Here is a 56,887-nt window from a genome sequence, read left to right as displayed (position 1 = left end):
GCGCTCCAACCCGGCGCCCAGTGCATACAGCGCTGCGGCCAGCAGTACCGGCACAGCCGTATCGAAGCGGTCCAGCCAGCGCAGCTCCGGGTAGCGCGCCAGGTCGGGCACCCGCGACAGGTCGGTGGCAAAGGCCTCGCGGGTCAGGAACCAGCCCATGTGGCTGCGCCAGAAGCCGCCCTCACGGGGGGAGTGCGGGTCCAGCGGCTGGTCGGCGTGACGGTGGTGGTGGCGATGGTGGGCGGCCCACCACAGCGGCCCGCGCTGTACGCTGGAGGCGCCTATCACCGCGAACACGAACTGCACCGGCCGCGATGCCTGGAAGGTGCGATGCGAGAAGTAGCGGTGGTAGAACGCCGTGATGGCGAACATGCGCACCGCATAGAGTGCTGCAGCCACGATCACCGCTGTCCACGAGATGCCCACCCAGATCACCGCGATGCAGGCCAGGTGCATCAGCGCGAAGGGCACGGCGCGCACCCAGTCGATCCGCCCCGGCCGCTCGTCGGTGGCCTCTGCGGCGTTGCCGGTATCGAACCAGCGCTGCAGCGTGCGCAGCAGGCGCCAGCGTTGACGGGGGAGGGGCGCTACAGAGGCCATGGCGGATCTCGGCGGGTTTCGTGTCTTCCTCTACGCGGCAGAAGGCCCACTGGATGCGGAGCGCGGCAGGAAATTTAGATTTCACCTGGCCGTAACGGTGCAGCGATCTGTCAGCGGCTGCGCCCAGGCCTGCTGCCATTCGCTGGCGGGGCGACCAGCCGCTGCGGCGATGAAGCGCACCGTCACCTGTGGATAGGCACCGCGTTGATCGCGCAGGTTGCTGGTGCCACGGAACTCCAGCAGGCGCTGGTCAGCGCTGGCGTATACCAGCGCAAGGCGTGGCGCGATGCCGCCGTACCAGGTGTCCAGGCTGACCTCGATCGACTGCGCATCGATCCCCTGCCAGCGCTGCGGGCCGATGCGCCTTACCTGCACCGGGAAGTAGCGCTGCCGCGCTGGGACCAGGAAGGGCAGGGTCACACGCTCGCCGCGCATGAGCGCCTGCCAATGCAGGCGCACCGCCGCGTCGAACCCTGCGTCGATGACCGCGCCGGTCGGCAGGTCGAGCTCGCGCTGCACCGGTGGGCTGCCGGCATCCTCCTTCCACGCGATCGAGACCCTGCCGCTGGCGGCCTCGACCTCGGCCTTCTGGCCGCTGCGCCGGTCCTCCAGGGTATAGCCGCGCGCCTGTGGGGCCGCGCTGGCCGGCAGGTGCTTGCGGGCGAAAGGCCGCCCGTCCGCGCATTGGTACAGCACCCAGCGCTCGGCACCCTCGGCCGCATCGCGTCGCCAGTGCACCTCGCGGTAGAGCAGGTCGCCGCGCGACGACGTTGCTACCCCCTCGCTTCGCAGCCAGGGCGCGGCCAGCGCAACATGGGGCAGGCACAGCAGCAGCCAAGCGGTACGCATCGCGTTCATCCGGGAAAGGAGGGCTGAGGTCATACGGCGGGGATGGGCGGTTGGATGCGCCTGCAGCGGCTGCATCCAATCACGGCCCCTGCGCGTAAAGAGGACAGACCTTCACCCGCCCGCCGCGAACGCCGATGTACCCTGACGCCGCCAGCAACCCCCTCAACTTCGATACCGCACGCATCGTGTCCAGTTCCCAGCAGCCGAGCAGCGAGCCGACGAACTGGGCCGGTGACATGGACGGCGTGGCACGGCTTCGTGACCGCGACTGTTTCATGCGGATCTATGATTACTTCATGCCGCGGCTGTGCGTATACCTGCGGGGCCTGGGCGTGCCTGACGCGGTGGCCGAGGAACTGGCGCAGGAGAGCCTGCTGCGGCTATGGCTGCGCGCGGCCGACTTCGATCCCGCGCAGGGTGCGCTGAGCACGTGGCTGTATCGCATCGCCCGTAACCTGCACATTGACCGCATCCGCCGCGAGCGCAGCTGGATGCAGGTGCAGGCAGCCGTCGAGGACGCAGCAACCCTGGATGTGATCGAACGCAGCAGCGCCGAACAGTTTGCCGACCAGGCCCGGCTGCGCCAGCGCATCAACGAACTGCCCGCCGTGCAGGCGCGCTTGGTGCGCATGTCCTATTTCGAGGCCAAGAGCCACAGCGAGATCGCCGAGGCGATCGGCATGCCCTTGGGCACGGTCAAGTCTCATCTGCGGCGCGCGTTCCTGCAGCTGCAGGCCAAAGTGGGAGGTGCGCTGTGAACCCGCGCCACCACCTGCACGAATCGACGTTGATGAGCTATGCCGCAGGCGCGCTGCCCACGCCACTGAGCGTGGTCGTTGGTACGCATCTGGAGCAGTGCCCGCACTGCCGCCAGCGCCTGCGCGAGGCCGAGGCGATCGGCTCGGTGCTGCTCGAGCAGACCCAGCCGCCCGCGCCTGATCCACGCCGCGAACAGCTGCGCGAGGCCATGCTGATGCAGCTGGCTGCGGAAATGCCGATTGCCATGGACCAGGCCGCGCGTCCCGTGCCGAAGGAGCGGCCCGAGGCCGACCCGGACCATCTGCCTGCCTCGCTGCACCCCTACTTCGGGGCATCGCTCAGTGGGTTGCGTTGGCGCTGGATGGCGCCCGGCGTGCACTGCATCCGTGCCGAGCAGATGCCTTCGCTGATCATGCTGAAGATCGCCCCGGGAAAATGCCTGCCCATGCACAGCCATGGCCGCAGCGAGCTGACCCAGATCCTGCGCGGTTCCTACAACGATGCGCTGGGGCTGTTCGCACCCGGCGACGTGGCGGACCTGGATGAAGACGTGGAGCATCAGCCGGTGACCGCGCCGGGGGTGCCGTGCATCTGCGTGTCGGCGCTGGATGCACCGCTGGTGTTCAGCGGGTGGCTGGCGCGCAAGATCCAGCGGTTCGTGAAACTCTAGTGCGGCCCTGGCCATGGCTCAGGCACAGACATTGCGGATTCTCCTGACCGGCGCTGCAGGCCTGGTGGGGCAGGGCGTTGCCCTGGCCTGCCAGCGTTCGCCGCAGGTTGCCGGCTTGACCGCGCTGGTGCGTCGCCCGGGCAGCCTGCGCGGACCCGGCAGCGAACGGGTGGTCCCGGACTTCCTGCACATCGACGCGCAGCGTGATGAACTGGCCGGGTACGACGCATGCTTCTATTGTGCCGGTGCGCCACCGGTTGGCACTGCCGAGGCCGAGTACCGGCGCGTGACCCTGGACACCACACTGGCAGTGGCCCGCGCCTGGGCTGCGGTGAATCCGCAGGGGTCCTTCCTGTATGTCTCCGGCGCAGGCGCGGACCCGCAAAGCCGGCTGATGCCGCTGCGGGTGAAGGGCGAGACCGAGCGGGCGTTGCAGGCGCTGCCGCTGCGCGCGGTGATGCTGCGTCCGGGCGGGGTCCGGCCGGTGCCGGGGACAGGTACCCGGCATGCCCTGTTGAAACCCCTGTACTGGGGCGGCGCACCGTTGATGAAACTGGCCGGTGCGCTCGCGCCCTCGCTGATGACCAGCAACCTGGCGCTGGGCATGGCCATGATCGCCCTGGCCGGAAGAGAAAACCCGCCGGCCACGATCGAGTGCGCGGATATCAACCGGATCGCGGCAGGCATGCGCGATGCGTCCGCCTGACCTCAGCGCGGCGCAGCCTCCAGCGCGGTGCGCACTGCCAGCGCAAGGTCACTGCGGGTAAATGGCTTTGGCAGCAGGGCGGCTGCACGCCCCTGCGCGCCAACCGCATCGTGGTCGCGTGGATAGCCTGACGTGAACAGGACCGCGATTGCCGGCCAGCGTTCACGCACCTCACGCACCAGCTCCCAGCCGGACATGCCCGGCATCACCACGTCCGAGAACAGCAGGTCGACCTTGGTGTCCGGCCGTTCCAGCAGCCGCAACGCCGAGGGGCCGTCGTGCGCTTCCAGCACGCGGTAGCCCAGCAGGCGCAGCGCATCGACTGTATGCGCACGGACATCGTCGTTGTCCTCGGCCACCAGCACGGTTTCCTCGCGTGGCGAGTAGCCGGCCAGGCCCGTCTGCGGGACGCGAGCCTCGCAAGGCAGCGCCAGAGGCGAGCGCGGGAACATCATGGTGATGCTGGTACCGCCGCCTTCCACCGAATCGATCAGCACGTGGCCACCGGACTGCTTCACGAAGCCGTGCACCATCGACAGGCCGAGCCCGGTGCCGCGGCCGACCTGCTTGGTGGTGAAGAACGGCTCGAACACGCGCGCCAGGGTGGCCGCGTCCATGCCGTGGCCGTTGTCGCGCACCCGCAGCATCACATACTCGCCGGGGGAAGCATCCGGGAACAATGCGGCGTAGTCGTGGTCGAGGTGGCTGTTGTCGACTTCGATCACCAGGCGGCCGCCGTGCGGCATCGCGTCGCGCGCATTGACCGCCAGGTTCAGCACCGACGCTTCCAGTTGGCTGATGTCGATCTCCACGCACCAGATGTCCTCGGCGGTGCGGATGTCCAGTTGCACCAGTTCGCCCAGCGCCCGCCGCAGCATGTCCTGCATGTCCAGCAGGCACTCGTTGAGGTTGGCTGCCTGGCTGTGCAGCGGCTGGCGCCGGGCAAAGGCGAGCAGGCGCTGGGTGAGGCTGGCGGCACGGCCAACCCCCTTCAGGGCATTGTCCAGGGCACGGCTGGCCATCGCGCCGGCTTCGCCGGCCCGTTCGCTGAGCAGCATGGCGTGCTCGATGTTGCCCGAGATCACCGTCAGGATGTTGTTGAAATCATGCGCGATGCCGCCGGTGAGCTGGCCGACCGCCTCGATCTTCTGCGACTGGCGAAGCGCATGCTCGGCCTGCCGCCGCGCAGTAGTTTCCACCGCCTCCGATACCACGGCAGTGGCCACGCCGTCGGCGTCCAGCAGCGGGCGCAGCGAGACGTCGAAGCTGCGCCGGCCGGTGGGCAGTTCCAGCTCGAGGGAATGCAGCGAGTTGCGACCCTGCGCCGCCGCGGCGACGGCCTGGTCAACCACCGCGCCGACGCCGTCGGTGTTGGCGAACCACAGGGATTCGCCGAAGCGCTGGCCGACAATGTCCTTCTTGTCCGCCAGCACGGCGGCCAATGAAGCGTCATTGGCATCGACCACGCGCCCGGACAGATCCAGCAGCACCTGATGCTGGAAGCTGGATTCAAAGATTGCCTGCAGCCGCCGTTTGCTGGCCCGCAGTTCGGCGGTGCGCGCCTGCACCTGCTGCTCCAGGGCCTGGTTGTCCTCACGCAGGGCCAGTTCGGCCTGCTTCAACACCGATACGTCGCTGCCCATGCAGATGTAGCCGGCCACGCTGCCATCGGCGGCATGCTCCGGCACGCAGTCCATCTGCACGAATCGTGACTGGCCGCTGCGATGCACGAGCTCGACCTGGAAGCTGGTGCGCTCGCCCTGCAGCACGCGTTCCAGGCTGGGGAGGGCACGTTCGAAGGCGCTGATGCCGCTGACATCGCGGGCAAGGCGTCCCAGCAATTCGGCCTGGCTCACGCCATGCCAATCCAGGAACGCCTTGTTCGCGAAGCGGTAGCGGTGGTCCTTGTCGAGCCGGGCGATCAGCGCCGGAACGGCGTCGGTCACCTGCTGCAGCTGCGCCTGGCTCTCATTGAGCGCAGCCTGCGCCTGCACCAGCTGGTTGCGCTCGTGGGCTTCCTGCCGCGCGCGACGGATGGCATCCGGCAAGCGCTGCAGGCGCTGCTTCACCACATAGTCGCGTGCGCCGCGGGTCAAGGCCTGCACGGCCAGCTCTTCGGTCAGGGTGCCGGAGACGAAGATGAAAGGCGTGTGCGGGATGCGCTCGCGCGCCAGCGCAAGGGCGGCATCGCCATCGAATCCGGGCAGTACGTGGTCGGCCAGGATGATGTCGAAGGGGCGATTGTCGATCGCCTCGATGAACGCATTGCGGGTCCACAGCCGCTCGGCCTCGAAGTCGAGGCCTGCGCGCTGCAGCTGTGCGCTGATCAGCTCCGCGTCAAGCGCGCTGTCCTCCAGCATGAGGATGCGCAGGCGCTCACTGCGGCGCGATCCATCACGCATGGTGCTGCCCCGAACCGTTGGGCCGGTGCGGCGGTGGCTGGTTGGTGATGCCCCAGAACATGCCCAGCCCCTGGATGGCATCGAAAAATTCCTTGAAATCGACCGGCTTGACCACGAATGCATTGACGCCCAGTTCGTAGCTCCGCACCAGATCCTGTTCCTCGCGCGAGGAGGTCAGCATCACGATCGGGGTGCTGCTCAGCTGCGCGTCGCCACGGACCTGCTCGAGCACCTCCAGGCCGTTGACCTTGGGCAGCTTCAGGTCCAGCAGCACCACGACCGGGCCGCCGTGCATGGCGCCGGCGAACTTGCCTTCGCAGCGCAGGTAGTCCAGCGCCTCGGCGCCATCGCGCACGTGGACGACGTCGTTCAGCAGCTGGCAGCGTGACAACGCGGCCATCGTCAGCTCGGCGTCTTTGGGGCTGTCCTCGACCAGGAGGATCGGCCGCAGGTCCCTCATGGGTGATCTCCTGTGGAACGGGGTAGGGTGAAATGGATCGTGGCGCCCTTGCCGGGCTCGCCCTCGGCCCAGGTGCGGCCGCCGTGGCGGCCGATGATGCGGCGCACATTGGCCAGGCCGATGCCGGTGCCTTCGAATTCCTCGACGTGATGCAGGCGCTGGAATACGCCGAACAGCTTGTCCACGTAGCGCATGTCGAAGCCGCAGCCATTGTCGCGCACGAAGAAGTGGTCTTCGTCGTCGTTGCGCTCGTGGCCGATCTCGATGACCGCCTGCTCGCGCTCGCGGGTGAACTTGATCGCGTTGCCCAGCAGGTTCTGCCAGACCAGGCGCAGCATGGTCGGATCGGCCTCGACTTCCGGCAGCGGCGCCAGCGTCCACTGCACGTCGCGGCCGGCATAGTCCAAGGCGAAGGACCTGCGCACGTCCTCGGCCAGCGCAGCCATGTCCAGCCGCACCCGGCCCACCGTCGAGCGGCCCATCTGCGAGAAGCTCAGCAGGTCGTCCACCAACGTGCCGGCCGATTTCGCCGATTCCACGATGGTGTCGAGGAAGCGCCGTTCGGTGTCGTTGAGACGCTCGCCCGCAGAGCTGCCCAGCAGCTCCGAGTAGCCGACGATGTGGCGGAAGGGAGCGCGCAGGTCGTGGCTGACCGAATAGGAGAACGCTTCCAGTTCCTTGTTGCTGCGCACCAGCTGTTCGTTCAGCTCCGCCATTTCCTCGGCCTTGCGCAGCACGATGTCGACAATGGCGGTGCGCATTTCGTGCGCGGCATCGCAGTCGGCATCACTCCACGGCAGGCTGCGCTGCTGCACGGTCTCCTTCCACGCCTCGAACGAGTTGCGCGGCGACAGGGCCACGCCGGGTGCCTCGGTCTTGCGCGGGTCGCCCCCCCAGCGCACGGTGCGCACGACCTCCGGCCGGAACCACATCAGGTAGCTGTGATGGAGCTGCGAGATCGACACCGCCAGCAGGCCGCTGGCCACGTCGGTCAGGCGCGCGGCAGGCGACCAGTCGGCGGCCAGATGATCGGTGCAGTACATCTCCTGCCCGGCGTGCTGGTTGGCCAGCCAGTCGGCCAGGGCCAGCACCTCGCTGGTGGGCGGGCACTGCCCCACGCGCATGCAGTCCCCCTTGTGCACGATGGCCGCGCCGGCCGCGCCGGTCAGGGACAGCAGGCTGGCCTCATCGTGGCGCAGCGCAGCCATGAACTCTTCGTCCCCGGCCATCCGTGCCAGCAGCTTGACCAGCACCGAGCGACGGGCCACGCGTTCCTCGATCGCGCGCGCGCGCTCCTTCAGCGCGATCTGCAGCGACAGGATCTGGCCCATGAACTCACAGGCCGTACGCACGTGGTACGGCAGGCGGCGCGGCTGCACCGCGTGGCAGGACACCAGGCCCCACAGCCGCCCTTCGTGCACCAGCGACACCGACATTGATGCCCCGGTGCCCATGTTGCGCATGTACTGCAGGTGCACCGGCGAGACGCTGCGCAGCACGGCCAGGCTCAGGTCGGTGGGAGGCGCGTCGCGATGCGCTTCCGCGCGCAACAGCGGCGCAGGGGTGTAATCGCTGTCCGCAATCAGGCGCACCCGGTTGCGGCGGTACAGCTCACGCGCCTGGGCGGGGATGTCCGATTCGGGGAAGCGCAGGTCCAGATAGGATGGCAGCAGGCCGTTGCCGTCCTCGGCCACCACCGTGCCATTCCAGCCTGCATCGAACTGGTAGACCAGGGTGCGGTCGAAGCCGGTGAGGCGTCGCACATGCGCGGCGGCCAGCCTGCACAGGTCTTCCACCGTCGTGGCGGTCTCGATGCCGGACATCAGCTCGCGGATCGCCGGGTACAGCTCTTCCAGCGAACCGGGCTGGCCCGGAACCGGCGCCTCCAGTTCAACCAGAAGGTCGGTTGCAGACCGGTGCACGAGCAGCTGGTGGCGGCCATGGCCATCCAGATGCACCGCGCCCACGTGTGCGCTGCTGCCGACCGTGGCCTGCTGCAACACCGCCTGGAACGGCGCCAGCACGCCACCCAGCACCTCGGCGACGTGTTGCATCAATGGCTCGCCGAACTGCTGCAGCAGGGCGGGGTGGCTGATGGCGCGCTCACGCACCTGCAGCGAGTGCGGTTCCACCACCAGAAGCACACCGTACGGCTGGATCGCGCCGGGGGTATGGATCGGTTCGCGCGCGCAACGCGACAGGGCAGCGTCGTGCGTGGGCTCAGCAGAAGGCATCAAGGGCGGGACTCATGATTCGTGAAGGGCAGGAACGACCCAGCGGTGTATCCGGTAACCATGGATGGTGAAGCAAAAGAGCGTATCCGCCTACCTCCCTGTGCATGTGGCGTGTCCTCCATCTGAAACTGAATTCTTCATACAAGCAGCGATGCGCATGCGGCAGGCGTCTCTGCCGGCTTCGCGGCCAGTGCATCTGCGCTGCACGCCGGCTCGACAGCGGCTGCCCTAGGGTGGCTCGACTTCCGTCGGATACCACGCCCGTGAACCTGCAGACCCTGCCTTCTACGCCGTACCGCATGCTGGCTGACAGTTGCCAGTTCGAACTGCTGGATGTGGATGCCCTGCAGGACCCCGCCAGTGGCCGGTTGCTGCACCTGTATTCGCTGGTGGCCCGTTGCCTGTCCTGCGAGACGGTGTTCAAGGCCGAAGAAGGACAAGGCCTGGTCAGCCATTCGTCGGCGCGTGTGGTGCGTTGCCCCACCGGCTGCGGGCAGCAGGCGTTCAAGCCGGCGCTGTTGAGGAACTGGCGCCCACAGGTCGTGGCCCAGGCGTGAGTGATGCGGCGCGCTGTCACAGTAGCCCGGGGTTGGCTCGCCAGACTGCGAAATTGAGCGCCGAGGCGAAGCAAATCCAGGCCAGATAGGGCAGCAGCAGCACGGCTGCCATCGTGCGGACGCGCACGAACGCGAGCATCGTCGCGCACACCAGCGCCACCAGCACCAGGATGTCGGCGAAGGCGAGGGCGCCCAGCTTCCAGCCGAAGAACAGCCAGCTCCACAGTGCATTGATGGCCAGCTGCACCAGATAGAGCCACAGCGCAGGCCGCGCGCCGCGCCAGCCGCGCTCCCGCCAGACCAGCCACGCCGCAATCGCCATCATGGCGTACAGCAGGGTCCATGCCGGGCCAAACACACCGGCAGGCGGCGCCCATGCAGGCAGGACGAGGGTGGCATAGAAGCTGGCGGCGGACGTCGAGGCCCACGCGCCCAGTGCGGCGGCGGCGAAGGTGATCGCCACCCATCCCAGAAGGCCATAGGCCTGTGTGCGCTTGTTCATTGCGTGCAACTCGTCAATTGGGGCGTCGGTGTATACGCACCGGGGCCGCCAATGGATGCAGACGGTTGCCTTCAGTGCGACGAGCCTGCAGCACCCGCGCCCTGGCCCGCTGGCAGCAGCGAAGGCTGCTGGTCAAACCACTCGCGTGCCCTGGCCAGATGCCATTGGCGCTGGTCGCCGTCCAGCTCGATGCCCGCACCCAGCAGCCCCCACCGTAGATAGAGATCACCGCGCTTGCGCTGTTCCAGCAGATCCAGCCGCGCGCGTACCGACAGGCGGTCGTTCTCGGCCTGCAGGCCATCGATGACCAGATGGCCAGGGCGCCAGCGCAGCGTCGCCTGCGCCTGTACCTGTCCGGAATCCAGCAGGGACAAGGTCCAGCGCGGGTAGTCGGTGCGCTCTGCGAACAGCGCCAGCAACGGTCGCGCATCGCTGAGATCGAGGTCCGTGGTGGCATCCACCTGGAACGGCGACTGCGCATCGATGCGCCCACGCCTGAAGTCCACGCGGCCTTTCCATGCCGTCGAGCCCTGCGTGCCCGCCACCTGCACGTTGCGCAGCTCGACCGTGGTGCCGGACAGATCGAAATGACGCTGGTTGAAGTCTCCCCGGCGCAGTGTTGCGTTCACGTCGATATCGCCGCCCATGTCCAGCCCTGCCACCTTTGCACTGGCGTTGCGCCCCAACAGCCGGGCCGTGCCATGGCCGACACGCCCGTCGGTATCGAGGGTCGCATCACCACTCACGGTGCCGGTGCCACGGAGCAGTCGCACCTGGGGCGAACCCAGGTAGCGGTTGTAGGCGGTCAGATCAGGGATGGTGGCTTCACTGAAGCGCAGCTGCGCGCGGACGCCTTTGCGCAGTTCCTGCAGGCGGCCATCGCCGGTCAGGTCCAGGGCCAGATCCCGGCCGTCGAACAGGCGTACGTCCTTGGCATCGCCTGGCCGCGCGGTGAAGCGGGGCAACCGGACGGCCAGCCGCGCCTGGCTGGGCGTGCCGGCCTTCAGTTCGCCGTGGGCACTGGCCGTGCCTGCCAAGCGCACACCCGCCACCTCGGCCACGGCTTCGGCCGCAGGAATGTCCACGGTGCTGCCTTCGGTCAGCTCGCCGTTGCGAAGGCGCAGGTCCGCCTTCAGCGTGCCGCCGCCATCCAGCTGCAGCCACGGCTTGCGCACGAACAGGGCAGGGATCCAGTTGAGCGAGGTGAACGTCCATTCGCCGCGCACTGTGCCAGAGCTGCGTTCCAGCAGCTGTGCGGGCTGTTGGAAGGGAATGTCCCGGCCACTGATATGCATATCGGCATCCACCTCGCTGCCTGAACCGGACTTTGGCGGCAAGCGGGCCTGCAGGCGCAGGTCCTTGGCCACATTGAGTTGCAGCGCCAGCATGCCGCGATCGGGGGCGCCGTCGCCCAGGTAGAGCGGCACCTGCCACAGCGCGTGGTCGCCGGGCTGCAGTTGGCCATCGATCAGGTGGAGTGCTGCCTGCAGCCGTCCGGGCACTGGTGCGCTGGAGATCTTCGGCGTTGTGGCATTGGTGTCCATGCGCAGGCCCTGGCTGCGGGCATCGACCTCGAGCTGGGCATGCAGCAGCTTCAACTTGGCCAGGCCGGGCGCCTGGTCCCGATAATGGCGCGGATAGCTGAAGCGCGCGGTGAGATCCATGTCGCCCAACAGCTGCACGCCGTCAAAACTGGTGTCCGCATCGCTGAATGCAACCTCGGATTCGAACAGTTCCGACGGCCCGCCGCGCAGCTGCTTGAGGAAGCCCACCGTGCCCTGGCCCTGGCCGATGATCAGCAGCTTGCCGAAACGTGCGCTGCGGATACTGTCGCTGTGGATGGCGTCGAAGCGCAGGGTCCAGCCCCGGTTGCTGCGCGGCGGTGGCGGGATGGCCTCTTCCACGCGGCTGATCTCGGCCGAAACCCCGGTGGCCTGCAGCCGGGGCACCCGCACCTCGCGCTGGAACAGGGGCAGCACCGCCAGACGAGCGCTGGCGCGGTCGGCGTGCAGCACGTAGACCGTGTGGTTCACATGGCCGCGCATGTGTACATTCCAGGCGATCACGTGGCCTGGCAGCACGGTAATGGCCGGCCCAGTGGTCATCACGAACTTGTGCGGCTTGCGGTTGGTGACCTGGTCGAACAGGGGTGTGTTGAGGAAGATGTTGCCGGCCAGCAGGTACAGCAGGTAGATGCCCAGCAGGACGCAGGCAGGAACACGCCACCGTCGAAGCCGGTGCGGGATGTGCGCGGAAACAGGGGGCATCTACTGCTCTGAAGGCCGGAATATCTGCAACTATTGCCGAGCCGATGGCGGTGGCGCGTGAAGCAGCTACGGAGCAGGCGTTGGATTCTGGTAGTGTCCGGCCTGGTCACCACCACAGATCTGCAGGAGTCGCATGGATATCCTGCCCGCCCGTGCAGGCGATTTCGACGTGATGTGGGGCATGTTCAAGCAAGCCATTGCGACGCAGGATGCGCTGCCCTTTGCTGGCTCTTTCGCTGTCGAGACGTTTCGCGCGCATTGGTGCCAGGCCGAGGCACCTCATGTAGCTGTGCTGGAGGGCCGGGTTGTGGGCATGTACAAGATGGGCCCGAATTTCCCTGACCTTGGGGCGCATGTGGCCAGCGCCACGTATGTGGTCGACGCCGCGACACAGGGGCGGGGCGTGGGCCGAGCCCTGGTGGAACACAGCCTGGAGCTGGCGAGGGCGGAAGGGTTCCTGGCCATGCAGTTCAATTACGTGGTCAGCACCAACGGCCCGGCGGTGGCGCTGTACCGGAAGCTGGGGTTTGCGGTGGTTGGAACGCTGCCAGAGGCCTTCCGGCATGGCAGGCGCGGGTTGGTCGATGTCTTCGTGATGCACAGGTTCCTGTAGTGCCGTCGCCAGGTCGGCCGCATCAATCAGCATTCTTCGGGAGTGTGATGACGAATGAGGTGCGGCCATCACGCCATCGTCCACGAACAGTGCCGCGGTGCGCGTGGCAGATTTCCCGCACCAGGAACAGGCCGAGGCCAAGGCTCGCGTGTTCTCCCTGTGACGCGTTGAGCGAGCCTCGGCGCAAGGGATCGAACAGGCTGTTGAACGCTTCGTCCGACAGTTCGGCCCCCGCGTTGCTCACCGTGATCAGGGTCTGGTCGGCGAGGCTCTCAAGGCTGATCCGCACATCGGTGCCGTGTTCGCCGTACTTTGCGGCGTTGGTCGTGAGGTTGTGAACCGCCTCGCGCATCGAAGAGGCATCGAAGCAACCGCGGGCATCGCCTTCAACCTCATACGTGATGGGGACGTGGGGCAGGGCAGCGCGGAGCAATTCGACTTCCTCGCCAAGCGATTGGGCAAGATCGCAGTCCACCGGATGAATGGCCATCCCATCGCCCAGCTTGCTGCGGCTGTAAGCCAGCAGGTCGTCCAGCAGCTTTTTCATGCGCATGCTGCCGTTGATGATCCGCTCAGCCTGCTTGGCCAAAGCTGGGTCCTGCAGCCCACTGGCCAGGGTGTCTGCCGAGAAGATGATCGCTGCCAAGGGGCCTCGGAGATCATGCCCGAGCGCCGCGAGGAAGATCTGCCGCCAGGATTCGACCTCGGCAGAGAACTGAGCAAGGGATTCGGCCACCGCCTGGTCGATGGCCTCATTGAAACGAAGGATGTCATCGATCGATGAAGTGACCAGCCGCTGGTCGGATGCCCATCGCCGAAGTACCGAAGCCCGAAGCGCTCGATACTCAGCCACCATCTGGTTGAGGCCAAAGCCGGCGATGGCGCGGGTTCGGCCATGATAGGACGCGGCGGACTCGGGGCCGGGTTTCAACGGTGCAAGCCCGTGGGACTTTGCGAGCTGCTGGGAGTCTGTCTGCGGCGATCTGAGATCGTCTATGACCGCCTGAAGAATCTGGGGAAGATGATTCCGAAGTTGCTTTGCGCTGAACTCGACGGTATCGGGTGCCTGCGTTTCGGCGAATGCCACCGCGTCGTCGAGGATTTCCCGCGCATTCCGTTCGATAAAATCAGCCAGGCGCATCGCCAAACCCGTCCTTAAGTGGTGCGCCGAGCCTACACGAGGGCGTTTGGATACGGGGTGAGAAAGGCTCGGCCTGTGGGGCGCGGTTCTGCCGGTGTTGGGGCGGCCATTTGAAGGGGGAGCCTGCGGCGCGGGTTGGGCCCGGGCGGCGGTCGCCCGGGCCAGTCTGGCGAGAACATAATATACATTATGCGAAATGCTGTAGCGGGCGTGATCCGGTTCGTCGGCTCGATCTGGCAATGGCTGCGGCTCTGGCTTGGCTCTTGCTGACGAACCAGGTAAATCTGTTACCAAGCGCCAGGTAAAAGTGTTACGTGTTCGAACACAGCGCCTTTAGAACATGAGCCTTTGCTCATCATCCTACGATCCTATTCCGGCCTGGCATGCCGAGTGCTTCAAGCCAAGATGCAGCCATGCTGCCCGCGCTTGGGCGGGCTCAAGCTAAGGATTCTTTCGAAAGAACTTCAAATGCAGCCATCGCGCCCGCACTTGCACTCCGAAGCGTCAGGTACCATGGCATAGATGCTAAGGCTCAACTTCCGAGACTCCCTCAATGAACGACACTGATCGAGAGATCATGCTGGTTGCCATGGTAATCGTCGGATTTGCGGTCTCATTCGTCTGTTGGGCTGCCTGGCTAGCTCGCAGAACGCGACTTGCGCGGAGTCAGCGAACTGGCCTCCGGCGCAAATGAAGCCGGCCCGTTCTTTCGTGTGCCCTGGAAGGCGGCACAGCGCTATTGTTTTGGGCGTCTGCGAGCCGCAGGCGGACGAACTTCTTTGGATCGCTTGAGCGCCACTTCCAGCTGCGCTGGCAAATTTCGAAGCCCTGAAAGTTGCCCCTCAAGCGCGTCACATTTGCCGCGCAGGATATCGGCAGACTGACTAGCCGTGGCGGCCGCTGATTGGGCGGCCTGGATGTCCTGACGCAGCTGCTTCTCAAGGGCCCTGTGTTGTTCGGATGCCTTGCTTTGCTGCACCTGGAGTTCCTTCACCTCCTGGCGGGCTCGATCCACATCGCTGAGCGCTCGATTCTCGACAGATCTGACGTACTCGGTCCAGTCCTCCCGCTCAGATTTCGCCGTCTCTAGGGCCTCGTGAAGCCGGACGTCGAGTTGCTGTCTCGCTGTCTCGGTTCGGTCGGCTCTTCGACGCTCGAGGTCGCGCTGCTCTGCAAGTTCAGAGATCTGTAGCTGAAGCTGGTCGACCAGGTGCTGTAGCTCTGAAGCTTGGGTCGTTGCAATTCTCTCCCCGGTGATTGCAACGTCACGCTCTGCACGCATTTGCGCCAGCTCTTCAGCCGCAAGTCGGGAACTGACCTCCAGCGCATCACGCTCGGAAGCTAGGGCCCGCTCGGACGATGCAAGCTCTCGACGGGCGGCCTCCTGGGCATGCTTCAGCGCCAACTCCCACCATTGCCCGGCGAGTTCTACCAACACCGCTGGCGCATCTTCCAGGTCCGGACGCGCTGGCTGCAGGCGAGTGCCAAGTCGGTTCCACCATGTTTCCAGCCAGCGGGTCACCGTGTTCGGCGAGCCTGTCCCCAGGTGAGCCCGGATCCGCTCTACGGTTGGGCGTTCGCCCTTGGCGACCAACTCGTCGGCAGCGGTATGGACGTCAGTTTCGGTGATGCCGCGGGCCATGCGAAGTCTCCTGTACTGGCACCCTACTCTGCTGATAACGTACTCGTGATAAGTGATGATTATCGAGGGTACGCTCCTCTCGGCGTAGCGTACATTACATAGTATGAAAGATGTTTCCACAATTCCCATGCTCTCCGCGGCGGCTACCAACCTAGCCCTGCCCGAACAGCTGGCCCGACAGGCTGCTGATGCGGTCCGCGAGCTGCTGGCCGAAGCCGCGGCTGAGAACACCACCCGCAGCTACACCAGCGCCCTGCGCTACTGGGCTGGCTGGCATGCGGCGCGCTACGGAATCGAGTTGGCCTTGCCGGTACCCGAGGCCACCGTGCTCCAGTTCGTAGTCGATCACGTACAGCGCCGCTCGATCCATGGCGAGTTGGCATGGGAACTTCCACCAGCCATCGACCAGGCCTTGGTGGCCGCTGGCCTCAAGGCCAAGGTCGGCCCGTGGACCTTGGCCACCGTGCGCCACCGCGTTGCCGTGCTGTCCACCGCGCACCGACTCAAGCAAGTGGCCAATCCCTGCGAGCAGCCGGCTATCCGCACCGTACTCAGTCGCGCGGCGCGGGCCGCGGTTAGGCGCGGCGAGCGCCCACGCAAGAAGACTGCGATCACCCTGGCCGAGCTGGAGGCCATGTTGGCCACTTGCGACGACAGCCTGGAAGGAATTCGGGATCGCGCCCTACTCTGCTTCGGGTTCGCCAGTGGCGGCCGCCGGCGCAGCGAGATCGCCGCCGCCGACCTGCGCGACCTGCGGCGGATCGGCGAGGCGGGCTACATCTACCGGCTGGAGCACAGCAAGACCCAGCAGGCCGGGGTTACGGCCACCTCGACCCCGGACAAGCCGGTGCTCAATCGGGCCGCCCTCGCGCTGCAGGACTGGCTGGACGCAGCCGGGATCACCGAAGGGGCGATCTTCCGGCGGCTCTGGAAACAGCGGGTCGGCCCCGCCTTGTCCCCGGCGGCTGTGGGCGAGATTGTCCAGCGGCGGGCTCGCTTGGCCGGACTGGAGGGCGATTTTGGCGGGCATAGCCTGCGCTCGGGGTTCGTGACCGAGGCCAGCCGCCAGGGCGTTGCCCTGCCGGCAATCATGCAGCTGACCGAGCACCGGTCGGTGTCGAGTGTCATTGGGTACTTTCACTCCGGCGAAGCCTCTAGCAACCCTGCGGCTCGCCTGCTGGAGGATTGACTACGCCGCGGTCCAAGGGGAAATGGGGTGCAGGCGTGTGCAATGGTGAGTGCCGCCGCCAGACGGAATAGAATACAGCCGGGATGCCATCTTGTAGCCCATCCGTGTTCGACTTCCGCCGATACCCTCTGAGACATCAATGTCGCATAAGCGCGAGCTGACTAATCCGAAGCCCCGACGCGAATCAGCCGAAGGTCGCGCCCACTGGTATCCCTACTATGCGGGATATTCGCCCGCTTTTGTCGCAGATATCCTAGATCGATTGCAGCTTGGTCCTGATGCCTCTGTTCTTGATCCATGGAACGGATCGGGAACAACGACCACCGTTTGCTCGCTGAAAGGGGTGCATTCGCGTGGCTTCGACATTAACCCGGCGATGATTGTCGTCGCTCTGGCGCGCCTACTGCCCGAGAACACAGCATCTAGTTTGGCTCCGCTCCTTAAAGCAATCGTTCAGCATGCAAAAGCCTCCTCCGGTCCTGCTGTGCTGGAGGAGCCTTTGCTTGCTTGGTTCGGTCCGGAGACTTCGATAAAGTTGCGAGCGGTAGAACGCTCCATCCGCCACCTGTTAACTGAGGATGCGCGGAGTACCCTTCAGAGTCTTGGTGCGGTCGAAAACCTCTCGTCGCTCTCAGCATTCTTTTACGTGCTGCTCTTCCGCCTAGTAAGAAGGGCGCTGAAAAGTTCCGCTACAACCAATCCGACCTGGGTTAGAGCGAGAGCAAAGAATGTGCGCGCTATGCTCACGTGGACCGACATTGCACAGGGGCTTACCGCAGAGCTCCAAGGGATTAGGCTCTTCGATGACTGCAACCAGGAGCGGTTTGCCTTTGCACAGGCGCATGTGAGTATTGGTGATTCCCTTAAGATTAATGTTGCGGACAGCAGTGTGGATGCAGTAATTACGTCCCCACCCTATTGCACTCGAATCGACTATGCGGTCGCAACACGCGTTGAACTAGCCGTGCTGAACATGGATTCCCCGGCTAAATTTGAAGAGCTTCGGCGCGGAATGCTTGGTACAACTTTGGCCAACAAGACTGTCGGCCAACCCCTTAAAAGTGAGTCTGCAAACATTCTTCTAGATAGGATTCGATCTCACCCGTCAAAGGCATCTTCGACCTACTATTACTCGACCTACTCGGACTACTTTTTTAAGTTGGAATCCTCTCTCGCTGAGATTGCGCGCACCCTTAAGTCTCGCGGGACGGCGACCCTCGTGGTTCAAGATTCGTCATACAAGGAGTTGCATGTTGACCTCGCGACGGCAGTCACAGAGACGTTTTCAAAGCTGGATGTGACGGCCAGCGAACGCTGGAATTTCCCAGTCTTACGATCAATGCGGCAAATTCATACCGGTGCCCGCAGTCACAGCGCCAATTGGCGCCCAACAGAATCAGTATTGCTATTCGAAAAGAACTGAGGATTTTCAAATGTCGAGTTCGCAGCACTTGGAGTATGGAGACGGCGGTGATGAGAACCAAGGATCTGCCAACCTCCTGGAAGATAAATATAGAAAGCAGATGCGGCAAATTTATCCGCAGAAGATTGAGCTTCCTATATCAACGCTCCAGCAAATGATATCTGATCAGATTACACTCAATCCCGAATTCCAGCGTCGCGGCCGCTGGGACAATAAGCGGAAATCTCGGTTCATCGAGTCGCTGATCATGAACGTGCCGGTCCCCCCTGTGTTTTTGGGAGAGGATGAATACGGGTCGTACGTTGTGTTGGATGGTCGGCAGAGACTCACCGCCCTGCACGAATTTCTCAGTAATACCTATGAGCTTGAGGGTCTAACTGTTTGGTCCGAGTTAAACACTAAGCGCTACGTAGATCTCGTAAAAGAGGGTCTTCATAAAGCGCTCACCAGGCGATTCATTCCTGCAATTCTCCTTCTAAAAGAATCATCGCCCGAGGTCAAGTATGACGTATTTGATCGCCTAAATACTGGTGGCGTGCGCGCAAATGAGATGGAAATTCGAAATGCCGTCTTCCGAGGCGGCTTTACTACTTTGCTGCATGATCTTTCTGGTTCAACAACTTTCAGAAGGCTCTGGGGAATCCCCACTGACCAGCATAAGCTTGAAGACGATCCTATCTACAGCGCAATGGAAGATGTAGAATTTGTGCTGAGGTTTTTTGCTGTACAGGATGCCGGTGCGATCGACGGCCGTTTCAAAGATTACCTAAGTCTTTATCTAAAGCAGCGCAACGAGGCCTATGGAGCTGACGCGGGCTTGGTCAATCAGGATCGACACCTGTTCGAACGCGCAGTGTCTAACGCCGCTAATCTTCTAGGGGACGAGGCCTTCATGCGCAAGTCTAAGGACGGCAAGGATCGACGCTCCGCGCCTCTGTCAGATGCAATTCTCTATGGAATGGCGCGCATAGACAGTACATTGATTGTGGACGGTGATCAGGCGCTTGCCCGAGAGGCAAAGGACGCCCTACTGACTGATCCCGCCTTCATTGGGGCTATTACCTCAGGAACGAACGGGAAGGGGGCAATCGGCCTTCGAACGAGTGCAGCTCGAAATGCATTTGAAGCGGCGCTCCCTCACGCTGCGAAGGCATGACATGGCATCCGGATTGAGGCTACAGTTCCGCACATTCAGCGAGGCAGCGAAACCGATCGCTGCTCTTATGGATGACGTTGACGCACAGGCATCTGCGGCGCTTCGAAACGGTGCCGTTCGAGCTAAGCACGTCGCCGTTCGAAGCGCGTCCCTGGTGTTGTTGAGCGGGTTCCTAGAGTCGTTCTTGCGGCAGGGCGCTGAGGCCTTTTTTTTGGAGCTTTCGAATAAGGGATTAAAGTACTCCCAGCTACCGCCCGAAATGCATAAAGTGCATTTTGTTCAAGGCCTGGATTGGATGGCAAAGCGTGCTGCGAGAAAGGGCGAGATTGACAGCGGCTTTGCTGACACGATTACCGCTCTGGCTCGAGTTTCAGAGCCGCCATCTAAGAACTTGGCGGCACTGTTGTGGGAAGCATTCGCCGTTACGAAAGGAAATCCGGGGCCAGAAGTTATAGCTGAGTACATGAGGAATTTTGGGGTGGCTGATGGCCTGCGAAAGATCGCAGTCGCAGGCAACATTGATCCCAATTTTCTCAGAGCGAGCTTGACTAGTTTCATCAAACTTAGAAATGAGTGCGCGCACACGGGAGCTGCAAAGGACCCCCCGCTACCTTCAGACGTTCGAGAGTACGTTGATCTACTGCGCCGACTGACCCTGGGCATCAGTCGTGTCCTTGAGAAGAGGGTGGCAGAGCTTTCTTCATGCCCATAGTCTACGCATTGACGTGCAATAGCCTCAGTCGCCGATACACGTGTTAGGGGACTGCCCCCCCCCTCTTACCCGCGATAAATCCTCCTAATCCCATGCCCCGGAGATGTTCGCTTCCGGCCAGAAGTGGACATCTGACCTACCCCATTAGATCTCGCCATTCCCCAACAATATGCTCACAGGTGGATGGCGTAGATGTAAAAGTCGTTATCGCGTTCCCATCCAAGCCCTTCGTAGAGTGCTTGAGCAGGGATGTTAGCTCGACCGGTCTGAAGCTCAACTCTACCTGCTCCGCGTCGGCGCGCTTGCTCGACCGCCTCGACCATGAGTGCTCGCGCCAATCCCGAACGCCGCGAGGGCTTGTTGACGTAGAGGTCGTAGAGAATGAAACTCGAACAAGTACTTACTGAGTCAAACAACGGATAAAGCTGGGTAAACCCCGCAACGCCCGTTCCTTCATTCTCGGCAACCAAAACTAATGAATCACCCTCAGATAGGCGCGACCGCATAAATCGCTTTGCTAAACCCAGGTCAGTAGGTTGCGCATAGAACTGGCGGTACTCATCAAAAAGCACCGCGAGTTGTTCAAGGTCAGCCACGTCTGCGACACGGACATTCACGCTCACTGCTTCACTCCTGAATAGGTGAGGAAATGGACCATATGCCTGGAAGCCTATCTGAGGCTACCGAGCTGCAGCCGCGTTTTCAAGGTTGCTTGGGCTGGCGACTAAAGCCCCAATCTTGAGCTCCCTACCGGCCCGACGACCCGGGGTAGCCACATCGCGTGCACGGCTAAAGCGTTCCGTAGAGATGGGGAAGGTCGGCGCGTTAGAAAGGGTCCGTCAATAGTCGTGGTCGCCATTGTCCCTCTATCATCGCCACCTACGGAGCCAACAACTCATCGCCGATGCCGAACGCCCCGACACGACGCCGCCTCTGTACCGCCCTGCTCACCGTAGGTGCTGGGCTGATTGTGCCTGGCGTCCGAGCAAGCAGGCGGCTGTCTGGGAGCCGCCAGTCGTTGACGGCCCTGCTTGAGGCTGAGCACCAGCCGGGAATGGCTGCAGTCGTCGTGGAGCGAGGACGGGTCGCCGAAACAGGCACTGCGGGACTGCGCAGGGATGCCAGCGCCGCGCGGGTCGATCGGCATACCGTGTTCGACATCGGCTCTATCACCAAAGTATTCACTGCCCTGCTGGTGTTCCGGCTCCGGCAGTGGGGCTGGCTTGATACGGACGCCCCTATAGGACGCTACCTGGATGCACTACCAGTGGCATGGGAGCCCATTACACTGTCGCGCCTGCTGAGCCATACATCCGGCATTCCGAACTATCTGAACGAGCGCAACTTTCTCGAATTGATGCCGATGGATCCTGCGCCTAGAGAACTATTGGCAATGGTCGGGAAAGCGCCCCTCGAGTTCGCCCCAGGAACACGATTCGCTTATTCGAATACGAACTACATACTGCTCGGCCTTGCCATTGAGCGGGTGACGGGCATGGACTACTGGCAGTTTCTGCAGGACGAAATCCTGGGGCCGCTGGACATGCGCGATGCCGGGCCTCGTCGCATCGGCGACCGCCGCAGCATTGCCCAAGGACACCTCTACCAGGATGGACATTGGCTCGATCCGCCCATCACCGCACCAGGCTCCGCCTGGGCTGCTGGAGGGCTGCTCGCCAGCATCGACGACATGGCACGTTTCGCCGTAGCGCTGGACCGGGGCGAGCTGCTACCCCATGCATTGCTGCGTGAGATGTGGCGCGGCACACGCCTTGCTGACGGTACTACAGCCAGCTGGGGCGCTGGCTGGGAGTTGGCTGAGGACGGCGACGTGGTGGGGCATGGCGGCGGAACCGCAGGCTTTACGGGATACATCCGACACGTTCCTTCGCTGCGGCGAACCGTCGTAGTGCTTGTCAATCGCGCCGGAGACATCGGCCCGCAGGGCATCGCTGAGCGCCTGGACCAGGGGTCGCGCGCAAGCAAGGGCTGAACCGCCCGGGTACCAACTCATGCTCGCTAGCAAGCCCAATTCAACCAGCTGCCACAGGTTGTCCCCAGCTTGAGAGTACCTCGCGGCAGGATCATCGCTCCAACGCCGCGGCTTGAATTGCCTTTCGATCAAGCTCGAATTCGAGTGCTTGGATAGCTCGGGACAGTGCTGTACGGGCGTGCTCTCCTGCCGCGTTCACAACAGCGGGGTCTGCTGACCGTGCTAGCGCCCTGAATGCCTTCTGCAGCCGGATGTTGACCTCCAGCGAGCCGGCCGCATCCCTGGAGATTGGTGTGAATGCATCCTCGAACATGTCGCGGACATCGAGGCACTGCACGTGCACACGCGCATAAAGCACATCACACGTCGCAGCGTCCCCAGCGTGGCTGGCCCATGCACAGAGCAGCCTGACACAGGTCCCGATGACGTCGATGCAGGTGCCAGGGTCGTTCACCGCAGGTGACATGGCTCGCTGGGCAATTTCCGCAAGCACGACCAGTCCGAACCGTGGGTCATTCTCAATGGAGCGCGCGTCACTGAAGGAAATGGCTGAGATCACTTCACTCTGCACGTCCGGAAGTGGATTTCCCTCGATGGCTATCAAGGGACGGGCCGGAGTTGCGAACGTACCCGGCTGGCAGAGCAGATGAACGCGCAGATCATGTTCCTGTGCAATGCCGTCGATCCGGGCGACGTCCACATGTTCAACGTAGGCAACCTGATCGCCAACCAGCAGTACCGCCCCCTCCCCTACCGGGACAGCACTGGCTCCGCCGAGCCGAGGCTCCGCGGCGCGGCGCTTCATTGCCGCTTTGGTCGCCCGCTCCACCAGATCGATGGTTTCGCCAACGCGGCCAAAGCGTGAGAACTGCTCGATAGCCCTGAGCAACGTCACTGTGATGACAATGATGACCGCGATGGTTGCCCCGAACAGCACAAGCCGGCCGCTGTCCCCGTAGATGCCGGTGCTGAGCGCGATGAGGCCCACGATCGAGAACAGGAAGGCACCAATGAAGGTGGCCAGCGCACCTTGGGCCCGGGTGTCTTCGATCAGCAGGCGGGCCGCGCGCGGGGTGGCGCTGCTGGACGCGGACCCGTATGCCGAGACCATGGTGGACAGCGAGAAGGTGGTTACCGTCAGCATCGACGCGGCAAGAATGCCAAGAATGTTGCCGACGGAATCTGCGCCGATCCGTGCGGCTAGGCCGACGGGAATGAGGAACTTCAGGAACGCGCCCGCCAACGCCGTGATGATGCCTAGGGCGCCATACAGGGTCGAGCGGAACCACATCCGCTTTGTAACTTTGCTGGCTGCAAGCCTCAATCTGGTGAGCATGGGCTACTTCCTGGGAAGTTCGACCATCAATAGCACGGCCGGGCGCCGAGGCCACGTCAACGCAGGGTCATGCCCGACCCAAGGCAGATGCCGCTACTCCGGGCGGCATCTGTGTGCAGATTCTACGAGCGCACCTTGTCCAGGAACTGACGGTGGCGCTCGTATTGATCGAGCACATCGTGGATGAGTTGAACCTTGGTCCATCCCATGACGTCGTAGTCCTGCCCGCCCTCCCGCAGATAGACCTCCGCACGGTAATGACGGGTACCCTCGCTGACCGGCCGACGGGGATCCTGCAGGGCGAACGTCGGCGGCTCATAGGGCTGGGGCCGTACCGAGTAGAAGAAGTCCATCTCCTCGCCATGGCCAACCTGCAGCCACGCACGACCATCCTCCTCCTTGGAGACTTGGACCGGCAGATCCTGCTTGCGCAGCTCAGCCGCAACCTCATCCAATGCCGGGATGACACGCTGCTCGATGAAGCCGGTCACCTCGATCTTCAACGGATTGTGCGCCAGCAGGCGCAGGCGCGCCCGCCAATCCTCGCTGGTACCCGGCAAGATACGTGCCTCGCGCAGGATCGAGCGCTTGGTTGCATCCAGATGCATGGCCTTCAGCAGTCCCCAGCACATCAGGATCATGACGATCGTAAATGGCAACGCACTGGCAATGGTGGCCGCCTGCAATGATTCCAAGCCGCCGGCCACCAGCAGGGCAATCGCAAGGCCGCCGACCAGCAGCGCCCAGAAGATCCGCTGCCAGACCGGCGATTCCTCCTCACCCTTCGAGGTAAGCATGTCGATTACCAGGGCACCGGAGTCCGCTGAGGTTACGAAGAACAGCGCAACCAGGATGACCGCCAGCGAAGAGGTCAGCATGGTCAGCGGCAGGTGCTCCAGGAACTCGAAGAGCGCCATCGAGCTGTCGGTTGAGACCGCCTGCACCAACTGCTGGATGCCCTCCGCCCGCACCATGTGCAACGCGGTGTTGCCGTAGATGGTCATCCAGAGGAATGTGAAGCCAAGCGGCACAAGCAACACCCCCACCACGAACTCACGGACGGTGCGTCCACGTGAGATGCGCGCGATGAACATGCCAACGAAGGGCGACCAGGCAATCCACCAGCCCCAGTAGAACAGCGTCCAGCCACCCAGCCAACCCGTGGGTTCGTAGGCATAAAGGTTGAAGGTCATCGAGAACAGCTGGGAAACGTACATGCCGGTGTTCTGCACCAGTGCCTGCATCAGGTGCACGGTGGGTCCACAGACCAGCACGAAGGCCAGCAACGCTGCCGCCAGGATCATGTTGAGCTCGGACAGCCTGCGTACGCCGCTGTCCAGGCCAGCCACGACCGAGCCGGTCGCCACCAGTGTGATGACGGTGATCAAGCCAACCTGGACGAGCGTACTGACCTCCAGGCCGAACAGGTAGTTCAGGCCGGCGTTGATCTGCATGACGCCCAGTCCCAGCGAGGTGGCCAGGCCGAAGATGGTACCCAGCGCGGCAAACGTGTCTACGGCATGTCCCAACGGGCCGTGGATACGGTCGCCGATGAGCGGATACAGCGCGGAGCGGACACGCAGCGGGAGATTGTGTCGGTACGCAAAGTACGCCAGCGACAGCGCAACCACCGCGTAGATCGCCCATGCGTGGATGCCCCAGTGGAAGAAGGTGATGCGCATTGCCTGGCGGGCAGCGGCGGCGGACTCAGGCGAACCAACCGGCGGCGTGGCGTAGTGCATGATGGGCTCGGCAACGCCGAAGAACATCAGACCGATGCCCATGCCGGCAGCGAACAACATTGCGAACCAGGAGCCGTAGCTGTAGTCCGGCGTACTGTGGTCAGGGCCGAGCTTGATGCGGCCGTAACTGCTGATGGCGACGCCGACGACGAAGACCAGGAAGCCGGCTACTGCAAGGATGGTGAACCAACCTGCATCATTGGCGGCCCATGACTTGGCCGCGGTGAACCACCGCGTGGCCATTTCGGGCGCGAAGGCGGCAAGCGCCAGCAGCGCGATGACGATGGCTGCCGTGGGAATGAACACCTGCGAAAGGATCCGCTGGCGAACGGGGGGATGTTGCGGAGCCGTGCTCTGCATGGATACCTCCGTGTTATTGGGTGGAAAAACCTGCGGCTTGCGCGAGGCCGATCAGAAGTAGAAGCCGATATTGAGGTTCAGCCGCGAATGCCAGCTGGAAAGGCCTCCTTCGTCGATGCCGATACCATCACCACCGGCAAACCACATGTTGCGGCCAGCGATCCAGTCGACATAGGTGAGCATGATGCCTTTCTGCAGGCTGCAACCGGTCACGTTCTGCCACGAATCACGAAGGCCAGCGCGGTGCCCGACCGGGCGGGTCATGCTGAGGTTGTTATAGCAGGTGATGTCATCCAGCCAGCCCTTCTGGCCGAACGAATAGGCGATGTTGGCGCTTGGCACATCCGCCTGCGCTGCAACCTGGAAGGGGGATTGGAACGCCGACATTGCGATGCGATCTCCGGGCACGTCATACCGGTACCGCGCCCACTGCAACTGCGCGGTCCAACCATCGCGCTGCCACTGTGCGTGGAGTGCCGCGCCCTGATGACCGTAGTGACGCCGTGTCTGAGTGTTCTGCACCTTGCCAGCAAACGCTGATGCGCCCAGCAACAGTTGGCCGCCGCCCCAGTCGCGCGCGCTCTCCACGCGTGCATGCAGTCGTTGCCGCTCGCGATACGGCAACGCCTCGGTCTGCGCGACATCAAAGGAGTAGCGATCGTAGCGAGCCCCGGACCCGTATTCGTCTCCGGAGAACCAGCCAAGATGCCAAGTTGTGCTGCCGCTGCGGTGAATCACCACAAGGCCCGGATCGTAATCATCCTCGATGCCCAGGTAGTAGCCGGAGCCGAACCAGAAACTCTGCGAAACGGTGGGGAGCAGCCCGAACGGGACTTGCTGGATACCTGCCTTGAGCTGGGTAGCATCGGAGAACTGCCAGCCCGCGTAGGCGTGATGCACGGCATCGAAGCCATCGTACCAGCGGTATTGGGCAGAGAAGGAAAACGGTCCGGTTCCAGCGTCAAGGTCTGCACGCATCAGTTCAAGCTGAAGGCGGCTGGTCGGCCCGTAGTCGAGCCAGCCGTAATTGAACCTTACCGCACCACCAAGCTTGAAGTAGGAATCGCCGTTCCGATCAGGTTCGGATGCCTCTGTGGGTAAGGAAACGCTGGCGAGCAAGGCAATGGCAATAGAGGAAATTACTCTCACGATCGGGCTATCTGCCTCCGAGTTCCACATGCGAAAGCGCGCCAGTGTAACGTTGCATGTTGTGAAGAACGCGTCGGCCGACGGCCGACGCAGTGCAGTCCCGTGTCATCAGGGGTGGAAAGTGTTCCCAGCGAACGAGGCGATCTTTCCGTCAGATGTCGGCAACGATCAAGATGTCAGCGATTGACGTCGACCACGATGCGTCAGGTTTGCTCAGCAATCCGTGCCGCAGCTCGCCGTGTTTTTGCCGTGTCGCTTGGCTTCATACAGTGCCTGGTCCGCTCTTGCGAGCCACTCTTCAGCACTGGTCGTCGTGGGCGCGGCGGCAATGCCGATGCTCACGCTCAGGTCCAGCATTGTGGCATCAATGCCCATATCAGCGTGGAGCAGGCTCCTGATCTTCTCTGCCAGCAGCATGGCCTCAGCCGGCGTCTGCCCGGCGAGCAGAAGCGCGAACTCATCTCCGCCCAGGCGTCCCGGTGTGTCGCCAGGGCGTGACACGCTGCGCAGGACCGCGGCTATACGACGCAGTGCTTCATCGCCAGTGCGATGGCCCAAGGTATCGTTGATGCGCTTGAAATCATCCACGTCCAGCATCAGCAGGCAATCCCTGCGGCCCAGAGCGCGCCCCGCTTCGATCATCTGCTGAGCGCGGTGCATGAGATAGCCGCGATTGGCCAGTTCCACCAGTGGATCCATTCGGCTGAGTCGCTGCAACTGCCGATTCTGTGACCTGACCCGGCGCGCAAGACGCCAACTCAGTGCACTCAATCCGATCCCGTAGACAAACAGAAACGGAAGGCTGAGCAGGAATGTTCGGGAAGAAGTGGCCGGCTGCCAGGGCGTGCCCATAGCAAGCCATGCAGCAAGGAAACCGAGCAGAAGCGCAGCCGTGGCCTTCAGCGCCAGCCGTGTACCGCCGGCCGCGATCTTGTCTGCCACCAGCAGCGCAGCGAAGAGCGCGCTGGGCACAGCGCTGACAGCCATGAAGGCGATCCATGCCCCGCCCAGCAGCGAGTCGACAACCATGCAACGGAATTGCACGACAGCGGGCCGGGCGGCGTGCCGTGTCAGCAGCTGTGCAATGGCCGGCCAGACCAACGCATTGACCAGAAGAAACACGCATGCCGACCTGCCCATGCTGCGCTCCAGGCCCACCGATGCAATGGGCAGCGCAGCCAGCGAGGCGCCCACGAAGCGCATCCACCCAATCCGGCGGGCAGCCCCCAGGCCCTCAACCGCAACCTCGTCCGAATCAGTGAAGAATGGCATCGCTTCCCTCACCCGTGTCCATGATGTCCCCAGGCGCCCTTTGCTCCTGCGCAGTCTGTCCCTTTGCTGTCAACGGCAGGTCAACGCAGGCTGCGGCGGCTTGTATCGCTCCCGCCCGAGGTGACAGCGCCCGACCTCAGCGACCCCTCAATCTCGCCGGTGCAGTGCGATACGGACAAACCGCGGCGTTCCTCCAGCCAAGCGGACAGCATGGGCAGCGGCATCGGTGGCGCGAAGAAGTAGCCCTGGAAAGATTCGCAGCCCAGCGAGATCAACAGGTCGCGTTGCTCCGCCGTCTCGACCCCTTCCGCCAGCGCGCTCATGTCCATCACCTGGGAGATCTCAACAATCTTGCCCAGCAGACGTTGAGCACTCTCCTGGGTGGCGACCTCCTGCACGAACTGCCTGTCGATCTTCAGCTTGCGAATGGGCAGGGTCCGCAGTGTGGACAGGGACGAATAGCCCGTGCCGAAATCATCCAGTGCCCAGGTCACGCCCAGTGCCTCAAGATCAAGCATTCGGTCGATCATCTCTGCCGTATCAGTGGATAGTGCGGATTCGGTGAGTTCCAGTTCCAGCAAGGCTGGGTTGATTCCGCTTTGATTGACCAGCTTGGCTACCGAGGGGACGAATGCCTCACCCAAGAGTTGAACCGGACTGATGTTTACGGCCACCCGCATGCCACGCGTATGGACGTGCCCGGACCATCCATCGAGCAGTTCGCAGGCCTGTCGAAGTACCTCCAGCCCTATCTCGTTGATCAATGCGCTTTCTTCGGCCAGCGGTATGAACGAGTCTGGCGATAACAGGCCCGCCGACGGATGCCGCCAGCGAACCAGTGCTTCAACGCCGATCACGTCGGCGTCGACATGCACCTGTGGCTGGTAGTGAACCTCTATCTCACCGTTGCGCACTGCGCGTCCGAGCTCACGCTCCAGGCGCAGGCGCTTGCCGATATCCAGTCGGTAGATGCCGAAGATCGCCGCCAGAAGCACCATGGAGATCGCTGTGTTGAAGCGTGCGCCCCAGTGGCGAACCTCTACTGGCGGTGAGATGCCAGGTGCAATTCGATCGAGTGCCCCCAGCGCAAACGCTGCAAACATTGCCAGGCAAAGCAACGGAAAGACCAGGGAGCCATAGCGTTCGCGCGCTTCGAATGTGAAAGCAGCACCTGCGGCCAAGGGCAGAAGGAACAGGTGAACCGAACGTGGCACGCCTGCAATGGGCGCATCAATGGCCGCAATCGCACACACAGCTGCCAGCACTCCGTGGGCGACGATCAGAATTGATGTGCCGTCACTGCGCTTGCTTCGTAGCAGCGCGAGGATGCCGACGGCTATCAAGCCAACAAACACAATGGATAGTTCGGCCCGACCGAAGTACAGGTAACAGGATGTCCAGGCCAGGCCCAGGCAGATGCAGGAGATTCCTGCGAGGGACAGTATGGCCGACACCTTGTCGCGGCGAGCTGCGCCTTTGAATTTCAGGACCCCAAGCCCAGCGTGTACCGCGCCATCCCTCATCACCAGAGGCTCCTCTGACTGCCCATCCACTAGCCTGAATCCGCCCGTGCTTGGCAATGGCAGCTCAGCCTTTGGAGGGCGTCACGTGCTGGAGCGAGGCGGCATGCCGGAGAATATCAAAGCAACGCAGGACACCCAAATGTCGGTTATTTGGCGCATGCCGCAGCATGTAGGGCAGCAGTGCAGTACACCTGACGGCCCTGCCAGGCGCGGTCACCTGGCAATCAGCTGTCAGTGGCGCCTTGATACGCCGAGCCTGCTGGCCAGCTCACCTTCACCTCAAGCCCGCCCAGTTTCTGAGAGGTGCCCAGCGTCACGCCCGCGCCGTGGGCATCGGCCACCTCCCTGACAATGGACAGCCCCAACCCGCTGCCCTGCACCCGGCTCCCCAGCGTTCGGTAGAAGCGGTCAAAGACGCGATCGCGCTCTTCCTTGGCGATGCCGGGACCGCTGTCGGCGACGATGAGAAACACCCTGCCCTCCTCCTGCATCACGCAGACATTCATGCGACCGCCGACGGGGGTGTAACGCACGGCGTTCTCCAGCAGGTTGCGAACCAGCGCGCTCAGCGCGGCCTCATCACCCCTGATCTCCGCGCTGTCCAGCTTCAGTTCGATGTACTGTCGATTTACGGAAAGGATAGGACGCAGCGCATCCACCTCCATGCCGACCAAGCCATCCAGGCTCAGGCGCACCGAAGTCAATCGGGATACGGCTTCTGCGCGGTTGAGTGTGAGCAGCTGCGAAGCAAGGCGCTCCAGCCGCGCCACTGAGTCGCTGACCATCTCCTGTGCGCGAACCCTTCCTGCATCATCCGGCGCCATGCGTGCATTGTCTGCATGCACTTTCAGCGCACTGATCGGTGTGCGCAACTCGTGTGCGGCATCGGCTACAAACCGCCGCTCACGCGCCAGTGCCTCGTTCAATCGCCCAAGCAGACCGTTCACTGCCTGCACCAGTCCTCGCGCCTCGCGCGGCACGTCAGCCGCGTCCAGTGGCGACATGCGCTCGGGATCACGCCTGCCGATCTGGTCCGAGACGCTCTGCAGCGAGCGGGTCACGTAATTGACGCTCCACCAGATCACCAGCGCCATCAGTGGCAGCGCCAGCAACAACGGCAGCAAGGTGCCTCCTGCAATATCTTCGGCCAACTCTTCGCGGATGTCCGACCGCTCGCCAGACTGGAACCATCGGCCCCCACGGGTCTGCAGCGTGAAGGTGCGCCATTGTTCGCCGTCGATCACGGGACTGGCGTACCCGGCCACCAATGAAGCCAGTGGCCGGGTGGGAGCACTATCCGAGCGGAGCAACAGGCGCTGCTTCGCGTCCCACACCTGGAAGGCAAGCTTGCTCTCGTAGGCATGTCCATCGCTGAACGCAAGCGCGTCGCCCACGCCTTCAGCGTGCCCGTGCCAACCATGCAGCACAATGGGGTCGCCCGGAAACGCAGTCAGATCACTTAGCGGCTCATCTACCAGGCCCATCAGTACCCGCGTGGACTGCACCAGCCGGGCATCGAACATTTCCCCCGCTTCCTGTAGGCCGGCGCGATAGCTGAAGAATCCAGCCACGGCCATCAGAACCGCCAGGGTACTCAGCAGGGTCAGCAGCAGGGTGCGTCGCATCGACCTCATGCATCCGGCTCCGGCGACTGCCCCAGCGCATACCCGATGCCTCGCACGGTACGCACGATCGCAGGGTCGACCTTGCGCCGCAGCTGATGCACATGAACGTCCACCGCGTTGCTGGCGACGTCCTCATCCCAGCCGTAGAGGTGCTTCTGGATCGTTTCTCGCGCCATTGGCCGCCCGTTCTGCTCCATCAACAATCTCAGCAGCGCGAACTCGCGGCGGGTCAGATCCAGCGTCCGTCCTTTCCATCGCGCCTCCAGCGTCGCCGGATCAAGATGGAGGTCACCGGCGTCCAGCGTGGGATGCGAACGTCCGCTGCTGCGCCTGACGAGCGCGCGGACGCGTGCCAGCAGCTCGGCGGTATCGAAGGGCTTCCCGAGGTAGTCATCTGCTCCAACGTCCAGCCCGAGCGTACGGTCGGCCGGGCGTTCACGGGCACTGAGGACCAGAATCGGCACCGGGTTTGCCGCCGCCCGAAGGCGGCGGATCACTTCGATGCCGTCTACCCGTGGCAGACCCAGATCGAGCACCACCAGATCAAAATCCCCATCCTGCGCAGCCAGGAGTGCGGCCGTACCGTCTTCCACCCAGTCCACGGCGAAGGCGCCCCGTCGAAGTGCGGTCCGGATGCCTTCACCCAGGGAGCGGTCGTCTTCGACGAGGAGGATGCGCATGAAGGCAGTGTCCAGTCGCGGACTTCACTTTGCAAGATGGCCCATCACATCGTGCAGCTTGGCTTCGATCTCATGCCGGCGGCCGGCATCGGCCACATCCCTTCCTGGCCGGGCTGGTGCTGCCAGTGCCTTCTGCAGCGCCGCCTGTGCTGGGCCCCACTCCTTCTGATCGCGCAGGAAGTCGCCGTAGAAATAGTTGGCATCGATACCATTGGGGTCGATATCCAGCCCCTTCTTCAGCATCTGCCGCGCCTGATCGTCATCCCCGAAGCCCAGCGGCCACCCCGGAACCTGGTAGTAGAGCGCGCCCAGACTGGTATACGCCGCACCATCCAGGGCCCGGGGATCCAGTTTCAGCGCGGCCTCGAAATCGGCGCGGGCCTGCTTGACCAGGCTGAGTGCGCCCATGCCACCTTTTTCGCCCGCAAGGCTGGACAGCACGATGCCCTCCCAGATCAGCGCACCGGCATCCCTGGGGGCCGCTTGCCGGGCTTGCGCGGCCTGCTTGGACAGGGCCATGAACGCCGCCTCGCGCTGCGGCTTGGGCGTCTGGTAGTTGATCTGGGCCCAGCGGTCACGGATCTGCGCCACCGGCACTGATGGTTCGGCAGCCACAGCGACCCCGACCAATACGGCGGCGGCAATAAGAATGAGATAGAACATGGTCTTACCCTGCGTGCGCTTCATGGGAGGTGTCCTTGCTGGGAGGGGATGCGGAAGAACTCGCTGCGGTGGTGCCACTGCTGGCGTGGCGCCTGACGATGGGTAACTGTTTGCGGAGGCTACGGTCCACCAGCTCGGGCAGCAGGCCGTTCAACCGGGCGAACAGCCGCTCTGGCCAGCCAATCTGCAAGCGCGGATTGCCAGAGCGCAGTGCCTGCAACAAGGCCGTCGCGACCTTCTCGGCCGAGTCGTGGGAAACGCCCAGTTCAGCGTTCATGGCATCCACGGCGCCGCTGTTGAAATCGGTGCGGGTGGCGCGTGGTGAGAGGTACTGGAACTTGACTGTGCTGCCGGCATACTCGCGGCCCAGTCCTTCGACCAGGCCGCGCAATCCGAACTTGCTGGCGCTGTAAGCGGCAAAACCCGGGAAGGCCAGGCTGCCGAACGTCGAGCCGAGAACGGCCACGCTGGCGTGCGACTGCCGCTCCAACAACGGCAACAAGGCGCGGATCAGCAGCATGGAGCCAACCAGGTTGGTCTGCATCAGCTGCTCCAACGCCTGTTCGGTCTGCGCGCCGAACAGTCCGAAGGCGGCGCTTGCATGGCCTACGACCAGCACCGAAGGCGGCCTGGATAGCGCATCGATTTTCGCCAGCAACGTGCCGCGGCCCGCCGCCGTGCCGATATCGGCAACGACCGGTATGACACCCCCTTCCGGCAACGTGTCGGTGAGCGCCTGCAGCCGATCGCGGCCCCGCCCCACCGCCACGACCTGCGCGCCCTCGCCCACCAGGCCGCCGCAGAGCAACCTTCCGATTCCGCCGCTGGCTCCGGTCAGAACGACCGTACGTCCACGCAGGTCCATCAGGCCGCCTCCGCCATACGCGCACCGCCACTGCGCAGGGTGCGGAAGATATCGCCGTACAGCACGTAGAAGCGGCGTGCCGCGTGGACAACGGCCTGCTGGTCGCCAGGATCATCCAGCCTGTCCATCAGCGATTTGAAGAAGCCGACATGCTCGATATCGAGATCGCCATGCGAAAGCAGATAGCTGAAGGCGTTGCGCGGAAGATCCAACGACGTCTGCAGGGTGTTTGCAGCCTGCGTTGCCAGCGCCACACTGGTGCCCTCCAGCACCAGTACCATGCCAAAGAAGCCCACAGGGTTCCCGCGCTGGATGGTGTCGTAGGCGTAGCTGACCATGAGTTCGGTGGCCAGTGCGGGTTCGGATGTTGCAGCAGCGGACCGATCACCACCGGCAGCTGCAATATCGTCCAGTACCCATTCCTGGTGGCCCATCTCTTCTTCGATGTACTCACCGATCGCGGTCCGCAGCCATTCCAGGCGCGCAGGCAGGCGCGAGCCACAGGCCATCAGCAGCGGTACCGTGTGGCGCACGTGGTGGTACGCCTGCTGCAGGAACGCCAAATAGTCGTCGCGGTCGATGCGGCCCGCCAGTGCATCGCCGATGATGGGAATCTCCAGCAGCGACTGGCGCTCGCTGGCGGTCTGGGCAAGAAGGTGATCGTGGAAGCTCATGCAGGGTCTCCGATGGTGCTGAACGCAGGGCGCCGGTAGGCGGCGTCGATCTCTGCCTGGTAGTGGGCGAGGATGGCCTCGCGACGAATGCGACCATTGGCGGTCAACAGGCCGGCGTTCGCACTGAATGGCGCGACGGTGACGTAGCGCGCGATGCGCGCGTAGTCGGGCAGGCCGGCGTTGATGGTGGACAGCGCCGCGTCGAGCGCGCCGGAGCCCTGCTGCGCGATGCGCGGAACCAGCAATGCCAGGTTGTCGGCCTGCCCTTCCCCCCAGACCAGGGCCTGCGCGATGGCCGGGTGCGAAAGCAGTTCGCTCTCCACCCATTCGGGCGACACGTTGCGGCCAAACGCCGTGATGAAGACGTTCTTGCGCCGCCCAGTCACATGCACGAAGCCGTCGGCATCGATGTGTCCCAGATCACCGGTGTGGATCGGCCCCTCCGGCAGCGACTCGTCGCCCAGATAGCCCAGTGCACGCGCGCCGGACACCACGATTTCTCCGTCCACGATCTGCACCCTCACGTGTGGAAGGGGCCGCCCCACCGTGCCATCGCGCTGGGCACCAGGACGATTCAGGCACACCACCGACCCACACTCGGTCAGGCCGTAGCCTTCGAACACCGGCAACCCCAGGTGCCGTGCCCGCGACAGAAGACCGGGAGAAACCCGGCCTCCCCCAACGGCCAGGTATCGCAGTGATGCTGGCAGTTCAGCGCCCTGCTCTGCCGCCATGACCAGGGCCAGAAGCAGCTGCGGCACGAGGATGATGCTCTCGGGGCGGTAACGATTGAGGCAGCTCAGCAGCATGGGGATATCCAGCCCTGCTGCGCCGGTGTAACCGATCTCCTGCAGGGACGGCAGCGCGATCTCGGCGCCCGACAACAACGCCGCATACAATCCTGCGACGTTCTCCAGGAGCGTCGACAGCGGCATCAGGCACAGATGCCGGCGTGGTGCGATGTCACCTGCGGCGTCTGCCAATGACGCGGCGGTGGCCATCAACGTTCCGGCAGAAAGGCATACGCCGCGCGGGCGCCCTGTGCTGCCCGAGGTGTAGGTCACGCAGGCCGTGCCAAGCGGCAGGGTACTGCCAGCAGGAGCGTCCAGGCCTAAGCCGTGCGCACTCAGTGTCGGCAACGCCATTGGTGCGGCCGTGATCCCGCACGGCGGCGGCGCGCCCTCCGCCAGCACCAGCAGCTGGGCACCGCTGGTCTGCAGTGCGTGCTGCACTTGTTCATCCGAGAAGAAGGTGGGCAACGGTACGTGCACCACTTCGGCAATGCGAAGGGCCAGGTCGAGCACCACCCAGTCGGGGCCGTTGTCCAGGCGACTGGCAACGCAGGTGATACCTGTCCGCTGCAGCCACTGTGTCAGTTCCATTACGCGAGACCGCAGCTCGGACGCACTCAGCGTCTCCTGAGCGGTCAGCACTGGCTGGCTATGCTGCTGCAGCAGGCGCAGGACGTGCTGTGCATCAACACTCATCCGGCCACCCCCACGGAACTGGCCGTATCCATTGGGTCTATCGAGCAGGCCTTTCCGCTAAGAAAGGCGATGCCTTCGCGGGTATCGCCGCACATCACGCGCGGTTGCGATTCATAGTAGCGGCCCCAGTCGCCCGCGCTGTCGCCCATGCGCTCGGCACGCGCGGGCACCAGTTCGAGCGGTGCCAGATGCAGACGGACGAACGCGTTGCGCAGCTGTTGCGTCGCCACAAACATCACCCAATCCACATCGGCGGCGCGCAGAACCCATGCCAGCTGCAAGATCAACTCGCGTGCGATGCCCGCCGTCGTGGCCGCAAAGTGGCCCACCTCGGCGATCTGTGCTCGTTGAGGCGCACTGGAAAGATGCTGCGCCAGCACGGCCTCGACGGGCGCATCCAGATAGTGCTCCACAAACAGCGGGCCACTGTCTGCGTGTCGAAGCCCGACTGCCGCCACCAGTGCGCCCTGCGAATCGCGGTAGGCCAGCAGCTGTGGCATGAACTCGCGGATCTCCGCGCCGAAGCGCTGACGATAGGTCTCGGCGATGAAGGACTGCACCTGACCACGCAGCGGATGATCAGGCCCGATGAGGGTTGCTTCGGCAAATCTGCCCGGATGCGGGGCCATGGGAATCGGCGCTGGGATCATGTCCATGGGACAGCATCCTGAATCGCACCGATTAAGGCAGAATTAGGCCGTTGTTAGCCGATTGTTAGTCATTTGATCGGATTTCGTTTTCAGGCTCGGCTGCTAACCCGGTCTCTTGATCTAGAGAACCAACGCGAGCGTCAGTGCGACGACCAGGGCCAGCGTCACCAGGAAGGAGCCGAGTACAAAGCCAAATGCCTGGAGGTACCCCGTGCCGTTCAGTGCTACGAAGGTGCGCGTGCGCGCCCACAAGTACCATGCAACTGCCAGCGCTCCGATCCCCACACCCCAGCCATGCGCAATGTCTCCACCAGCAGAGCCCGCTGCCTGCGAAACTGCAAGCAGAATCACAAACGGGCACGCAATGAACGCCTGTATGGAAAAGGGCTCCCGTAGCGTGTCGCGGTTGATGGGCAGGCGCTGTCGCCACAGCGTGCTTAGCGCCGCCCCCAGGGCGAAGATGCAGAAGGCCGCCGAACGGGTGAGCAGCAGCCCCTGCTCGCTTCCAAACAGCAGCTTGCCCACCGGTCCTGATACTGCGAGGGGGGCGGTGCGCGTAGACATTTCCAATGCGTGCGCCAGCACCACTGACAGAATCAACATCAGCACAGGGCTGATGGCATCGGCGAATCGATGTTCCGGATCCTTGGAGAATTCTCGACGCGTGTAGTGCGCTACCTCGCCCGGCTGCGCCAGCACTCTCCACAGGGTCCGCGGATAGAACACCAGCCACCCTACGAGTTCATAGAGGAACTCCTCGAGCGATCGCAGCAGTCTGATGAGATCCATAAGCGCGCCCGGTCCAATGGTTGAAGGTGAGCTTACTCTCCCAGCCGCCCGGGCCCGAATGAAGTGCAGCTGTAGGCCAAACCATTGCGGTAGGCCTTGCTGAGTCGAGTCCCCGCCAGGACATTCGCGCCGGCACCAACGGGTGAAGTCAACTTGAGGATTCTTAACAATTTATGCTGTACGCTGGCCGCACTTGGCTCCTCTTGGGCGCGAATCCTTCGCCTCCGTGTCTAGCCCCTGACCGGCACGACACATGACCTCTCCAGCTGCTTTTCGGATCCTGAGGATCCGTCCTTTGCTGCGCCTCAACGGAACGATCGAGCGCGTCGAGACGCTTCAGGCCAAGTGCGGCGCATGTGGGGACGAGTCACGCATGTTTCGGGGATGCGGACTTGTCGATGTAGATGGTGGCGTCGAACTGACTTGCCCAGCCTGCAGGGTGACGGGGATCTTGTCCACTGACCGGGCATGGAGTCTCTGGGGGGAACAGATGAGGCAAGACAGGGTGCTGGCGCTGGCAGGGCTGACGCCGGACGATCTGGATCTGATTTAGGTCCGGGTTCACCTCTTGGTACCCGCGCCGAAGCCGCCGGAAGTCGGACGCCGGCAACCCTACGTCCTGCGTGCTTTTCGAGCACAGCCGCTTGAATCTCGCGAGCTGAAGAAAGCGCATACTCCTGACTGCGCCACAGTCTGGAGGGCCATCACGTGCCCCGGGGTCGCGCAACGGCAGGTGCCTGCCCGTTGCGTGATCATGAAGTTCCGTTGCGCCTTGCTCAAGCATCAGCCGCAACACTTGGCCCTCGACGTCGGCGAAACACTTAAATGCTCTGGATTCGTGCATTTTGCTCGCTGAAACAGCCATTTCCGGGGCGCAACAGTACAAACAAGTACCAAGATTGCGAAATCGTATATTCGCCGGATCTTGGCCTTTGTTGGCTCTGCGTGGCAATGGCTGGGCGTTGGCTCGGAGCCGACCCAACTAAAGGTGCTACGCCGCTCAACTTACTAGCGCTACTTTTCTGAAGGCGGCGCCCCTGTCAAGTAAGCAACGCACTTAGTTGGCGGGCGACTAGCTCAATTGGAGGAACTCGGGCGAGTCGATTCGTCCTTCGGAGGCGATCGTGCCAGGTAAAAGTGCTACTTCCTCGTTTTGTAGCAGCATGCGCGCTCGACACGGGCACGAATCTGAGCCAACTCGGGCTAGATCCAGGGAAGTAAGCGACGTTAGTTGGATCCGATCCGGTAAGTCCCCGCTCGCCGGGTACACCGTGACGAGGAGCGTTAGTTGCAGGTCCGGTGCTGGATCGGGTCGCCCTCGCTCTGCAGGACTGGCTCGACGCAGCCGGGATCACTGAAGGGGAGATTTTTCGGCGGCTATGGAAACAGCGCGTGGGCCCTGCCCTGTCCCTGGCCTCCGTTGCCGAGATCGTACAGCGACGGGCGCGTCTGGCGGGTCTGAAGGGGAGATTTTGGCGGGCACAGTCTGAGGTCGGGGTTCGTAACCGAAGCGAGTCGCCGAGGCGTGGCGCTGCCTGCCATCATGCAGTTGACCGAGCACCGGTCGGTGTCGAGCGTGGTGGGCTACTTCCAGACAGGCGGGGCCACGGCGAATCCCGCCGCTCGTCTTTTGGAGGACGATTAGGAGTGGCGAAGAGAGTGGAATTCGAAGTAACGCCCCTAACCTAACCCGCCGAATTGTGTCCTGCTGAGTGTCTGGGTAGCATGCGTCCCCTTGGCGATTCAGATCAAGGAACTCGCCCCGCGATCTCAAACGGTGTCGAGCCTCACTCAATAAAGCCTCTGGTTCTCCACCTGGCGCGAACAAAGCTACCGAAATCGTAATGGTCTCCCAGAGAGAGCTTGTCCGCGTGATCAGACACGATGATCTGTGGCATCACGCCCGTTGCCTTTGCCGTCTGGTCGCAGAACTTGGCGAGCTGGGTAAACATGTTGTTCACCTCACTCATATCTTCGTCAACTCGTGTCTCACGCCGGGACTGCTTGGCCAAATCTTCCGGATCAAATTGCTCTCCGTCATCCAACGACGCCGGAAAGTAGACCTGGGTTGGCTGATCCAGGAAGAGAACGGGTGGGATCTTGCAATTGGCTTCAGCCGCGAATTGAGCATGCAAGGCTAAAAAGAGCGCCAAGTGTGAGTAGAGCCAGTTCGCACCACTTCCCATCGACCGAAGATAGACCCGGCTCGTATCGTCTTGCTGATACCAAAGCTCAAAGGTCTCGATATCAAAGCGCAACCTCGAAGGCTTGTAGGTGCTTTCAAAGCCAAACCGATCGCCGAACATGCATAGCTTGGCATTGATGCTTTGGCTCAACGCTGCAAGCCTCTGCTCAATCTTGTAGTGCGCCAGCAGCTGACCGAGTCGACTAACTTCTACGGACAAGCGTGCGGCCTGCTCGGACAATTCCGACTCAGGCTTGTCCAATTGTTCCTGGATTGCAATTTCAAGTAACAGTTTCGCCTTAGTCGCCTGCTCGTCGATGGACCCCGACGATTTAAGCCTTTCGGCCTCCTCCTCGATGGGCTGCATTTCAGCAATGATCGAACGCAGCCGTCCATCGATGATGCCTATCTGTTCTTGAACCTTTCGCCCCTCTGCTGCAAAGCTTTCGCGCGCGTAGGTCGACAGTGTGAGCTCACCGTTGAGCCAGTTGATGGCGTCTACGAGCCGATTGGCCTCAGTTGCCGCTAACGCCGTCTCGGATGCACAAACAGGACAATGGGCTTCAAAAAGCTCAGTCGAAGCAGGCAGCCGATCTGCCCTCGAATCCAAGCTAAATTGCGTTGCGGAACTCACCGACTCTGTGACCAGCCTCAGCTGGGCTTGCAGCTGGCGCTTCTCAAGAAGTGCCTCAGCCCGCCTGCGGTTAAGCGCCTCCTTTCTGAACTCGATCTGATCAGACAGCACATCAATTCTGACCTTCCGCCCGGAAATTTGATGGAGCATCTCGCGTGGGCGCGCATGAATCTGCTCTGGGGTTGCCTCGATCAGGTCTACCCCGGCCAAAGCCTTGAACTGCGCGAGGAGTTCCCGGTATTTCCCTATAGCAGTGGCTTTTCGTTCGGCTTGCTTTGGGATCTGAGCTTGAACTCTCCTTAGCTCATTTCTGGCAATTTCTTGCTCTTTCAGGAGATCGAAATAGGCCTCATCGACCAAGCCCATGAATATCTTGAAGTGGTTGATCGCTTGGTCGCGTTTTTCCTTCTCATCAAACCGATAAAAAATCGCGTGCTTATTGGCGACGAGGTTCTGATGTTGAAGCATGAACGAAGAGAAGCTTCGCACAGACGGAGTGGCAGCCTTCTTCCGGCCAGCGAGCTTGGAGTATGGATCCTCATCGATGTTTTCTAGCGTAATTGAGAAGTAGCGGCCGAGACTCTTGATGAAATCAGCCAGCGGCATGAAGTGCTTCTCAGCAAAAAAAGCCGCTGACTGCTTGATTAGCGCTAAGAGTGCATCAGGATCAGTGCCTTGCTGTTCAAGCAGGAAGCATCGATTGGAATTCTTTTTGCGTGCAGTTACCAAAAAATACCCATGGAACTGCCAGACCACAAAGAACGTCTCTGCTCGCTCTGTGATGATTCCAACCGGGATCGTATCTTCACGACTTCCCAGGCAGTAGTCAAAAATCTCAAGGATTGCGCTCTTGCCAGTCGAGGACTTGCCCGTAATGACATTAAGGCCCCGCTCGAACTTGACATGGTGCAGATCGCCGTCTGTGTCAACGACACCGATGTAGCGGACAAAGCATTTCATAGCGACTTGAACCCCAACATCCTGTAGATGGATACGACATCCGCCTCCGAAAAGATCAAGGACAGCCGGCGAGCCGCATCCAGGTGCTTCTGGACTGCATTGATCCCACGAACTTCACCGACGGACTTCACCGCCAACGCGTCAGTGATCTCAATCCTGCGCTCGGCATTTAAAACGAGCAGCGCGGCATGAGTCAGCGCCTTGAACCGAGCGGTGTTCTGGACTAGGCCCACAAGTCTGGACTGCTCGTGACAAAGAGTGCGCAGGCTGCTTCGACTATTTGCGGCGAGGAGGTATTTTTGCATCGCCGGAAAAAGAACCATAGGAAGAACCAAGTAGCTCAGCAACAGATCGCGCTCACGAAGCGCCGCCTCATCGTAAAACTGGTGAATAACTGGCGCCAGCGCAAATGGCGAGCGTTGAAGCGTATAAAGATGTTCAATGGCACCTGGCATCATTCCCAAAGCCTCCACTGGAAGTCGCTAGGCGAGCCCAGCGCATCCTGATCGGCCAAGAGATGGTAGATGCCGTTGCGAAAGGCAACCGGTGTTTGATCAAAGCTCCCAAATCCCGTCACCGGTCGAGCGCATGTGTCGTGATAGAAAGCGCATGACGCCCTTTGTCGCTCTGGATGGGTTAGCGATGCGTCACTCCGATAGATCAGAGCTAGGCGGGAAGAACAATGCAATCTCAGGTGATCGTTGCTGTATCTCTCAACATCCTCCTGCGATGTCGCACCGTCTTTATAAAGCTCGACGATGAACTTCTCAGCAGACAGACGATCGATTGTGGCCTGTTGAATGACGACCTCACCCGCTCCGATCTCGTCCAACTTCTTGACATACAAACGATCGCGCACAATGGCCTCTTGCGCCTCCAACCCCAACTCTCGTTCGTCAAGGCACGGAAATTTGACAGTGCCGATCATGTATCGCTTGGTGAGATCAGCGAACTTCGTTGTGAACTGAGATCCTTTGAAACTCCATCCGCTAGTCATCTTCATTGCATTGGTCATGAACCCGAAAAGATCATCCAGAAACTCATCCTGTCGATGAGGCAGCACGGCCCTTAGGTGTTTCATCTTGTATTGATCGATCAATCCCAGAAGGTCTGGCTGCTTAGTGATCAATTTCACCTTGGCCAACACTTGCTTCAACACTTCCCGTACATCCGGCCTCATAACGAGCCTTTGAAGTTTCAGAACACCTGGAACATGTTGCTGTTCTGACTTCTTGGAATTAGACCCGTTGCCTTCTGCAACGCCACCACTCCGGGATGCGGATCGGTCCTTATGCCTCTTTTCAGCTTCTTGATGGATGCGCTCCAACGTCACTAGACGCTGATCCGCATCCATTTCGTTCCATCGTTCTAGCGCAGCCCGATCGCCAAACTTCTGCGTTGTCAGCAACACCAAAGAAACATAGCTCTCCTGCCGAAAATCGGAATTCAACCAATTGTTGAGCGTCTTCCAAATGTTCTCGTGACTATCAGTCAGATCGCCATGGTAGTCCTTGACCTCAACTTGCTCTCGCCCCTCGACCGTGACGTCTCCATACACCTCGATCCAGAGAACGTCATCGGGTTTTAGTGTATGACAATAGTCGATGGCTACGTGCACCTGATATTTGAGTGCTTCTGAGAGCCGTGTGGCATCGAAGGGGAGCTTGCCACCTGGGAACAGCTCGCCTTTGGGGAGTGCCAACTGGCCAGGTGCGACCAGCGGCAGCAGCCCTTGACTAGGCGCGCTACTACGCTCTGATGACATGAAAACAGCCCCCTGTTTTATCAACTCCGAATCTTACCAACGATGCATCGCGAAAATCCACTCCCAGGCTACGCCCATACCTTTATGCATCGTGATGCGCAGGGTTGATGGTGATTAAGTGTTGTCAACGGCGACTTCGCCACATGGATGAGGCAAGAAGATGGCCTTTGTCGCGCAAGAATGGCACTAAGAAGGTGATCGAGCATGGCCCAGCCGTCCCTCCCTAGGCGTCACATTTGCTTGCAAGCGCCGCCTTTACCTCCATCAAAGCGAAATCTAGCGTCTGATACACCACCCGAACGGCTGTGGCATAGCCCACAGCAGCTGTGAAAAGGACAAGGAAGAGCCCAGAAGCTGCAATCAGGGGAAAGATGCTCGCCTCGATGACCTCAGGCGAAGTGCTTGGCGAGAAGATACGTGCACCAGCAAACCAAAAAAGCGCGCCCCAGACGATACCGGCGAACACATTGAAGCGCGCTAAACGCTCCATAGCTTGGATCTTCACGAGCTGCACACTAGCGGACAGTCTTTCCAACTCATCCTTGTCGCTGATTTTTTTAACGATAGCCGCAGCAAGCGCATCGATGGCCTTACCGCTGACCCCTGCCAACACTGTGCGGCTTGGAAGTCCGAAGTAGACACACAGCATCGCAATGGTCAGCGCCGCGAATGCCATTGCGGCGCTGAAGGCATGTTCGAACAATCGAAGGTATATGGCCATGATAAGCGCCAGGACCAAGGCCCAGACAAGACGCTTCCAGAGAATCCCAAGACCGCTAAGGATTAGCCACGGACCGACCAAAAGCTCTTCCGATAGCGCGCGAAACGCATCATCCCGCTTTCCGAAGGGTGTGCTTCCTACGACCACGTGTTCCGCGAGCTGAATCACCGTTCTGGCCCTATCAAACTCCATCTTATGACTACTCCTGATCTCACAACGTTGTAGGCAACGCTGGCCTGAACTCTAACATCACGCCGACGTGCTCGGCCTGCGGGGCTTCAATTGCCGTCCACCTCCTTGCTCAATGCGGCTTCAACGTCATCACAAACAACCACATGCGGCGGCGCTTAGGCACAGCCCATTCTGAAACTCTTCTCCAACGCCTGGCGGGCCCTGTCAATTTGCCCGGAGACCTCTAAAAATGCCTGGATCTAGTTTACGGGGGGGGGGGCGACACCACGTTCGTACTGGATCGTCCGCCCCTCTTCCCTACCCCCGATAAATCTTCCTAATCCCCTGTCCTGCCGATGTCAACTTCCGGCTAGAAGCAGACGCAGCGGTCTTCATGCCACCTGGCCGCCTGAAGACTGCCGCTATCTTGGACGCTGATGCAGGCAAGATTCGCAGTTGCTCAGGCAGCCTCTCTTCGCGATCCAGCAATGATTGCCACGGTGCTTTTGAAGTCATGTACGTTGGTGCACTCGTGAACAAATGCTGTGCCTAGCATTGCGACGGGCGGTGCGAGCCTGCTCGCTTCGTCAGGTCACGAGCTCTTGCAGGAAGTCGGTGAGCGCTGCTTTGGGATCGTCCTGATCGGACACGATCATCTCAATTCCCCAATGCCTCAGAACCTCTTCTGCCGCTGGGTTCGGGCGATTGGTGAAGACGTACGACTTGGGTCTCGCCGAAGCCAGCGGCGACTTCCTCCACATTTCGGTCAGTCGATAAAACAGCAGCCGGATATTGAAGTCTGTCAGGCTGTAGCCAATGAAGAGAACAGAGTTGCTTAGCACATCGTTGCGGAGCTTGATGTCCAGCGGCGTGTCGAAAGTCAGTCGCTGGTAGTAGCTCGTCTCGTCGAGAACGATAGACTCGTCGGCTGCGAAATCACCATGGAACTTGATGATCTGGCGGTGACCGTCTCTGACAGCGACCATGTCCGCTACGCTGGCAATCCTGTCGTACTTCACATCGAACTCAGCGTGAGCGATCTCAAGCCACCGGTCGTAGTTGGTGGTGTAGATCCGCGAGAAGTTACCCAGGGTGATGAGCCTGTGAATATCGGAGGTCTTGATGTTCGTGGAAGGCTTGTGCCATTCGCGGTCCATCCAGCTCCGTAGCTCGCCGAGGCCACCTCTTTTCTTTTTGTAGAACTCAGCCAGAGTCTGATAGTTCCCATAGGTGGCAAACACTGCCGGGTCGTAGCCCAGCTCCTCGGCAATATGCGCGATCAGTTGGCTCCAACTCGGCAAGCCAAGGTTCGCAGACACACCGGCTCCGACAAACAGCATTAGCTTGCCATTGCTGTGGGCATCTAGAAGTTCAGCTCTCATGCCGGGACTCTCGAAATTTCAAGGTGGGCGGCAAACTTGTCCAATGCTAGGCGGCGCATGGATATGTCGTCCTTTCCGGCACCCATTTGGGCAAACGTCGTCGTGTAGCCGTCAGGTATGAACACGCAGTCCCATTGGAAATCCTCCGGCCCAGCAGGTGCGCGCGGAACCGTCCCCTCGATTGCGCCTTCGAACAGGTGTATTTGGCGCCCGTCGCAGTATCCAAGAACCGTCTTTGCGATGACCTTGTCGTCACCAAGAGCGGCCACGAGAGCCGCGAAGCGCTTGGCCTCCAATCGGTCCCAAAAAATCTGGGTTAGGCCTGCGGGAAGGTCGTTCAGTCCCCGGAGATACAGGCCTGTGTGCTCGACGAACAGGGGGCGGCCAATCTCGTGAAACGCCTTGATTAGCTTGTCCCGCACGAGCGCATGGACGTCCTGAGTCTGCAGCTCCTCGATCTTTCTGGATACAGGCACGATGCCCACCCCAATAGGGCCAAGGATGCGTTGTACTTCCTTGATCTTGTGCTGATTGCCGGACATGAATCGAATCTTCATTTCAGACCCTCCATGAATGAAAAGCGCTTGGCCACTTCGTACTGCTGCTGTATGTCGCAGATGGACAAGCCTTCGGCCATAGCGGCGGCTTGGTCGTCAGCCAAGCCGCGTTGATGGATCGCCGGGTTGTCGGAGCAGATGACGAACGGCACGCCACGGCGTCGGAACTCCTGCAAGGGATGGGCCTCATCACTGGGAACGGCGCCCGTCAGCCGGTTGCTGATTGGGCAGACCTCGACGCAGACCCCCTTGTTAGCCAGTAGATCCATCAAGTCAGGATCTTTGACTGCAGCCGTGCCGTGGCCGATCCGGTCAGCGTGAAAGAGCTCCACGGCCGCTCGGACATTCTCCACGCGTCCAGTCTCTCCAGCGTGGATCGTGATGCCGAAGCCATACCGGTCCTTGGCCTCACGAATGATCGCGGGCAGCTCAGCCGAATAGGGCGTCTCTTCATCTCCCGCAAGGTCGAGCCCAACGACATCCTTCGGCCGTCCGATGTCCTCGTAGGCCTGCAAAAGAGTGGCGAGATTGGAGGCGCCGTAGGCGCCCCGGGTTACGGTAAGAATCAACCCCCGTCGGATGCCGTATTGCTGAGAAGCGCTGCCTGTCGACTCGATGATGCGTTCCAATGCTTGCGCCGGCGTGCAGCTCTGAAGTCCGGTCAAGTACAGGACGCTGCTGCGGAGCTCGACGAAACGAACGGCATTTTCTGCTAGGCTCGCAAGAACAGCGCGGGCGAGGCGGTCGAGGTTTGCGCGCTTCTTAGGGAACAGCCGCAACACCTGCCACGGCGTGAGGTACTCCGCCAGCGATTTGCAAGGGACAACGCGGGTCATGTCCCGCCCGAAGTCGAACCCTGCCGGAAGCGAAGTTGCTTCGTCGGCCATGATCTCCCGGATGGTCGATACAGGGACGGCGCCGTTCATATGCAGGTGGAGTTCCCCCCGATCATGGACGCGGGCTCGCACGCCGCCATCGTCGTCGAGGTCGTCGGCCAAGCGCAAGAGGCCTGGCAGCTCAAGTTTCCGCTGATTCAAGCGCTGTCCCTAGATCTTGTTGTGGCCTTTAGGCCGTTCCATGTGATGCTAGCCCCATACCCGCATTGTGCGACTTCTCGTAGACTCGCAGCTGAGTAAGCCTCCTTCACAACTAGGTACTTGAAGGTCGGACCTCTGGATCCAGCCGCGCTCCTTATCCAGAGCGGATCGTATAGTGATCCAATCCACCGCCTCTCTACCTCTCGATCTTAGGGCCTCTGAGTGCGGCTTGCGAGCCGATGTGTAGCCAGCCCCAGATATCAGGACAGAGAGCCGTACTTGATCCGAGCGAGCGGACGTCTGCTAGGGGTCGAGAGGTGCACTTATCGCTACTCCCCCGTACTGAAGTGCACTGCCACTCTCAGCTTGGCGCTCGCGGAGATCCAACCCTATTGGGCTGCCGGAACAGGAATCACACCCTTCCGCACAATCTCTAACCTCCCAACATCGCCAACAGGCACAAGCACTGTAGCCTTCCGCGCCGGGTCCCACAGTGCATAGCTGTCACCAAGACGACCCATCAGGCTTAGGTCGCCGTGCACCTTTCCATCAACAGTCACAGTCGTCACGTGCTTGCCGCCGCCAGAGGAAATCTTCTCGGCGCGCTGGGAGCCAAGCATGTTTGACGCTATCGAGACGTAGACCAGCATCACCAAAGCGTAGATCAGCCAAGGGGAATCTTTCACTGCGGTGGGCGCCACCGGCGAAAGGTGCACGATCAGCGCACAGATGACCGTCAGAAGAATCCCTATCAGAAGAGGCCACGTGTTCGACCACCAAAGCAGCAGCCCGAGGGCAGTGAAGAAAAGCACTGGAAACAGTCATGCGAACAGCTTGCTTCTGGAGCTGCCGCTCGTGACCTTAATCTCCACCCAGCCGCCAAACAGCGAGGCCAGCAGCATGAGAAATAACACCATGCCGATCCCAGCAAGCCCTGCCAGCGCAAGCTCACTCACCGCAACAAATTGAAAGGGATCCAGGCCGAAGTGTCCCCAATACGCCTTCAGATAGAAGGCCCCTTGAATCAATCCAAAGGTGACGAGCGCCGAACCCCATCCAGCAACGTCGGCCATCGTCAGTGTCTTTTTCGTACGCTCCATGTATCCCCCTTCCATCGCAGCCCCGCCACATAGTGGCATGCAGCGCTCGACCCTGCAGAACCCACCCTATTAACGTGACGCGTCACGCCCGCTCACCCCCACCCCATTGGCGCCCCACCCCTCCCCCACTATAGTTCCCCCCCACACGGACGAGGCACCCCACATGCCCTATATCGGAATCGGACTCCACGTACTGGCGGCCATCTACTTCGCGGTGCACGCCATCCGCTCGGGCCAGAGCCTCTATTGGCTCATCCTGCTCTTCTCCTTCCCACTGCTAGGCAGCATCGTCTACTTCCTCGCGATCTACTTCCCGGAAGCCCGCCACTCGCGCGGCGCCCGGCAGGTCGTCCGTTCCGCCAAGCAGCTCATGGACCCGGGCCAGGACCTGCGCAATGCCCGCGCCGAACTGGCACGTACGCCCACCGTGCAGAATCGGGTTCTCCTGGGCATGACGCTGCTGGATGCCGGCCAGGCCGAGGAAGCCAGGACCCTGCTCGAGCAGGCGGCCAGCTCGCCGCTGGGCGACGATCCCTACATTCTGACCGGCCTGGCGCGTGCCCGCCTCGATTCCGGGCAGCCCGCGCTTGCGGCGGAGACGCTGGACGGCCTGTTCGCCCGCCATCCGGATGTGCGCCGCAAGTCGGAACAGACCCTGCTTTACGCGCAGGCACTGGCGGCTGCCCAAGCGCCCGGCACCCGTGCCGCGTTCGAGCGAGCCGTGGAATGCGGAAACGATGCCGCCGCCCGCTGCCTGTACGCCGAATGGCTGATGGCGCAGCCGCAACCCGACGATCGCGAGCAGGCCCGCAGCCTGTTCGCCAGCATCATCGACGATGCCCAGCACTGGTCGCGTCACGCACGCAGCCACAATGCCGCATGGCTGGAGCGGACCAAGGTCGCGTTGAAGGGCTACTGACGCCTGGCGGCCTTTGGCAACCCTGTCGCATCCGCCTCGTTCACGGCCTCGCCGGGCGGATGCCGACACTCGTCAGGCGTGCACCGCCGACATCGACAACAGCCTTGCGGCGCAAGGCTCCAGGCCCGTTGCGCCATATGCAACGATTCTGAAAATGTTGAATGTGGTGACGGCATCGGCCTTACTGCATTGGCATCGCGCACAGCCGGGCGTATTCCTCTCCGTGCCACCGGAAACAGGTGGCCGGGATTCGAAACCCCGGTAGTTCGCTGAAGTAAACGCTTGCCAGCCGGCATCACCCTGTGTGGTGCCGGCTGGCAATCCGTCGGACGGCTATGGCGGGCGGTGCGTGGAGGCCTTGTGCCTGCCGGTTTAGCGAACACCGGGTTTCGAACCTCGCACCGTCCGCCACCTTTATCGGTGGCGGCTTCTGCATGCACGCAAGGAGCCCAGCCATGACCCAGCCCCACTCCCCTGCCCCGCACCCGATCCACGATGCGCCCGCCAACGGCCCCGCGTTGGACCCGAACACCCTCATCGCCCTGCTGCACAGCATCGGCGCCGGCGCCGCCTCCGATGGTCAGCCGTGGCCGGAGCGCCACCAGATGCCCGGCCGACGCATCGCCCTGGCGGATACCGATTGCTCGCTGGCCGGGCTACGCGTGGTGCTGGAGATCCTGCTGGCCGCGCAGCGTGCCCGCGAGAACGGTGAGCTGGAGCAGTACGTCGGCCCTCGCGTCATGGAGGGCCTGATCATGGCTGGCATCGGCCTTACCGCACACGCCAGTACCCGACTGCATCCGGAGGGGTGAGTGGCGTGGTGCCGCTGGGCGGCCAACGCGCTCTGTCTTGTGGTGGTGGTCGCGGCACAGGCGCAGTGGCCGGCGACGCCGGCGCCCTCGCCTGTCGCGTTCCAAAGCATCAACGACGATCGATTCTCACAACTGCGCCGCCAGGCGATGCAGTTCGTGGACTCTCGGCCACGACAGGGCTTCCAGTTCGTAGAGCGGCACCGAGATGCCGAGTTCCAGGTTCTTTGCCGGGGCATACCCGTGCTGTGGCTGGAGAGGCGCTCGCACCATCTGCTGTTGCAGGTCTCACTGGACGCGGAGCAGCGGGCGCCCGTCGTTGTGCAGCTTGGTGCGTTGCTTCAATGGCAGCTGGAGCCGGTGGGCTATCTGGAGCAGGTGCTGGCTGACGTGCCGGAACCTGTTCTGTCGGATCGGGTGCTGCAGATGTTCGGGGGCGGGGTGCCTGAGGGCGCGCGATGTGGCCCACACTGGTCACCTGCGCGACAGGCATTGGCCAAGTGACCATGCGGGTCACCTCCCGGCATCGATCCAGCCCGCATCGCGCGCACGCGCAAGATCTTCTGGCGTATCGATATCCAGGCCCAGTTCCGGTGCCTGCAGGACATGCACCGTATCGACAGGAAGTTGCCGCAGGCGCGCTCCGAAGCCGCGGTCACCGGATGCACCGACAGGGGTGAACCAGGCGCGCGGCACGACTGCGGGAACGCCAAGCGCATTTCCGTGGCGGGTGCCCGCGCACGTTGACGCTGCGGCGCGGGCACCGGAAAGCAGCGCCTGCAGATGGGAGCGCTCGATTGCGGGCTGGTCGCATGCCACGACCATAACCGCGGTCACCGTGGGCAGCAGATGCGCGCCGGCAACCTGCAGGCTGCTCGCCAGGCCGCGTTCCCAGTGGTGGTTGGTTACCGGTGTGGCATCCAGCCCGGCAATGCTGGATGTCACTGCCTGTGCGTTCGCGCCCACCACGACCAGTACCTGCGCTGGCGCGAGCTCGCGCGCCAACCGCACCACGCGGTGTACCAGGGTCTCGCCCTGCCGGGTCAGAAGCTGCTTGGGCTGGCCAAGTCGGGTGCTCCCGCCGGCAGCCAGCACGACGACCGCATGCGCGTCAGTCACCTGCCGTGCGCGCTTCGCCATTGCTGCAGCTGTGCGGCGATGCTGAGCGAAATCGCCTCCGGCCCTCGGCCGCCGATGTTCAGGCCGACCGGTGATCGAAGTCTCGGGGAAAGCCGGTGGCGCTGATCCGGTGTCAGCAGCTTGAACAGGTCCTCGCGCCTTCGCCGCGGACCCAGCAGTCCAATGAACGCGACGTTGGTATCAGCCAGGGCCACCAGCGCCTCCCGGTCCAGTTCGAAATCGTGATGCATCACCAGTGCCGCGTCGCAACAGTCGCCATGAAGGGCCTCGGCCGGGCTGGTCTGAAGATGCGCATCCGCGCACTGCCCGGCTGAGGCCCAGCGCGCTCGCCGTTCGGCTACGCTGACCCGCCACCCCAGGCCGCGCAGCAGCGGAACCAGGAAGGGCGTTTCGGGACCGCCCCCCAACACCAGGGCCCGCGGAAGCCGGGGCAACGGCAAACGCCACGCGCCCTCGCCAAAGGGCTGCGTACCCTCCATCGGATGCAGCTGCCACGCCTGCTCGCGATGGCCGGCACGGAAAACGACCTGCCCCGACCTGCGAAGGTCGCGCTGGAGTGACACGCCCTCGCGCAACCAAGCCTCGATGACGTTGTCGATGCCGGCCATGGCACGCAACGGCAGCAGCGCAATCCGAAGCCGGCCGCGGCAGCCGAGCGCGGACCCGCTCAACAGGTCGTCGTCACTGCGGGTGTCGATCTCGATCCAGTCGACCCGCCCTGCCGCGCTCACCTGCTCCGCGCGTCGCGCGAGCTCGGGCTCCAGGCATCCGCCGCTCAGCCAGCCGACCTGGCTGCCGTTGCAGAACAGCACCATGTCGCCGGCACCGGCGTAGGTGGAGCCATCGGTTTCCAGCACCAGCGCGAGCACGGCGTGCTCCCCCGCACTCACGCGCGTCAAGGCCGTCTCGAGCACGCCGCGCGGGCTGCCTTCGGCGAGGAAGCCCGGCGCTGCGGACAGGTCCTCGGCAAGATCGCCGGGCTCCCCTCCGCCTGCGGCGGAGACCTCCAGAGTGGGCGAGGCTACGGGTCGGTCCATGCGCAACGTCAGCCTATGTCGGGCAAGCCGGGCAACAGCTTGTCCAGGGTGATGGGATAGCTGCGCACGCGCACGCCGGTTGCGTTGTAGATCGCATTGGCGATCGCGGCGCCAACCCCGCAGATGCCCAGTTCACCCACACCCTTGGCCTTCATCGGCGAGATCACCGGATCCAGCGTGTCGAGGAAGACCACTTCCTGGTACGGAATGTCGGCGTGCACGGGAACCTCGTAGCCGGCCAGGTCGTGGTTGATGAACAAACCAAGCCGTTTGTCGACCACCAGCTCCTCCATCAGGGTCGCGCCCGCGCCCATCACCATCCCGCCGATGACCTGGCTGCGTGCTGACAGCGGATTGAGGATCCGGCCGCCATCGCATACGGCAAGCATGCGGCGAATGCGCGTTTCTCCAGTGTAGGCATGCACGGCGACCTCGCAGAAATGTCCTGCATAGGTGCCGACGTCGTAGCCTTGTTTGAAGTCGCCGAAGGCAATGCCGTCCTCCGCCGACAGGGTTCCCGCCTCCGCCAGCGTGATGGTCCGCCCATCCGCCTGGATGCGGCCATTGGCGAAGTTTGCGGTGTCGCCGTCGAAGCCGAGTCTCTCGCCCACCTTGCGGCGCAGGCTGACGCACGCCGCGTACACGCCCGCGGTGGAGCTTGCCGCGCCCCACTGGCCGCCGGAACCGGCGGAGGCGGGATGACGGGAGTCACCGAGGGTGACCTGGACCTGGTCCAGCGGCACGCCCATGGTCTCGGCTGCCGTCTGCGCGATGATCGTGTAGGAGCCGGTGCCGATGTCGGTCATGTCGGTCTCGACAACCACCCCGCCCTGGCCGTCAAGCCGGACCCGCGCCGCCGACTTCATCGTCGGTGCGCCGCGATAGCCCGCAGACACGCCCATGCCGACCAGCCAATGCCCTTCCCTGACCTGCGCCGGCTTGGCATTGCGCTTGTTCCAGTTGAAGCGCTCCGCGCCTTCGCGCAGGCAGCGCACCAGGTTGCGGTCGGAGAACTTCTTGGACGGATCGCCGGGCACGACCTCGGGCTCGTTGAGGATGCGGAACGCGATCGGATCGAGGCCCAGCTTCTCGGCCATTTCGTCCATCGCCACTTCCAGCGCCATGTGGCCCGGTGCTTCACCCGGTGCGCGCATCGCATTGCCTTCGGGCATGTCGAGCGTGGCGATGTAGTTGGCCACCAGGCGGTTGGCGCCTGCATAGAGCTTGGGCGTCTGCAGGGTGCCGTTTTCGCCATCCTCGCCGTTGATGTTGCCCGACCAGTTCTCATGGGCGATGGCGGAGATCCGGCCATCCTTTCCGCAGCCGATCCGCACGCGCTGGAGGGTGGCGTGCCGGTGCGTGGTGTTGTTGGGCATCAACGGGCGTTGCAGCGCGATCTTCACCGGTCGCCCGACCTGCTTGGCCGCCAATGCGGCCAGCACCGCGTCGGCACGGATGAACAGCTTGCCGCCGAAGCCGCCGCCGATATAGGGCGAGTCCACGCGCACCTTGGCAGGGTCGATGCCGAGGATCGCCGCCATGCCCTGCCTGGCCCAGTCGATCATCTGGTTCGCCGTCCACAGCGTGAGCGTGTCACCCTCCCAGGCGGCGATGGTGGCGTGCGGCTCCATCATCGAATGACTTTCGTCGGAGGTGTGATAGGTCTCGTCGAGCTTGACCGCGGCGCTCGCGTAGGCGGTGTCGAAATCGCCCAGCGCCTGCCGGTCGGGCTTGCCGTCACGCCCCTTTGCCAGCGGCGCGGACGGTGCCAGGGCCGGGAAATCGAAGCGGCCCTTGCTGCGCTCGTAGCGGGTGCGGATCAGCGCCGCGGCGGCGCGGGCCTGCTCGAAGGTCTCTGCCACCACGCAGGCGATGGCCTGGTGGTAGTGGGCCACTTCGGGTCCGCCGAACAACGGCGCGTTGTTCCAGTTCGATTTGCCGACCGGCTTGGTTTCCGGTGCGGTGATGACCGCCAGTACGCCGGGCGCGGCACGTGCGCGGGAGGCATCCATCGAAATGATGCGCCCCTTGCCGACACCCGCACCGACGATGTAGCCGTAGGCCTGGTTCGGCGCCACGTCATGGCGCTCGTAGGCATAGGGGGCGGTGCCGGTGGTCTTGCGCGGACCGTCGATGCGCGGCGTCGGTTTGCCGACGACCTTGGCCTTGTCGAACAGGTTGTCGCCGGCGGGGGCGTTGAATTGAAGGGGCATCAGCGCTCTCCTTCCACCAGCACGGCCGCGAGGGTGCGCTCGGCGAGCGCGATCTTGAACGCGTTCTCCGGCGTCGGACGGGCGCCGGCGAACACCTGCCGGGTCGCGGCCTTTACGCCATCGCGCAGCAGCGGTTCGGCTGCCTCGACGCGCCACGGCTTCGGCGCAACCCCACCGAAGGCGAACCGCGCCGAACCGTCTCGCTGCACGACCGCAGCGACCGACACCAGTGCGAACGCATAGGACGCGCGGTCACGTACCTTGTGGTACACGTGCCGACCGCCCAGGGGCTTCGGCAGCGTGACGTGGGTGATCAGCTCACCGCGCTGCAGCACGTTGTCCTGCTGCGGCCTGTCGCCGGGGGAACGATGGAAATCGGCAATCGGGATGCTGCGCGTACTGCCGTCACCGCTGACGGTCTGGATCGAGGCGTCCAGCACCCGCAGGGCCACCGCCATGTCGCCCGGATAGGTCGCGATGCAGCTGTCCGATGTGCCGATCACGCCCATCTGCCGGGAGAACCCCTCGAGTGCGCCGCAGCCCGACCCGGGCAGGCGCTTGTTGCAGGGCAGATGGGGATCGTAGAAATACGGGCAGCGCGTGCGCTGCAGCAGGTTGCCGCCGGTGGTGGCTTTGTTGCGCAGCTGCCCGGAGGCGCCTGCCACGAGCGCGCGGGTCAGCACCGCGTAGTCGCGGCGCACGCGCTCATGCGAGGCCAGCGCGGTATTGGTGACCAGCGTGCCGATGCGCAGGCCGCCCTCGTCGGTGGGTTCGATCCTGTCCAGGCCGATGTCCTGCACATCGACCAGGTGCGCTGGCGTCTCGACCTCCAGCTTCATCAGGTCGAGCAGGTTGGTCCCTCCGGCCAGGAACTTCGCGCCCTCGATACCGGCGACGGCCTTGGCGGCCTCGGCGGGGGATTTGGCGCGTTCGTAACTGAAGGCCCTCATGAGCGCCTCCCTGCAGAGGTCACGCCAGCAACCTCTTCCATCGCCTCGGCAATGTTGGAATAGGCCCCGCAGCGGCAGAGGTTGCCGCTCATGCGTTCGCGCATCTCCATGTTGGTGGCCCGGGGCCGTGCGCTGACGTCTGCCTGCACATGACTGGGGACACCCCGCTTGATCTCGTCCAGTACCGCCACCGCCGAGCAGATCTGCCCCGGCGTGCAGTACCCGCACTGGTAGCCGTCATGCTTGATGAAGGCGGCCTGCATCGGATGCAGGTCATCGGGGGTTCCGAGCCCTTCGATGGTGGTGATGGCATCGCCCTGGTGCTGCACCGCCAGGCTGAGGCAGGCATTGATGCGCTCACCGTTGACCAGCACGGTACAGGCACCGCATTGACCGTGGTCGCAGCCCTTCTTGGTCCCGGTCAGCTTCAGATGTTCGCGCAGGGCATCGAGCAGCGTAGTCCGCGTGTCGAGCTCAAGCTCCCGCTGCTTGCCGTTGACGGTCAACGCCACCGTGCTGATGACCGGCGGCCTGGGCGGCGGGGGCGTCGCCAGTTCGGCGGCGAGCGATGACGCCCCCGGTGCGGCGGACATTGCCACGGTCGTGACGCCGCCGGCGATCACCTGGCGACGCGTCAACTTCATTCCTTCATCACAACTTGGCACAGTGACCTCCTGGCGTTCGGGAAAATCCCGTGGCTGGATGGACGCGCTCACACTACCCAAGGGGCACTATGCCCATCTGCGGGGTACAGGCCTGTGAAGTCGGCGACATGTACGATCCGACCAATGCAGGCAACCGCGACTTTTACTCTTCAGCGCGGCACTCTTGAGCCATGCGTATGCTTCACTGGATGGCTCACAGTTCTGTTTATCCCTCACGGCGCTGGCTTCGAGGGTTCGGGCTCGTGGATAGAGCCCTCCAACAATGCCACGTAGGTATCCAGCCTGGTGCGAAGGCCGATCAGCATCCAGTCCAGCAGGTACAGCAGCACCATGGCGAAGATAAGCAGTGCGCCTAGCAATCCAACATCGAAAGCGCCCGCCCAGTCGCCCCATTTCCATCCGCGGAACTGCAGGTAGAGGGCAATCAACAGCGGGAATGGTCCAAGCCGCTGCAGCCCGCCATACATCATGCCCATGCGCTCAATCATGTTTGTGCGCAGGTGACTGACGTACTTGAGGCGCCGCTCGCGCTGGACGCGCGGGAATCCGCGAAGCTCGGTCACCACCGCTTGCCAGTGCGCGAAATCGCCATCCATCTCCCGCGCGTGCGAGAGCCGAGGCTGACTGAACTGGCGAATGCCCCTGCGGGCGGCCAGGACGCCCCCGACAATGAACCCTCCAATTTCGATTGCCAGGCAGGCAACAACCACCTGGAGCACTACGCCAACAGGCAGCCATCGATCCGGAAGCTGGCCTGTGAGAATGCCGACGATCGCCGCACCCATGCCGATGCGGAACGCCCACGTCTCCACCCTGCCCGCCTTCGGGTAGATGCTGTGCTCAACCAAACCCTGCACCCGCTGATAGAGCCAGTGGAATGTCAGTTCCTGCGAATCGGTCGTTGCCGGCGGATCGACGCCGCCCCCTGCCTGCATGTCCATTGCGCCCCTGCCCCGGCCGGCGCAGATGCCGGCCGCCCCATCGTACCTGAGCGCGCTTCGGAAGGCGCCTCAGCGGGAATCACATACCCAGCTCCGACAACCCCGGGTGACCATCCGGGCGACGCCCCAGCGGCCAATGGAACTTGCGGTCGCTTTCCTTGATCGGCAGGTCGTTGATGCAGGAGAAGCGGCGCTGCATCAGGCCATCCTCTCCGAATTCCCAGTTTTCGTTGCCATAGGAACGGAACCAGTTGCCGGAGTCGTCGTGCCATTCGTACGCGTAGCGGACCGCAATGCGGTTTTCGGTAAAGGCCCAGAGCTCCTTGATCAGGCGGTACTCAAGTTCCTTGTTCCATTTGCGTGCCAGGAACTGCCGGGCTTCCTCCCGGCCATTGGTGAATTCGGCACGGTTACGCCACTGGGTGTCGAGCGAATAGGCAAGCGACACCTTGTCGGCATCGCGGGAATTCCAGCCATCCTCGGCAAGACGCACCTTCTGCGTGGCCGATTCAAGGGTGAACGGAGGAAGCGGCGGACGGGGCTGTTCTGCGGACACGGGGAGACCTCCAATAGAAATGGATATACGGGTTGCTTCAAAGGATCTGGCGTACCCAGGCGCTAACGCTTGGCCTGTTCCAACAACAGCTTTGCAACGTCCTTCGCGGTGTCTGCGGCGCCGTAATCACCCATCACGCGCGACAGGGTGATGGCGCCTTCCATCAGGATCAGCAGCTGACGGGCCAGGTCCGCCGGCTGCTCCACATCCAGTTGTTCGGTAAGTTCCCGCGTGTAATCGAGCAGCTTCTGCTTGTGATTCCGCGCGATTTCCCGGATCGGATCGGCAGGGTCGCCGACCTCCCCTGCGGTATTGATGAAGGCGCAACCGCGATAGCCCTCGGACTGGAACCAGTTCTTGAGCACGGTGAACATGCCGAGGATGCGTGCTTCCGGGCTGTCCGCCTTCTCGCACTCCTGCCGGAACCAGGCGAGCCAGCGCACGTCGCGCGCCTT

The 56,887-nt window shown here is 62.7% G+C and carries 53 protein-coding genes and 1 pseudogene (2 of these 54 running past the window's edge); 14 read left to right on the top strand and 40 right to left on the bottom strand.

The window, feature by feature from the left end:
• Both AC5P53_RS15055 and AC5P53_RS15050 read right to left on the bottom strand, forming a co-directional pair.
• Nucleotides 1-600, bottom strand: partial view of an acyl-CoA desaturase gene (locus AC5P53_RS15055; RefSeq protein WP_049439853.1) — the 5' portion only. The gene continues 351 nt to the left of window position 1, outside the view; the window shows 600 of its 951 coding nt (coding positions 1-600); it begins with the start codon at nt 598-600; its stop codon lies off the left edge, out of view.
• Nucleotides 601-681: 81 nt separating this feature from the next.
• Nucleotides 682-1,449 (bottom strand): hypothetical protein, encoded by a 768-nt coding sequence (locus tag AC5P53_RS15050; protein WP_049439851.1) that lies wholly within the window; start codon nt 1,447-1,449, stop codon nt 682-684.
• A gap of 134 nt (nt 1,450-1,583) precedes the next feature.
• On the opposite strand from AC5P53_RS15050, the gene AC5P53_RS15045 reads away from it, so the two are divergent.
• From AC5P53_RS15045 to AC5P53_RS15035, 3 genes are read left to right on the top strand one after another with little or no spacing between them, the layout of a single operon-like run.
• On the top strand, nt 1,584-2,207 hold the full coding sequence (locus tag AC5P53_RS15045; RefSeq protein ID WP_014647131.1) for a sigma-70 family RNA polymerase sigma factor: 624 nt from the start codon (nt 1,584-1,586) through the stop codon (nt 2,205-2,207).
• Entirely contained in the window at nt 2,204-2,878 is a 675-nt protein-coding gene (locus AC5P53_RS15040) for a ChrR family anti-sigma-E factor (RefSeq protein ID WP_049439849.1), read from the top strand. The genes AC5P53_RS15045 and AC5P53_RS15040 overlap by 4 nt, the downstream gene beginning before the upstream one ends.
• 13 nt (nt 2,879-2,891) lie before the next feature.
• Nucleotides 2,892-3,584, top strand: coding sequence for a Rossmann-fold NAD(P)-binding domain-containing protein (locus tag AC5P53_RS15035; protein ID WP_049439847.1), 693 nt, complete (start codon nt 2,892-2,894; stop codon nt 3,582-3,584).
• Between the two features lie 2 nt (nt 3,585-3,586).
• On the opposite strand, the gene AC5P53_RS15030 is transcribed toward AC5P53_RS15035, so the two are convergent.
• From AC5P53_RS15030 to AC5P53_RS15020, 3 genes are read right to left on the bottom strand one after another with little or no spacing between them, the layout of a single operon-like run.
• Complete coding sequence (locus tag AC5P53_RS15030) at nt 3,587-5,986, bottom strand: response regulator (protein WP_164076853.1); 2,400 nt, start codon at nt 5,984-5,986, stop codon at nt 3,587-3,589.
• Nucleotides 5,979-6,446 (bottom strand): response regulator, encoded by a 468-nt coding sequence (locus AC5P53_RS15025; RefSeq protein WP_049467664.1) that lies wholly within the window; start codon nt 6,444-6,446, stop codon nt 5,979-5,981. The genes AC5P53_RS15030 and AC5P53_RS15025 overlap by 8 nt, the downstream gene beginning before the upstream one ends.
• On the bottom strand, nt 6,443-8,680 hold the full coding sequence (locus AC5P53_RS15020) for an ATP-binding protein (RefSeq protein ID WP_241886807.1): 2,238 nt from the start codon (nt 8,678-8,680) through the stop codon (nt 6,443-6,445). The genes AC5P53_RS15025 and AC5P53_RS15020 overlap by 4 nt, the downstream gene beginning before the upstream one ends.
• A 263-nt stretch (nt 8,681-8,943) precedes the next feature.
• Here AC5P53_RS15020 and AC5P53_RS15015 point away from each other — a divergent pair, with 263 nt between their 5' ends.
• Entirely contained in the window at nt 8,944-9,237 is a 294-nt protein-coding gene (locus tag AC5P53_RS15015; protein WP_014647137.1) for a hypothetical protein, read from the top strand.
• A gap of 16 nt (nt 9,238-9,253) precedes the next feature.
• Here AC5P53_RS15015 and AC5P53_RS15010 read toward each other — a convergent pair whose 3' ends face one another.
• On the bottom strand, nt 9,254-9,739 hold the full coding sequence (locus AC5P53_RS15010; RefSeq protein WP_049439841.1) for a TspO/MBR family protein: 486 nt from the start codon (nt 9,737-9,739) through the stop codon (nt 9,254-9,256).
• A gap of 71 nt (nt 9,740-9,810) precedes the next feature.
• Complete coding sequence (locus AC5P53_RS15005) at nt 9,811-12,006, bottom strand: hypothetical protein (RefSeq protein ID WP_241886808.1); 2,196 nt, start codon at nt 12,004-12,006, stop codon at nt 9,811-9,813.
• A 133-nt stretch (nt 12,007-12,139) separates the two neighbouring features.
• Here AC5P53_RS15005 and AC5P53_RS15000 point away from each other — a divergent pair, with 133 nt between their 5' ends.
• Complete coding sequence (locus AC5P53_RS15000; protein WP_495227451.1) at nt 12,140-12,619, top strand: GNAT family N-acetyltransferase; 480 nt, start codon at nt 12,140-12,142, stop codon at nt 12,617-12,619.
• 22 nt (nt 12,620-12,641) lie between these two features.
• On the opposite strand, the gene AC5P53_RS14995 is transcribed toward AC5P53_RS15000, so the two are convergent.
• Nucleotides 12,642-13,760 carry a sensor histidine kinase gene (locus tag AC5P53_RS14995; RefSeq protein ID WP_241886810.1) on the bottom strand — a complete coding sequence of 373 codons (1,119 nt, stop codon included), beginning with the start codon at nt 13,758-13,760 and terminating at the stop codon, nt 12,642-12,644.
• A gap of 736 nt (nt 13,761-14,496) precedes the next feature.
• On the bottom strand, nt 14,497-15,402 hold the full coding sequence (locus AC5P53_RS14990; RefSeq protein ID WP_069138563.1) for a DNA-binding protein: 906 nt from the start codon (nt 15,400-15,402) through the stop codon (nt 14,497-14,499).
• A gap of 103 nt (nt 15,403-15,505) precedes the next feature.
• Here AC5P53_RS14990 and AC5P53_RS14985 point away from each other — a divergent pair, with 103 nt between their 5' ends.
• The 4 genes from AC5P53_RS14985 to AC5P53_RS14970 all read left to right on the top strand — a co-directional run bounded on the left by AC5P53_RS14985 (nt 15,506) and on the right by AC5P53_RS14970 (nt 19,882).
• On the top strand, nt 15,506-16,591 hold the full coding sequence (locus tag AC5P53_RS14985) for a site-specific integrase (protein WP_241886821.1): 1,086 nt from the start codon (nt 15,506-15,508) through the stop codon (nt 16,589-16,591).
• A 139-nt stretch (nt 16,592-16,730) separates the two neighbouring features.
• Complete coding sequence (locus tag AC5P53_RS14980) at nt 16,731-18,014, top strand: site-specific DNA-methyltransferase (protein ID WP_241886822.1); 1,284 nt, start codon at nt 16,731-16,733, stop codon at nt 18,012-18,014.
• A gap of 10 nt (nt 18,015-18,024) precedes the next feature.
• On the top strand, nt 18,025-19,170 hold the full coding sequence (locus AC5P53_RS14975; protein ID WP_241886823.1) for a DUF262 domain-containing protein: 1,146 nt from the start codon (nt 18,025-18,027) through the stop codon (nt 19,168-19,170).
• A 1-nt stretch (nt 19,171) separates the two neighbouring features.
• Nucleotides 19,172-19,882: an MAE_28990/MAE_18760 family HEPN-like nuclease gene (locus tag AC5P53_RS14970; protein WP_241886824.1), complete on the top strand. Its 711-nt coding sequence runs from the start codon at nt 19,172-19,174 to the stop codon at nt 19,880-19,882.
• Between the two features lie 173 nt (nt 19,883-20,055).
• On the opposite strand, the gene AC5P53_RS14965 is transcribed toward AC5P53_RS14970, so the two are convergent.
• Entirely contained in the window at nt 20,056-20,505 is a 450-nt protein-coding gene (locus AC5P53_RS14965) for a GNAT family N-acetyltransferase (protein ID WP_241886825.1), read from the bottom strand.
• A 281-nt stretch (nt 20,506-20,786) separates the two neighbouring features.
• Between AC5P53_RS14965 and AC5P53_RS14960 the strand changes: the two genes are divergently transcribed.
• Nucleotides 20,787-21,875, top strand: a complete 1,089-nt coding sequence (locus AC5P53_RS14960) for a serine hydrolase domain-containing protein (RefSeq protein WP_495227450.1) — start codon at nt 20,787-20,789, stop codon at nt 21,873-21,875.
• Between the two features lie 91 nt (nt 21,876-21,966).
• On the opposite strand, the gene AC5P53_RS14955 is transcribed toward AC5P53_RS14960, so the two are convergent.
• From AC5P53_RS14955 to AC5P53_RS14895, 13 genes are all read right to left on the bottom strand, one after another.
• Entirely contained in the window at nt 21,967-23,211 is a 1,245-nt protein-coding gene (locus AC5P53_RS14955; RefSeq protein ID WP_111150519.1) for a DUF2254 domain-containing protein, read from the bottom strand.
• A gap of 122 nt (nt 23,212-23,333) precedes the next feature.
• Complete coding sequence (locus AC5P53_RS14950; RefSeq protein WP_241886827.1) at nt 23,334-25,313, bottom strand: choline BCCT transporter BetT; 1,980 nt, start codon at nt 25,311-25,313, stop codon at nt 23,334-23,336.
• 51 nt (nt 25,314-25,364) lie between these two features.
• Nucleotides 25,365-26,492 (bottom strand): hypothetical protein, encoded by a 1,128-nt coding sequence (locus tag AC5P53_RS14945; RefSeq protein WP_241886828.1) that lies wholly within the window; start codon nt 26,490-26,492, stop codon nt 25,365-25,367.
• Nucleotides 26,493-26,675: 183 nt separating this feature from the next.
• Nucleotides 26,676-27,665, bottom strand: a complete 990-nt coding sequence (locus AC5P53_RS14940) for a sensor domain-containing diguanylate cyclase (RefSeq protein ID WP_241886829.1) — start codon at nt 27,663-27,665, stop codon at nt 26,676-26,678.
• Nucleotides 27,666-27,814: 149 nt separating this feature from the next.
• On the bottom strand, nt 27,815-29,257 hold the full coding sequence (locus AC5P53_RS14935; protein WP_241886830.1) for an EAL domain-containing protein: 1,443 nt from the start codon (nt 29,255-29,257) through the stop codon (nt 27,815-27,817).
• Between the two features lie 224 nt (nt 29,258-29,481).
• On the bottom strand, nt 29,482-30,870 hold the full coding sequence (locus AC5P53_RS14930; RefSeq protein WP_241887020.1) for an ATP-binding protein: 1,389 nt from the start codon (nt 30,868-30,870) through the stop codon (nt 29,482-29,484).
• A 17-nt stretch (nt 30,871-30,887) separates the two neighbouring features.
• Nucleotides 30,888-31,562, bottom strand: a complete 675-nt coding sequence (locus AC5P53_RS14925) for a response regulator transcription factor (RefSeq protein ID WP_495227449.1) — start codon at nt 31,560-31,562, stop codon at nt 30,888-30,890.
• A 24-nt stretch (nt 31,563-31,586) separates the two neighbouring features.
• Nucleotides 31,587-32,249 carry a tetratricopeptide repeat protein gene (locus AC5P53_RS14920; protein WP_309250475.1) on the bottom strand — a complete coding sequence of 221 codons (663 nt, stop codon included), beginning with the start codon at nt 32,247-32,249 and terminating at the stop codon, nt 31,587-31,589.
• Nucleotides 32,230-33,090: an SDR family oxidoreductase gene (locus AC5P53_RS14915; protein WP_133050544.1), complete on the bottom strand. Its 861-nt coding sequence runs from the start codon at nt 33,088-33,090 to the stop codon at nt 32,230-32,232. Before AC5P53_RS14915 ends, AC5P53_RS14920 begins: the two co-directional genes overlap by 20 nt.
• Complete coding sequence (locus AC5P53_RS14910; RefSeq protein ID WP_133050543.1) at nt 33,090-33,764, bottom strand: iron-containing redox enzyme family protein; 675 nt, start codon at nt 33,762-33,764, stop codon at nt 33,090-33,092. Before AC5P53_RS14910 ends, AC5P53_RS14915 begins: the two co-directional genes overlap by 1 nt.
• Nucleotides 33,761-35,251, bottom strand: coding sequence for an AMP-binding protein (locus tag AC5P53_RS14905; RefSeq protein ID WP_495227448.1), 1,491 nt, complete (start codon nt 35,249-35,251; stop codon nt 33,761-33,763). The genes AC5P53_RS14910 and AC5P53_RS14905 overlap by 4 nt, the downstream gene beginning before the upstream one ends.
• Nucleotides 35,248-35,907 carry a thermostable hemolysin gene (locus tag AC5P53_RS14900; RefSeq protein ID WP_495202623.1) on the bottom strand — a complete coding sequence of 220 codons (660 nt, stop codon included), beginning with the start codon at nt 35,905-35,907 and terminating at the stop codon, nt 35,248-35,250. Before AC5P53_RS14900 ends, AC5P53_RS14905 begins: the two co-directional genes overlap by 4 nt.
• Before the next feature lie 114 nt (nt 35,908-36,021).
• Nucleotides 36,022-36,690 (bottom strand): hypothetical protein, encoded by a 669-nt coding sequence (locus AC5P53_RS14895; RefSeq protein WP_241886831.1) that lies wholly within the window; start codon nt 36,688-36,690, stop codon nt 36,022-36,024.
• A gap of 1,296 nt (nt 36,691-37,986) precedes the next feature.
• Between AC5P53_RS14895 and AC5P53_RS14890 the strand changes: the two are divergent.
• Nucleotides 37,987-38,335, top strand: a pseudogene (locus AC5P53_RS14890) (tyrosine-type recombinase/integrase); the annotation flags it as partial.
• A gap of 142 nt (nt 38,336-38,477) precedes the next feature.
• Here AC5P53_RS14890 and AC5P53_RS14885 read toward each other — a convergent pair.
• The 9 genes from AC5P53_RS14885 to AC5P53_RS14845 form a co-directional block, all read right to left on the bottom strand.
• Complete coding sequence (locus tag AC5P53_RS14885) at nt 38,478-40,469, bottom strand: DUF3732 domain-containing protein (RefSeq protein WP_495227447.1); 1,992 nt, start codon at nt 40,467-40,469, stop codon at nt 38,478-38,480.
• On the bottom strand, nt 40,466-40,927 hold the full coding sequence (locus AC5P53_RS14880) for a three component ABC system middle component (RefSeq protein WP_495227446.1): 462 nt from the start codon (nt 40,925-40,927) through the stop codon (nt 40,466-40,468). Before AC5P53_RS14880 ends, AC5P53_RS14885 begins: the two co-directional genes overlap by 4 nt.
• Nucleotides 40,924-42,234 (bottom strand): hypothetical protein, encoded by a 1,311-nt coding sequence (locus AC5P53_RS14875; protein WP_495227445.1) that lies wholly within the window; start codon nt 42,232-42,234, stop codon nt 40,924-40,926. Before AC5P53_RS14875 ends, AC5P53_RS14880 begins: the two co-directional genes overlap by 4 nt.
• Nucleotides 42,235-42,457: 223 nt before the next feature.
• Nucleotides 42,458-43,147, bottom strand: coding sequence for a hypothetical protein (locus AC5P53_RS14870; protein ID WP_495227444.1), 690 nt, complete (start codon nt 43,145-43,147; stop codon nt 42,458-42,460).
• 566 nt (nt 43,148-43,713) lie between these two features.
• Nucleotides 43,714-44,508, bottom strand: coding sequence for an SIR2 family protein (locus AC5P53_RS14865; protein ID WP_495227443.1), 795 nt, complete (start codon nt 44,506-44,508; stop codon nt 43,714-43,716).
• The gene (locus AC5P53_RS14860) at nt 44,505-45,065 is read right to left on the bottom strand and encodes a non-canonical purine NTP pyrophosphatase (protein ID WP_495227442.1); all 561 of its coding nucleotides are present in this window, start codon (nt 45,063-45,065) and stop codon (nt 44,505-44,507) included. The genes AC5P53_RS14865 and AC5P53_RS14860 overlap by 4 nt, the downstream gene beginning before the upstream one ends.
• Nucleotides 45,062-46,063 (bottom strand): amidohydrolase family protein, encoded by a 1,002-nt coding sequence (locus AC5P53_RS14855; RefSeq protein ID WP_495227441.1) that lies wholly within the window; start codon nt 46,061-46,063, stop codon nt 45,062-45,064. The genes AC5P53_RS14860 and AC5P53_RS14855 overlap by 4 nt, the downstream gene beginning before the upstream one ends.
• Before the next feature lie 428 nt (nt 46,064-46,491).
• The gene (locus AC5P53_RS14850; protein WP_495227440.1) at nt 46,492-46,914 is read right to left on the bottom strand and encodes a hypothetical protein; all 423 of its coding nucleotides are present in this window, start codon (nt 46,912-46,914) and stop codon (nt 46,492-46,494) included.
• Between the two features lie 9 nt (nt 46,915-46,923).
• The gene (locus tag AC5P53_RS14845; protein WP_495227439.1) at nt 46,924-47,202 is read right to left on the bottom strand and encodes a hypothetical protein; all 279 of its coding nucleotides are present in this window, start codon (nt 47,200-47,202) and stop codon (nt 46,924-46,926) included.
• Nucleotides 47,203-47,365: 163 nt separating this feature from the next.
• Between AC5P53_RS14845 and AC5P53_RS14840 the strand changes: the two genes are divergently transcribed.
• From AC5P53_RS14840 to AC5P53_RS14830, 3 genes are all read left to right on the top strand, one after another.
• Nucleotides 47,366-48,121, top strand: a complete 756-nt coding sequence (locus AC5P53_RS14840) for a tetratricopeptide repeat protein (RefSeq protein WP_495227438.1) — start codon at nt 47,366-47,368, stop codon at nt 48,119-48,121.
• 455 nt (nt 48,122-48,576) lie between these two features.
• A complete protein-coding gene (locus AC5P53_RS14835) occupies nt 48,577-48,933 on the top strand; it encodes a hypothetical protein (protein ID WP_053496619.1) in 357 nt (118 codons plus the stop codon).
• On the top strand, nt 48,934-49,434 hold the full coding sequence (locus AC5P53_RS14830) for a hypothetical protein (protein ID WP_495227437.1): 501 nt from the start codon (nt 48,934-48,936) through the stop codon (nt 49,432-49,434).
• 9 nt (nt 49,435-49,443) lie between these two features.
• On the opposite strand, the gene AC5P53_RS14825 is transcribed toward AC5P53_RS14830, so the two are convergent.
• The 8 genes from AC5P53_RS14825 to AC5P53_RS14790 all read right to left on the bottom strand — a co-directional run.
• On the bottom strand, nt 49,444-50,070 hold the full coding sequence (locus tag AC5P53_RS14825; protein ID WP_495227436.1) for a nucleotidyltransferase family protein: 627 nt from the start codon (nt 50,068-50,070) through the stop codon (nt 49,444-49,446).
• Nucleotides 50,046-51,107 carry an XdhC family protein gene (locus AC5P53_RS14820; RefSeq protein WP_495227435.1) on the bottom strand — a complete coding sequence of 354 codons (1,062 nt, stop codon included), beginning with the start codon at nt 51,105-51,107 and terminating at the stop codon, nt 50,046-50,048. The genes AC5P53_RS14825 and AC5P53_RS14820 overlap by 25 nt, the downstream gene beginning before the upstream one ends.
• Before the next feature lie 8 nt (nt 51,108-51,115).
• Nucleotides 51,116-53,320: an aldehyde oxidoreductase molybdenum-binding subunit PaoC gene (paoC, locus tag AC5P53_RS14815; protein ID WP_495227434.1), complete on the bottom strand. Its 2,205-nt coding sequence runs from the start codon at nt 53,318-53,320 to the stop codon at nt 51,116-51,118.
• Complete coding sequence (locus AC5P53_RS14810) at nt 53,320-54,270, bottom strand: FAD binding domain-containing protein (RefSeq protein ID WP_495227433.1); 951 nt, start codon at nt 54,268-54,270, stop codon at nt 53,320-53,322. The genes paoC and AC5P53_RS14810 overlap by 1 nt, the downstream gene beginning before the upstream one ends.
• Nucleotides 54,267-54,914 carry an aldehyde dehydrogenase iron-sulfur subunit PaoA gene (gene paoA, locus AC5P53_RS14805; RefSeq protein WP_126412577.1) on the bottom strand — a complete coding sequence of 216 codons (648 nt, stop codon included), beginning with the start codon at nt 54,912-54,914 and terminating at the stop codon, nt 54,267-54,269. Before paoA ends, AC5P53_RS14810 begins: the two co-directional genes overlap by 4 nt.
• Before the next feature lie 233 nt (nt 54,915-55,147).
• The gene (locus AC5P53_RS14800) at nt 55,148-55,876 is read right to left on the bottom strand and encodes a hypothetical protein (protein ID WP_241886835.1); all 729 of its coding nucleotides are present in this window, start codon (nt 55,874-55,876) and stop codon (nt 55,148-55,150) included.
• Between the two features lie 79 nt (nt 55,877-55,955).
• The gene (locus AC5P53_RS14795) at nt 55,956-56,432 is read right to left on the bottom strand and encodes a nuclear transport factor 2 family protein (RefSeq protein ID WP_126412207.1); all 477 of its coding nucleotides are present in this window, start codon (nt 56,430-56,432) and stop codon (nt 55,956-55,958) included.
• A 62-nt stretch (nt 56,433-56,494) separates the two neighbouring features.
• Nucleotides 56,495-56,887: the 3' portion of a TetR/AcrR family transcriptional regulator gene (locus AC5P53_RS14790; RefSeq protein ID WP_126412208.1), read on the bottom strand. Its footprint extends 177 nt past the window's final position; 393 of the gene's 570 nt are visible here — the last part of the coding sequence; its start codon lies beyond the right edge, outside the window — the gene reads right to left on this strand; its stop codon occupies nt 56,495-56,497.

This window comes from Stenotrophomonas sp. YJH_SMC_82 (assembly GCF_059368875.1).
This window is presented reverse-complemented; position numbering and strand designations above follow the sequence as displayed.

Bases quoted from the DNA above. Each gene is read 5' to 3' on its own strand.
- AC5P53_RS14945 (WP_241886828.1), bottom strand. From the start codon at position 26,492: ATGTGGAACTCGGAGGCAGATAGCCCGATCGTGAGAGTAATTTCCTCT.
- AC5P53_RS14970 (WP_241886824.1), top strand. From the start codon at position 19,172: ATGGCATCCGGATTGAGGCTACAGTTCCGCACATTCAGCGAGGCAGCG.
- AC5P53_RS14940 (WP_241886829.1), bottom strand. From the start codon at position 27,665: ATGCGCTTCGTGGGCGCCTCGCTGGCTGCGCTGCCCATTGCATCGGTG.
- AC5P53_RS14975 (WP_241886823.1), top strand. From the start codon at position 18,025: ATGTCGAGTTCGCAGCACTTGGAGTATGGAGACGGCGGTGATGAGAAC.
- AC5P53_RS14820 (WP_495227435.1), bottom strand. From the start codon at position 51,107: ATGGACCGACCCGTAGCCTCGCCCACTCTGGAGGTCTCCGCCGCAGGC.
- AC5P53_RS15045 (WP_014647131.1), top strand. From the start codon at position 1,584: ATGTACCCTGACGCCGCCAGCAACCCCCTCAACTTCGATACCGCACGC.
- paoA (WP_126412577.1), bottom strand. From the start codon at position 54,914: ATGAAGTTGACGCGTCGCCAGGTGATCGCCGGCGGCGTCACGACCGTG.
- AC5P53_RS14880 (WP_495227446.1), bottom strand. From the start codon at position 40,927: ATGATGCCAGGTGCCATTGAACATCTTTATACGCTTCAACGCTCGCCA.
- AC5P53_RS14845 (WP_495227439.1), bottom strand. From the start codon at position 47,202: ATGGAGCGTACGAAAAAGACACTGACGATGGCCGACGTTGCTGGATGG.
- AC5P53_RS14825 (WP_495227436.1), bottom strand. From the start codon at position 50,070: ATGGCGAAGCGCGCACGGCAGGTGACTGACGCGCATGCGGTCGTCGTG.
- AC5P53_RS14860 (WP_495227442.1), bottom strand. From the start codon at position 45,065: ATGAAGATTCGATTCATGTCCGGCAATCAGCACAAGATCAAGGAAGTA.
- AC5P53_RS14840 (WP_495227438.1), top strand. From the start codon at position 47,366: ATGCCCTATATCGGAATCGGACTCCACGTACTGGCGGCCATCTACTTC.
- AC5P53_RS14935 (WP_241886830.1), bottom strand. From the start codon at position 29,257: ATGAGGGATGGCGCGGTACACGCTGGGCTTGGGGTCCTGAAATTCAAA.
- AC5P53_RS14955 (WP_111150519.1), bottom strand. From the start codon at position 23,211: ATGCTCACCAGATTGAGGCTTGCAGCCAGCAAAGTTACAAAGCGGATG.
- AC5P53_RS14920 (WP_309250475.1), bottom strand. From the start codon at position 32,249: ATGAAGCGCACGCAGGGTAAGACCATGTTCTATCTCATTCTTATTGCC.
- AC5P53_RS14985 (WP_241886821.1), top strand. From the start codon at position 15,506: ATGAAAGATGTTTCCACAATTCCCATGCTCTCCGCGGCGGCTACCAAC.
- AC5P53_RS14960 (WP_495227450.1), top strand. From the start codon at position 20,787: ATGCCGAACGCCCCGACACGACGCCGCCTCTGTACCGCCCTGCTCACC.
- AC5P53_RS14800 (WP_241886835.1), bottom strand. From the start codon at position 55,876: ATGGACATGCAGGCAGGGGGCGGCGTCGATCCGCCGGCAACGACCGAT.
- paoC (WP_495227434.1), bottom strand. From the start codon at position 53,320: ATGCCCCTTCAATTCAACGCCCCCGCCGGCGACAACCTGTTCGACAAG.
- AC5P53_RS14810 (WP_495227433.1), bottom strand. From the start codon at position 54,270: ATGAGGGCCTTCAGTTACGAACGCGCCAAATCCCCCGCCGAGGCCGCC.
- AC5P53_RS14900 (WP_495202623.1), bottom strand. From the start codon at position 35,907: ATGGACATGATCCCAGCGCCGATTCCCATGGCCCCGCATCCGGGCAGA.
- AC5P53_RS14915 (WP_133050544.1), bottom strand. From the start codon at position 33,090: ATGGACCTGCGTGGACGTACGGTCGTTCTGACCGGAGCCAGCGGCGGA.
- AC5P53_RS15030 (WP_164076853.1), bottom strand. From the start codon at position 5,986: ATGCGTGATGGATCGCGCCGCAGTGAGCGCCTGCGCATCCTCATGCTG.
- AC5P53_RS14895 (WP_241886831.1), bottom strand. From the start codon at position 36,690: ATGGATCTCATCAGACTGCTGCGATCGCTCGAGGAGTTCCTCTATGAA.
- AC5P53_RS14950 (WP_241886827.1), bottom strand. From the start codon at position 25,313: ATGCAGAGCACGGCTCCGCAACATCCCCCCGTTCGCCAGCGGATCCTT.
- AC5P53_RS15050 (WP_049439851.1), bottom strand. From the start codon at position 1,449: ATGCGTACCGCTTGGCTGCTGCTGTGCCTGCCCCATGTTGCGCTGGCC.
- AC5P53_RS14865 (WP_495227443.1), bottom strand. From the start codon at position 44,508: ATGAGAGCTGAACTTCTAGATGCCCACAGCAATGGCAAGCTAATGCTG.
- AC5P53_RS14995 (WP_241886810.1), bottom strand. From the start codon at position 13,760: ATGCGCCTGGCTGATTTTATCGAACGGAATGCGCGGGAAATCCTCGAC.
- AC5P53_RS15025 (WP_049467664.1), bottom strand. From the start codon at position 6,446: ATGAGGGACCTGCGGCCGATCCTCCTGGTCGAGGACAGCCCCAAAGAC.
- AC5P53_RS15005 (WP_241886808.1), bottom strand. From the start codon at position 12,006: ATGCCCCCTGTTTCCGCGCACATCCCGCACCGGCTTCGACGGTGGCGT.
- AC5P53_RS14910 (WP_133050543.1), bottom strand. From the start codon at position 33,764: ATGAGCTTCCACGATCACCTTCTTGCCCAGACCGCCAGCGAGCGCCAG.
- AC5P53_RS15035 (WP_049439847.1), top strand. From the start codon at position 2,892: ATGGCTCAGGCACAGACATTGCGGATTCTCCTGACCGGCGCTGCAGGC.
- AC5P53_RS15020 (WP_241886807.1), bottom strand. From the start codon at position 8,680: ATGCCTTCTGCTGAGCCCACGCACGACGCTGCCCTGTCGCGTTGCGCG.
- AC5P53_RS14870 (WP_495227444.1), bottom strand. From the start codon at position 43,147: ATGGAGTTTGATAGGGCCAGAACGGTGATTCAGCTCGCGGAACACGTG.
- AC5P53_RS14990 (WP_069138563.1), bottom strand. From the start codon at position 15,402: ATGGCCCGCGGCATCACCGAAACTGACGTCCATACCGCTGCCGACGAG.
- AC5P53_RS15000 (WP_495227451.1), top strand. From the start codon at position 12,140: ATGGATATCCTGCCCGCCCGTGCAGGCGATTTCGACGTGATGTGGGGC.
- AC5P53_RS14835 (WP_053496619.1), top strand. From the start codon at position 48,577: ATGACCCAGCCCCACTCCCCTGCCCCGCACCCGATCCACGATGCGCCC.
- AC5P53_RS14885 (WP_495227447.1), bottom strand. From the start codon at position 40,469: ATGAAATGCTTTGTCCGCTACATCGGTGTCGTTGACACAGACGGCGAT.
- AC5P53_RS14905 (WP_495227448.1), bottom strand. From the start codon at position 35,251: ATGAGTGTTGATGCACAGCACGTCCTGCGCCTGCTGCAGCAGCATAGC.
- AC5P53_RS14980 (WP_241886822.1), top strand. From the start codon at position 16,731: ATGTCGCATAAGCGCGAGCTGACTAATCCGAAGCCCCGACGCGAATCA.
- AC5P53_RS14875 (WP_495227445.1), bottom strand. From the start codon at position 42,234: ATGTCATCAGAGCGTAGTAGCGCGCCTAGTCAAGGGCTGCTGCCGCTG.
- AC5P53_RS14925 (WP_495227449.1), bottom strand. From the start codon at position 31,562: ATGCGCATCCTCCTCGTCGAAGACGACCGCTCCCTGGGTGAAGGCATC.
- AC5P53_RS15010 (WP_049439841.1), bottom strand. From the start codon at position 9,739: ATGAACAAGCGCACACAGGCCTATGGCCTTCTGGGATGGGTGGCGATC.